We start from the raw sequence: 55,319 nt of genomic DNA on the forward strand, positions 1-55,319 counted from the left end.
ACGGCGGCTTTCACGTCATCGGCGGCGCGCCCCATGTCCCAATCCGGTTCGAATTCCAGTTGGATGCGCGCAGTGCCCTGCGTGGCCGAACTTGTGGTGCTTTCGATGCCTTCAATGGTCAAAAGGGCCGGTTCCAGAACCGATACGATGCCGTTGTCCACATCCTCGGGGCCAGCGCCATCCCAACTGACGCCGACTGTGATACTGTCGATGATCACATCGGGAAAAAACTGCGAGCGGATTTGTGTGGTAGAGCCAAGGCCGATCACCAGCATCAGCACCAGAAGCAGGTTCGCGGCGGTCTTGTGGCGGGTGAAATAGCTTAGAATACCGCCCGCTGTCGGGGGAAGCTGCCGCATTGCCATGACCTAGCCGCCCATCCGCTGGGTAATGCGGTCTACCATGGTTTTGGGCACACGAGTCTGGCGCAGGCTTTGAACCATGGCCAGTTTGCGCTCAGCAGGAATGCGGTCGTTTTTTTGTATAAAATCGATCAGGCGCTGGCGCTGGTCTTCGGTGATTTCAATCGTGTCGTTTTGCGGCGGGGGCGGGGCAGACTGTTCTGCTATGACATCGCCCGAGCTGCGTGGTTCGACCCGAATGCCCGTCCCCAGTTGGGGCGCGCGGGCCAGTACAATTTGACGCCCGGCCAGATGGTCGGCACGTACAATCAGGTTATCCCCCTGTTTGCGCAGGATTTCTACGGTGGCTTCTTCCAGACGGTTGTCTGCACCGATCAGCAGTACCGCGCCGTTGGTGGTGGCGGCTGTAGCTGGGATATTTGCCACATTGTCCAGCGGCGGTTCGCGCAGAGTCACTGTGACGAAATCCCCCGGCTGGATGCCAAGCCCTGCCGCGTCTTGGACTTTTGCGAATAATTCGCGCCCGGTCATTCCTTCGCCAACGGCGGCGGATACGCGGTCAATCTGGCCCGAAAACCGGGTGCCGCTGGCCACGTCAATCTGAACTTCGGCCTGTTGCAACCCGTTATCCGCAGCGGCCAGCGCGCGAAATTCGCCCGATGACACCCGAAACGAGACTTCCAGTGCGGTGGGGTCGATCAGGCTGCCAAGCTGTTCGTTTGCGTTCACCAAACGCCCCAGAACGGCGCTGACACCCGTTAGAACACCGTCGAAATCTGCAACAACTGTGGTTTCGGCCAGCACCCGCGCGGCCTCGTCACGGTTGATCTGGCGACGGCCCAACAGGGTTTCTGCCCGCGCAATTGCAGCTTGTGCATTGGCCAGCGACAGGCGTTTGGCCAAAAGGGCCTGCTCTGCGGCAGATACAGCCAGTTCGGATGTTTCCATCGCCGTATCCGTGCCCAGCCCGCGATCACTTAGGGAGTTTTGCCGTTCCATCGCTTTGCGCCGCAGGTCCCGTTGGTCAGTGGCGGCTTTGACCTCGTCTTCGGCCAAGGACAGATTGCGTTTTGCGTCCAGCAGATCGGCTTCGGTTTCGGCCAGTTCGTTTTGGGAAATCAATAATTTGGAGCGGGCGTTGGCGGGATCAGACTGAAACAGGATCTCGCCTTTTTTAACCACGCCGCCTTCGCGAAAGCTGTCAGAAATTTGCACCAAAGCGCCACTGGCCGCCGCGCGCAGTTCCAGCGTGCGGCCTGAAATCACCTCTCCGAAGGTTTTGATTTCGGGGGCGTGACGGCCGAGGGTTAGATCGGCCACCTCGACAGTAAACACCCGCTCGCGGGCCTGCCGATTGCCAAAGCCGCCACTGCTGCGATCTTTTAGAGCGGTGACAAGGCTGTTGCCCGCCAGCGCCAGCAGCGCGACGGTAAGCGTCAAGAGCATCAGGCCCATCAGGCTTCGTGTGACAAAACGCATTGTGATCCTTTGGATGATCCGTTGTGAAAATTACCAGTTGGGTCTCTTTACCGTCGATTATACGCCTTGGAATTTAAATTCCGTCGCGCAAAACCAAAGAAAATCAATTCTGCGTGTCTAAAGTAGCGAAATAGTGGCGCAGAATGGCGCCAGCGGCGGGCATTAGGGGCAAAGATTCGATCTGGACACGGGTGAGAAAGGCAAAGCCTGCGCCCTCGCCAAGGCGGATTTGGCTGGGGTCCACGGATATGGTGGCGGTAAAGGCGTAAAGCCGCGTACCAAACAGGGATAATGCGCGGGCCAGCGGGGTCAGGGCTGTGGGGGGCAGGATCAGGCCAGTTTCTTCGGCGAATTCGCGCAAGGCTGCGGCTTGCAGGGTTTCGCCTGCTTCGACCTCGCCGCCAAAAATGCTCCATAAACCGGGGCCTGCGGTGCGCTCGTTGATGTCTCGCAATTGCATTAACAGGCGGCTATGCTGGTCCAGCAAAATGACGCCTGCGGCCTGTTTGCCTGTCTCGGCCCAATCCCCTAGGGTGACAAAATCCCCGCTCATTTGCGGCGCTGGTGTTCGGTCAGGCGGGGCATGATCTCGACAAAGTTGCAGGGCATGTGGCGGTAATCCAGTTGCGCCCGTAAAATGCCGTCCCAGCCGTCTTTGCAGGCACCGGGCGATCCGGGCAGCGCAAACAGATAGGTGCCTTGGGCCACGCCGCCGCAGGCGCGGGACTGGATTGCGCTGGTGCCGATTTTTTCGGCTGAAATCATCGTGAAATAGGTGGAAAATGCGTCGATTTCTTTCTCATAAACATCGCGGTGGGCTTCAACCGTAATATCGCGCCCAGTAAGCCCTGTGCCGCCGGTGGAAATTACCGCGTCTATGTCGGGATCGGCACACCATGCGCGCAGTTGCTCTGCGATCTGGTTGCGCTCATCGGGCAGGATTTTACGATCTGCAAGGATGTGATTGTCCGCGGTCAGGCGATCCACAAGGGTCTGACCGGATTTGTCATCATCAAGGGTGCGGGTGTCTGACACGGTCAGAACGGCAATACGGATCGGGATGAATTGGCGGTCGCTCATGCTCGGCTCGTTTCGTGTTGGGGGTTACAGATCAAACCAGTTCACCGAGGGGCCAAGGTTGTGGACCTGTGTATCGCCGATCTGCCCCGATGTGCCCCAGCTTTCGTGAATATGGCCGCAAAAGAAGAACTTTGGTTTCAGCCGTTCAATCGCCGCACGCAGGGACGTTGACCCCACATGCGTGCCGTTTGCGGTTTTATCCCCCAGATGGATCGGGGGGGAATGGCTGACGATAATATCCGCCTGATGGCAGTTTTCCAGCATTTCGGTGGCTTCGGTTTCGGTCAGATCGACGGACCAGTCGGTGAAAGGCGAAATCGGGATGCCATAGCCGATGCCGAATACTTCTATCGTGCCGATGGCGTGGGACTGGCCGTGCAGCACGGTCATTTGGGACGGGGCCACGGCGCACAGCGCATCTGCGGTTTCGTGGTTTCCGGGCACGGCAATGATCGGGCAGGGGATCGCGGACAGCATATCTACCGCTTGTTGCAGGCCTTTGTGAAAGTTGCAAAAATCCCCTGCCGCAATCACCAGATCGGCCGATGCACTGGCGGCAACCAGCAGATCCGCATGGGCCTGATTTGCGTGGAGGTCGGAAAAGGCGAGGATTCTCATGGCTGCAACCTTGCTTTGATGGCCAGCAGATCGTTCCAACTGTCCCTTTTCTTGGCGGGGTCGCGCAACAGGGCGCTGGGGTGGAACATGGGTAGGACGGGTTTGCCAAACGCTTCAACCCAAGTGCCGCGCATACGAGTGATGCCGGTGCGCCCCAGCAGGGCTTTGCAGGGGATATTCCCCAGCGCGACAATCACATCAGGGTTCACCAGCGCGATGTGGCGTTCCAGAAAGGGCAGCATCATGGCGATTTCTTCGGGTTCGGGATCGCGGTTTTGTGGGGTGCGCCACGGCAGGACGTTGGTGATGTACAGCGCTCCTTGGCCATCTTCATTTTCCCGTGAAAGCCCAATGGCGGCGAACATCTTATCCAGCATCGCGCCTGAACGCCCCATAAACGGCGCGCCGGTTCGGTCTTCGTCCCGACTGGGTCCTTCGCCGATAACCATAACCCGCGCCGAAGCGTGCCCCGCTGCAAACACCAGATTGCGCGCGCCTTTTTTGATGGCGCAATGTTCAAACACTGCCAAAGCATCGCGCAGGGCCGTCAGATCATTGCAGCGCCCCGCCATAATACGGGCAATGTCAGGCGCGCTTTCCTGCACCTGCGGGATCACGGGGATGAAATCGACGGGTTTGATGTTACTGTTGGGTCCGGTCTTGGGGATCGCGCCTTTGGCTGGCTTCACAGCCTGTTCATAGCGATTGACGGGCGTGTCCTGAATCGCCTCATCGGCGCCAAGGTCGATCTGCCATTCAAGGGCAGTCAGGTCGGCATAATAGCTGGCGATATCGGTCATGTGAGGCCCTAGATTTGACCGCTAGGGTATCAAAGCCGGATAGGAGTCGTAAATCCCTTGTTTCGCATTTGCCAGCCGCCTATAACGCGCCCAAGTCAACAAAGAGGTCGGCCATGACGTTCACCGCCCAGCACCTTTTAGGGATAGAGCATCTGTCCCGCGACGACATTGTTTCCATACTTGATCTTGCGGAACAATACGTCGCGCTGAACCGGCAACCCCATAAACACGTAGACACATTGGCGGGTATGACCCAGATCAATATGTTCTTTGAAAATTCCACCCGTACGCAATCCAGTTTTGAAATTGCGGGCAAACGATTGGGTGCGGATGTGATGAATATGGCGATGGGGGCCAGTTCGATCAAAAAGGGTGAAACGCTGATTGATACGGCGCTGACCCTGAATGCGATGAACCCCGATTTGCTGGTGGTGCGCCACCCCCATTCGGGCGCGGTTGATCTGCTGAGCGAAAAGGTTAACTGCGCGGTTTTGAACGGCGGGGACGGGCGGCATGAACACCCGACCCAAGCCCTGCTGGATGCGCTGACCATTCGCCGCGCCAAAGGCCGCCTGCACCGCCTGAGCGTGGCGATTTGCGGTGATATTGCCCACAGCCGCGTGGCCCGCAGCAATATTTTCCTGCTGAATAAAATGGAAAGCCGCATCCGCCTGATTGCCCCCGTCACCCTGCTGCCCGCTGGTATTGATCAATTCGGGGTCGAGGTGTTCGACGACATGGCCAAGGGCCTAGAAGGTGTTGATGTGGTGATGATGCTGCGGCTACAGCGCGAACGGATGGACGGCGCGTTTATCCCCAGCCCCCGCGAGTATTACCACCGCTGGGGACTAACGGCAGAAAAGCTAAGCCACGCCAAAGAAGACGCCATCGTCATGCACCCGGGCCCCATGAACCGCGGCGTTGAAATCGACGGCGACATCGCCGACGACCTAAGCCGCAGCGTTATTCAGGAACAGGTGGAAATGGGCGTCGCCGTACGCATGGCCGCGATGGAACTGCTGGTGAAAGCAAGGCGAGAAGCACAGCGGGATGTGGGGGTGATGGTATGACGATCATCCTAACAAACGCCCGCCTGATCGACCCTGAAACCGCTACGGAATTCTACGGTTCGGTTGTGATCCAAGACGACATCATCAGTCAGATCATTGCGGATGGCGACACCCTGCCCAAGGGCGGTGAAATCATTGACTGTAACGGCAAATACCTTGCCCCCGGTATCATCGACATTGGCGTAAAGGTGTGTGAACCGGGCGAGCGCCACAAGGAAAGTTTCCGCACCGCAGGCGAAGCCGCGGCCGCAGGGGGGGTGACCACGATGGTTGTACGCCCTGATACCGAACCCGCTGTAGACAGCCCCGAAACCCTGCAATTTGCCCTGCGCCGTGCGCTTGATGTATCGCTGGTTAACGTGTTGCCCATGGCTGCACTGACCAAAGACCGCGCCGGTCGTGAAATGGCGGAAATCGGTTTTCTGCTGGATGCAGGCGCCGTGGCCTTTACCGATTGCGATGCGGTGAACCGTGACAATAAAATTTTCGGGCGCTGTTTAAGCTATGCCAATGCCATGGGGGCTTTGGTGATCGGCCATGCGCAGGAACCTGTGATGTCGGACGGGGCCTGCGCCACTTCCGGCCCGTTTGCCAGCAAACTGGGCCTGCCTGCGGTGTCCACCATGGCGGAACGCATCCAGTTGGAACGGGATATGGCTTTGGTCGAAATGACCGGCGCACGCTATCATGTGGATCAACTGTCCAGCGCGGTGTCCCTGCCTGTGCTGGAACGGGCCAAAGCGGCGGGGTTGCGGGTGACGGCGGGGGTTTCGATCCATCACCTGACCCTGAACGAGCTGGATATCGACGGCTATCGCACCTTCTTTAAGGTCAAGCCGCCGCTGCGTTCCGAAAGCGACCGTGTTGCCATGGCACAAGCGGTGGCCAGCGGGCTGATCGACGTGATCTGTTCCATGCACACCCCCCAAGACGAAGAAAGCAAGCGCCTGCCCTTCGAAGAGGCCGCAAGCGGGGCTGTCGGGTTGGAAACCTTGCTGCCTGCGGTGTTGTCGCTGGTGCATGCAGGGCATATGGAACTGCCCGTTTTGTGGCGGGCGCTGTCGCTGAACCCTGCAAAACTGCTAGGGCTGGGTGCGGGGCGTCTGGCCGTTGGCGCACCTGCGGATCTGGTGCTGTTTGATATGCACAAACCTTTTGTGATGGACCGGTTCAAACTGCGCTCCCGTTGCAAAAACACGCCGTTTGATGAACGCCGCATGCAGGGCGCTGTTTTGCGTACCTTTGTGGGAGGCGCCGAGGTATACTCGGCCCCCTAAACACAGGAGGCTTTGATGCCGGTATTTGATCTTACTCTGTTCAGTCTGGTGCTGATTGTAGCGGCCTATCTGCTGGGCTCTGTGCCTTTTGGCATGGTGATGGCGCGGATCATGGGCTTGGGCAATCTGCGCGATATCGGGTCAGGCAATATCGGGGCCACCAATGTCTTGCGCACGGGCAACAAAAAAGCGGCGTTTCTGACGCTGGTCTGTGATGCGGGCAAAGGCGCTGTTGCGGTTCTGATTGCCCGCGCGCTGGCAGGGGAAGGCACCGCGCAACTGGCAGGTCTGGCCGCGTTTCTGGGCCATTTGTTCCCGATCTGGCTGGGATTTAAGGGCGGCAAAGGGGTTGCAACCTTTCTGGGGCTGCTGCTGGCGCTGTCATTTCCTGTCGGGCTGGCAGCTTGTGCCAGTTGGCTGGTGGCTGCGGTGCTGCTGCGGATTTCATCGGCCAGCGCGCTTGCCGCGGCTCTTGTAACGCCCCTGTGGTGCTGGACGCTGGGTTATTCACAGGGCATTGCCCTGACCGGTGTTCTTGGACTGCTGATATGGTGGGGCCACCGCGCCAATATCAAGCGGTTGGCAGCCGGAACAGAGCCTAAGATCGGGCAGAAGTAGCCGTCACGGAAAATTGTTGCGATAAAATCCAATAGCCCTAATGTTGTGTATAATGAAATAGAAGGGGATTTCAAAAATGGATTTTTCGACTGCGGTTAAGACCGTCTTTAGCAAATATGTGGATTTTTCAGGTCGTGCAACACGGCCGGAATTCTGGTGGTGGGTGCTGTTTGTGTTTGTCGCATCGTTGATTCTGACAATTATTGACACGATTTTGGGTCTCAGCTTGCTCAGCCCGTTGTTTTCACTTGCGACATTCCTGCCGGGGATTGCTGTGGCTGCACGACGTTTACATGACATCGACAAAAGCGGCTGGTGGCAGTTGATTTTGCTGATCCCACTGATCGGGTTGATCTTGATGATCTATTGGTGCACCCGCCCAAGCGACCAAGGGACGAACCGCTTCGGGTGATCCCCTGTTTAAGAAGGGCATCCGCGCAATTCAATTGCGCGGGGGCCGCCAAGCACTGTCATGGTAATGCGACTGCGGTCCATGATCAGGGGCGTTTTGCCGTAAGCGTAAAGGTTTGCGCTGGTGTTTAGGGTCTTACCTGACACTTGATCGGAATTCTGCTCAATCCAGACCTCGGGGTGAGGGAATTCCATAACCGTAAAGCTGCCAGCGGGCAGGGCTTGTTTGCCCTGCAAGGCAGCCGTGATGCGAAACCCGCCTTCAATCGGTGCGATATCGCATGAGGCCGTTGTAATCCCAGCCGATTTTGCGGGTTGGGGTTGGTGGTTCAAAGCGTCTTTGATGGCGGCCATACTGCCCGCATCGGTGCCTGCCACATTCAGCGTAAATCGCGCTTTGACGGGGAGGCAGACATCTTCGCAGACGCCAAATTGCACTTCACCTTGCAGCGAGACCGGCTTGCCTGCCTGTTTCGGGGTGATGCTGATGGGCAGAACCAATTCGTGTTTATACCCGATGGTACGCACCCCTTGTTTGTCAAACACGGATGGTTCAGGCCAGTGAAAGCTGACCGCGCCAAGATTTTGCGATCCGGACCAGTCAAAGCTGGGGGGGATGCCATTGCCCCCGGGGGCGCGCCAATAGGTCTTCCAGCCCGGGGCCAGTTGAATACGGGCGGCGATCATATGACCTTTGGGGGTTTCATAGCCGGGCAAGATATCAAGGCGGGCCACATTCTGGATGTTATACTCCTGTGCAAACGCCGCCACAGACGGGCAGAGAGCAATACAAAAAGCGGTAAGATAGGAGCGGATCATATTCAGGGCAGTGTCCATTGGGTCGAGTGGCAGACTATGGCTAAGGCGCTGAAAGGAAAAGTCACAAATCGGCGAGAGCGGCGTGAACCCCACTTGTGCAGGACTTGAAACCCTGCACAATCAAGCGCATCTTAGGGTTAAGAACAGGTCTGGCCTGCACAAAAGGAACAGCACGCATCATGTCTGAATTTGACGCTCAAGCGAGACATCTGGACGGTAAGCTGCTGATTGCCATGCCCTCTATGGGGGACCCGCGATTTGACCGCTCGGTGATTTATATCTGCGCCCACTCGGATGACGGGGCTATGGGGTTGATCGTGAACAAACCCGCTGCGGATCTAAAGTTCGCGGACCTGTTAGAACAGCTCGACATCACAGCCGATCGCCCGATTGAAGGAATCGATGTGCATTATGGTGGGCCTGTGGAGCACGGGCGGGGATTCGTGCTGCATTCGCGCGATTACGGCAACGAGGATTCGACCCTGACAGTGAATGACGAATTCGGCATGACCGCGACGCTGGATATTCTTGAAGATATTTCCCATGGCCACGGTCCCCTGAACTGTTTGCTGGCCCTTGGTTATGCGGGGTGGGGGCCGGGCCAGCTAGAGGATGAAATCCGCGAAAACGGCTGGCTGACTTGTGATGCGGATGCGGAACTGGTGTTTTCTACCAACCACACAGGTAAATGGGCCGCCGCCATGAAGCAGATCGGGATTGATCCACGAATGCTGTCAAACGAGGGCGGGCGCGCCTGATCTATTGCCTTGGATGCGATAATGGGCGGGGCAGTTTTTTGGATATTTTTAGAAAATGGAAATGGGCGTCTAAAACGCAAAACCCCCGAGCAATGCCGGGGGTTTAGTGACTTTTCGGTCTGAAGCGTATGCTTTACAGCATGCCTTCGCGCTGAAGTTTCTTACGTGCCAATTTACGTGCACGGCGTACTGCTTCGGCCTTTTCACGGGCGCGTTTGACGGAAGGTTTTTCGTAATGCTGCCGAAGCTTCATTTCACGGAAAACGCCTTCGCGTTGCAGTTTTTTCTTCAGAGCGCGGAGCGCCTGATCGACATTGTTGTCGCGTACCGATACCTGCATGGTGTGTCACCACCTTTCTAGGTTTGAGTTTGCAAAAGTGCAGGAACGCGCCTTATAGGCTCGGATTCGGAGTTTGTCTAGCGGTTGCGTGGCAGGTAGGGCTGGATCGGCGCAGGTAATTTTCCAAAGATTTTGCAAGGGCATCCCAAGGGTGTTTTTGTCGCCTTTGCTTTTAACGCGGTGCAGGCTATTTTAACCCTATGACACAGACAGATAAAACCGAAGAAACCCACATAGAAGAAGCCCGTGCCCGCCTGTTGGATGCGGCTTTAATGAACGTCGTTTTTGACGGCTGGTCCGATGCGACCTTTGCCGCAGCGGTGGCAGACAGTGGCGTGGATGCAGGGTTGGCCGCACAGGCCTGTCCGCGCAAGGGGCTGGATTTGGCTGTGGCGTTTCATCGGCAGGGCGACCGCGCGATGGTTGCCGCGATGCAAGCGGCTGATCTGGCGGCGATGCGCTATTCCGAACGGGTCGCTTTTGGGGTGCGGGTCCGTCTGGAACATGCAGACCGTGAAGCTGTGCGCCGTGGTGCGGCGTTGTTTGCGCTGCCGCAACACGGGGCCGAAGGCGCTGGGCTGATTTGGGGTACTGTGGGCGCGATTTGGGACACGCTTGGGGATACGTCGACGGATGTAAACTGGTACACGAAACGGGCGACCCTTTCGGCGGTATATTCCAGTACCCTATTGTTCTGGCTTGGGGATGACAGCGAAGGCTTTACTGACACCTGGGCTTTTCTGGATCGCCGCATTGCCAATGTCATGCAAATCGAAAAGACCAAAGCATCCCTGAGGGAAAATCCTTTAGCAAAGGCTTTCATGGCCGGACCGGGGCGGTTGTTTGACCATATCAAAGCGCCTGTCCGTGCCGCGCAAACCGATTTACCAGGTTATATCGCGCCTAAGGATTGACCCTGTCCGCTTGACCGTTGCGGCAAATCTGGGATGACCTGCGTTATGCGATTGCACTTGGCTGCGGGAGTGTGAAACACTTTCCCAAAATGAGGACATGATATGGCAATTGGCAAACGACAGCTTACCTATTTTGAAGGCGAATGGCACGAGGGAAACACCCCGATTATCGGCGCGGCGGATCATGCTGCGTGGCAGGGCACGGTGGTGTTTGATGGCGCGCGATTCTTTGAAGGCGTCACCCCCGATCTGGATCATCATGCCGCGCGTGTGGTGAATTCTGCCGCGACGATGGGGATGGATGCCCCTGTGGACGGCGACACCATCGCGGGTTTGATTCGCGACGGGATTAAGAAGATGGCAACGCAGGAAGCCCTGTATCTGCGTCCGATGATGTGGAGCCGCGAAGCCTCTCCCGCGTTACTGGATGCAGACCCGAGCAGCACTGCCTTTGCCATTTGCCTTGAAACCCTGCCAATGCCGGAACCAAGCGAAATGCCCCTGACCGTCAGCCCTTTTCGCCGCCCCCGCCAAGACACCGCCCTGACCGAGGCCAAGGCCGCATGCCTTTATCCCAACAACGCGCGGATCATGACCGAGGCGCGCAAACGGGGCTTTAAAAACGCCCTGTCGATGGATCTGGATGATAACGTGGCGGAAACGGCTTCAACCAATGTGTTTATGGTGCGTGACGGGGTTGTGATGACACCCGCACACAACGGCACCTTCCTGAACGGAATCACCCGGCGGCGCACGATTGCCCTGCTGCGCGCAGATGGGTTCAAAGTGGAAGAGGCCACCCTAGCCGTCGCTGATTTCCGTGATGCGGATGAGATTTTCCTGACCGGCAACGCTTCAAAAATTACGCCCGTCACCCAGCTTGATGCACGTAGCTTTGACGCAAATCCCGTGGCGCAGCGTGCGCGCGAACTGTACTGGGATTTCGCCCACTCGAAATATGAAAGCATGCCCCTATGACCCAAATGAATGTTGTCGAAATCTCTACCCCGGGTGGGCCAGAGGTTCTGAAATCCGCAATCCGTGACGTGCCAAAACCGGGCCACGGTCAAATCCTGATCCAAGTGGCCGCCGCTGGCGTGAACCGCCCCGATGCATTGCAGCGGGCGGGCAAATACGCACCACCTCCGGGGGCGTCCGATCTGCCAGGGTTGGAATGTTCCGGCACTGTGGCCGCAGTTGGCGAAGGTGTTACGCGCTGGGCGGTAGGTGATTCTGTCTGTGCATTGCTTCCAGGCGGGGGCTATGCAGAATATGTGGTGACACCCGCAGATCATGCTCTGCCCGTGCCTGCTGGACTGAACATGGTGCAGGCGGCCGCTTTATGTGAAACCTATTTCACGGTTTATTCCAACGTTTTTATGCGCGGCGGGCTGAAAGCGGGAGAAGTGTTTTTGATCCACGGTGGATCAAGCGGCATTGGCACAACAGCCATCCAACTGGCAGTAAAAGCAGGCGCGCGGGTGTTTGTAACCGCGGGTTCAGCCGAAAAATGCGCCAAATGTGTTGAATTGGGTGCCGAGCGCGCCATCAACTACAAAGAAGAAGACTTCGTTGCCGTGATGGCAGAGGTCACGGGTGGAAAAGGCGTTGATTTGATCCTTGATATGGTCGGGGGCAGCTATATTCCGCGCAATGTCAAAGCCTTGGGGCTGGACGGCCGGCTGGTGCAGATCGCTTTTCTGGAAGCGCCCGTTGCCGAGTTGAACTTTGCCCAAATCATGGTGAAACGCCTGACCGTCACCGGATCGACCCTGCGCCCGCAAAGCGATGTGGCAAAAGCACAGATCGCCCAACTGCTTGAGGAAAACATCTGGCCAATGCTGACGGACGGGGCGATTGCACCCGTGATGGATAGCACCTATCCACTGGCACAAGCTGCCGACGCCCATGCGCGGATGGAAAGCTCTGCCCATATCGGTAAAATTGTACTTACGGTTTAACCAATGACGAAAACAGCAACGGGGGCAGTCTGCCCCCGAACCCCCTAAGGATATTTGCCCCAAAAAGAGCGGCTTTTTGTTTGGCAAATATCCCCGCCGGAGGCATGTGAGGCTGGGGCTAGGTCTTGACCTGCATAAACCGGATTCTGTTGTTGAACGGATCTGTAACGGTGACTTCAAAACGCCCGTCCACATCCTGTAGCCCCGGCTTCATATAGCGATAGTTTTTGGCGATTAAATCTGCGTGAAACTTTGCGATACCCTGCATATACACACACATATTCCCCCCGGGAGAAGCGTCACCCGAATGTTCTGACAGGTGTAATTTCAAGCCTCCACGGGAAATCTGGGTATAAAGCGGGAAGTCATCACCGTAGCGGTGTTCCCAATCCACTGAAAAGCCCAGAAACTCCAGATAGAATTCATGGGCTTTGGCCACATCGAATATACGCACGATGGGCACGGCTTGTTCAAAGCTGATCGCCTTTGGGTTTTGGGGCGGGGGGTCGGTGATTTTTGCAGCGAGAATATTCCAGTTGTCGACCCCGAACTGGCGGGCGACAAGTTCGAGGGTTTCACTGTGGGTCAGGGATATATCCTGTTGGGCAAGTGCCGCGCGGAGGGTTTTTGCCATTGCTTTTGCATCGCGGTAATCGCGCATGTCCGGTCCTTTCGTCTCGGCGGTCCATGTGTCAGTGCATGCATTGCCAACGGGGTCGCCTGACGTAAGTGACGGGTCCGTAGGGGGCAAGACATTCGCCAAACCGGTTTGCGGTGCATGCTGCGGGCTGCCTTGGGCCTGCGTAACTATAAGGCGGGATTTCAGGGGTTGTCCACTCTGCATGGGCTATCAATCAGCGCCAAGGCCCGTGTCACGGTTTGATTATACCGCAATCAAAGTGATTAATGCAGGATCAAGATCGAAGGCGCCTGACACTTTGGCAACTGTCACGCCGTTCAGAACGATGCTGGCCCCCGTGCCATCGTCAAAGTTGATGACAGACAGGGCGGGTTCAACAGGGTCGCCTGTTTCGGGGTCTGTGGTGGTGGTAAACTCGATTTGCAGCAGATCCTCGGTGGCATCGAAATCGGTGATTTCAGTGGTGCCTTGGTCAGCAACAGCCTGATCCACGGTGAAGGTATCCGCGCCTGCGCCGCCTGTGCCTTGATCCCCCGCGCCAAGAATCAACGTGTCTGACCCTGCGCCGCCAAACAGGTTGTCTGCGCCGTCGATGTTGCCGTCTTCCAGTGTTGAAGCGTCGCCAAAAGCGCCGTTCAATGTGTCTGCGCCCGCGCCGCCGAATAATTCGTCGTTCCCGGCCGAGCCCCAAAGTACGTCATCGCCTGCATCCCCGAACAGCGCATCATCGTCTGCGCCACCGTCCAGAAAATCAGCGTCATCGCCGCCATACAGCGCGTCGTCCTCATCGCCGCCAGTTAAGGAGTCGTCGCCCGCGTCCCCAAACAATGAATCCGCGCCGGTTCCGCCGAACAGAACGTCATTGCCATCCCCGCCCGCGATAACATCGTCGCCAGCTTTGGCCAGCACGCGGTCGTTGCCTGCGCCCATATCAGCAGTATCGTCGCCTTTACCGGCCTGCAATGTGTCATCCCCATCGGTGCCGACAATACTGTCATTGCCATCACCGGCGGTGAAATTTGCGCCATCAGGATCGGTGCTGGTCAGGAAATTGTCGCCTTCGTCCCCTGTAACATAGTCCGGAATGCCATCGGTTACCTCGGGTGTTTCTGAGGTGGTTTCAGTGCCAGTTTCATCATCGTCATTCAGGAAGAAAGACGCACCAATCAAGCCTGTAAACAACAAGGCGTTTGCCAATTGTGCCAATGTATATGCCAGCATGATGTCACCCTTCATTAATTTACGTTGATCGGCGTCTTCATCGTAAATTAATGTTAAATCTGGGCCGTATTGCGGCTGGTTTGTGTAGGCAATTTGATGATTTGGTGTTCGGACTGCCTTATCTGATCGGGTTTAAAACCGCTTTTGTGGCGGTGCAATCGCGCAGACTGTCCTGTCCGCAGCGGCGGAATTCCAGATCGCGGGTCAGGCAAATACGGACCTCTTGGATGTGGTTGCTTTTGCAGGTGACGGTGATTTGATCCGCTTGCAAAGCGGGGTTTACATCAATAAAGGCCTCCTCGATCACTTTGGCAGGCAGTTGTACGCTGCGGGTCAGTTTACGCAAAACTGCGGGGCGGGTGACTCGCTCATAGGCCACGCGCGACAGGCGATAATAGTTCCGGGCCGACAGGTTCGAACAGGTGCCGTGTTTTTTCCACTGGTGCCACGCCAATCCGCCTGTGCCCATGATGTCAGCCATAGCACTGGTCATTGCGCGACTGGGTGCGCGCTCATTTGCGCGGCAATAGGATGGCCAGCCCCGTTCGTTTTGCGGCCATAATCCGTGTAGCACCCAGCCGTGATCAAGGTCGGGGTTACATTGTTCCGAGTTCCGCCCGTCGCCTTCCAATGCGCACCAGTTCGGCGACCAGGACAGGGCCATCACATAGTAATCAAATTGCCCGGGGCGTTCCCCATCTGCGCGTGCCATGCCAGCGACCATCAGAAGGGTCAAAAGAATACGGATCATTTGGTCTTTTCCTTTGCGTCGTCCTTGTCTATATAGGCTGGGAATTCCCCACCTGAAACGGCAATTCGCGAAGGCCACCGCCCAAGCAACCGATTTCTCGGCGCGGGAGAGGTTTATTTGGAGGAAAGAGACATGGCGCTTCCGATTATGGCAAAAGCCACGGCTGTTTGGCTGGTGGACAACACGACGCTCAGCTTCAAACAAATCGCAGATTTTTGCGGTTTGCACGAACTGGAAGTGAACGGCATTGCCGACGGCGAAGTCGCACAAGGCATCAAAGGGTTCGACCCGATTGCCAACAACCAGCTGACGCAAGAAGAAATCAGCGCTGCGGAACAAAGCCCGCGTCACAAACTGAAGCTGAAGCATAATCCGGCAGCCGACGGTGAACAAAAACGCCGTGGCCCGCGCTATACACCTTTGTCCAAACGTCAGGATCGCCCCGCGGCTATTTTGTGGCTGGTGAAATTCCACCCCGAATTGTCGGACGGTCAGATCTCCAAACTGGTGGGTACAACCAAGCCAACCATCCAAGCCCTGCGCGAGCGGACCCACTGGAATATCGGCAATATTGCCCCGATTGATCCGGTTGCTCTGGGTCTGTGTAAGCAGTTGGAACTGGATGCGGCTGTCAGCAAAGCGGCGGCCAAAGCCCTTAAAGACGGCACAGCACTTAGCGACGAAGAGCGTTTGAAGCTGGTTTCCACAGAGCAATCCTTGCAAATGGATACAGAGCCGCGCTTGCCATCGAACATGTCCGGTTTGGAAACGTTCACTTTGTCCAACGACGAAGAGAAAAAAGAAGAGCGTGTGCTTGACGCCGACAGTCTGTTCAACCTGCCAAAAGGTGGCGGCGAGGATGAAGACGAAGACGACGACGCATAACAAAGTCGTCATCGCAGAATTTAAAAACCCGGCCATTGCGCCGGGTTTTTTTATGTCCAATTCCGGCGCTAACTCAGGACCAGTCAAAGGTTTGTGACGTTTTAGTCTGGCCTCTGGGACAGGCGCCGCGTAGCTTGGGCGGACCCTGCAGATTTCGCAGTTGGTTCAAAAACCCAAGGACGAATGGTCATGGAAACGGCACAACGCGGCGTCGCGTTCGGGATATCTTGCGCCTTGGGGGCAACGGTATTTTTCTCACTCAACGATCTGTCGATCAAATTCCTCAGCGGCGGCTATCCGTTGCATCAGATCGTATTTCTGCGGGCCCTTGTTGCCCTGATCATTACAATGGTTTTCATTGTGCCACTGGATGGTGGCTGGTCGGCCCTGCGCGCGAAACGCCCCTGGATTCACGTGGTGCGCGGCATTTGTGTGGTGATTGCCAACTCGGCATTTTTTGCCGGGATCGCGGCGATGCCGTTGGCTGATGCCTCGGCTATTTTCTTTGTGGCACCGTTGTTTATCACCGGCCTGTCTGCGCTTGTGTTGGGCGAGGTGGTGGGGATTCGCCGCTGGGCCGCTGTCGGGGTTGGCCTGCTGGGCGTGATCCTTGTGGTGAAACCCACTGGCGCAGGCTTTACGGTAGTGGCGCTATTGCCGGTGCTGGCGGCGGCTGCTTATGCGGGTTTGCAGGTTCTGACCCGATATACTGGCATGTCCGAACGGGCTTCGACCATGTCGGTTTACATCCAATTGACCTTTTTGATGGTCTCGGGCGGGCTGGCGTTATCTTTGGGGGACGGGCGATTTGCGGGCAGTGAAAATGAAGCTGTAGAGTTCTTTTTGCGCCCGTGGCAATGGCCAAGCCTAAGTGACGGGCTGATCATGCTGGCACTGGGCGGGGTCAGCGCCTGTGCGGGCTATTTGATTGCCCAAGCCTATCGCGGCACCAATGCGGCCGTGGTGGCCCCGTTCGAATACACTGCCCTGCTGCTGGCGGTGTTCTGGGGTATCGTCATATGGGGGGAATGGCCCGCAGGCAGCACTTGGATAGGCATTGCCTTGATAGCAGGCTCTGGCATCTATGTGGCCCTACGTGAGGGGCGCGTGGGCAGCAAGCCGTCTGCCAAACGGGTGGCTGGACGCAGATAAAAGGCAGCCACGCGGCGCCAGTGACGCCGCGTGGTCTGTAGATCATTTATTTCGCTGTGACGACGACCATCACCAGTTTGTCGTCAACTTTGACAGGGCCGTCTTCTTTGGCACCCAAAGTGTATTCGAACATGCCGGTTTTCATGCCGCCATCTTCACCGTGCAACATCAGCATCAGCTTTTCGCCGCTTTCGACGGGTTCCTGAAGGATGGCGCTAACGTCCATGTTTTCGCCCATTTTCAGGGGAGCATAGCCTACAACCGGGCCGGGTTTGCCAGCATCATCTGTGCGGTGCACAACCATCCAGCCGTTGGCGCCTGCTACGATTTTTTCTGCTGTGACTGTACCGCCGGATACATCTTGGTCAGATGCTGCAACGGACAGACCGCCGTGGGCGGCCGCGAAGGCTGCGCCGGAAAGGACAGTTGCACCAAATGCCAGTGTAATAAGATTGCGTTTCATACGTAAAACCTCCTGTTTGTAACCGCAAATCTGTTGCGGCTCTGTAAGGGGTACGTAGAGGTGTGGGGAATTGGATCAAACTTATAGTGTATAAAGTTTGAGACCTGTTCAACCAATTGAATTAAAACGAATTTCCATGCATCACGAGCCTGTGATGCGCTGTAACCTGCCCATATCTACCCAATTACCAGCACTGCTACCATCAATGGGCGGCTGCTTCTAACGGGTCGATCAGCGAGCGCCCGCCATCCACGGTGATAATCTGACCTGTGATAAAACTAGACGCATCGGTGGCAAGGAACTGCGCGGTTTCCGGGACTTCGCGGGCTTCGGCGATGCGGCCAAGCGGGGTGGTGGACAGGGTGGCCTGACGGATCTCGGGCTCGATCTTCAGACGGGCTTGCAGGCTCGCGCTCATGACTGATCCGATGGCGATGGCGTTGACGCGAATCCGCTGATCGGCAAAGGCCACAGCCAGTGAACGGGTCATTTGGTTCAGCGCGGCACAGGCAACGGAATAGCCGAGCAGCCCAGCGGTTGTGCGCTCAGACGCGATTGAACTGAGGTTCACAACCGCGCCGATAGTCAACTGCTCGGGGCGGTCTTTGGCCTGTGCAATCATCCGTTTCGCCACCGCTTGTGTGACCCTTAGATTGGCCAGAACGTTTTGCTGGAACAGCTCTTCAAAGTGGTCTTCCCGCTCGTCCAGGGAATTTGACGGCAGAACCTGCCGGCTGGCATTGATCAGGATGTCGATGCTGTCAAAAGCGTCAATTGTGGCGGACAAAAGGTTGGCAACCGTCAGCTTTTCGCGCAAGTCCCCCGAGAAATATCGAACGTTTTGCCCATCCCCGTCGATGGAATCCGCTTCGGCAGATAGTTTCTCTTCGTCCATATCCACCAACATGACATTGGCCCCGCGATCCGAAAAATGGCGGGCGATTTCCAAGCCGATGCCATTGGCGGCCCCGGTGATAATCGCGGTTTTCCCGTCGAGCGAAAAACTCATGCTTCAGACACTTTCTGCTGATTCTACCACCGCAACCTTATCAGGATCGGCGGAGATTACTTTGGTTTTCGGGCGTGGATGATCTTGTAGCGGCTGGTCTGGCTTAACACTTCAACCCGCGCAAAACAGTCATCAAGGGTGGCTTCATAGGCCAGTTGCCGGTTGGCCACCAAATACAACTGCCCCGTCGGTTTTAACATGCTGCGCGCTGCCGCGATGAAGGCACGGCCCAAGGCGGGTTCAGCCTTGCGTCCGGTGTGGAATGGCGGGTTGGTGATGATCGTGTCATAGATCCGTTTGGCCGCAGGGTCTGTTGCATCGCCCCAACTAAACGCCGCCCGAGGATCGGTCACATTAAGCCGTGCACAGGCCAACGCGCTGTGCTCTGCCTCTATCAGGTCAAGGGATTCAACGGCAGGGTTGCTGGCAAGCGCTTGGGCCGAAAGCCAGCCCCAGCCTGCACCGAGATCAGCGGTTTTACCCTTTAATTTTCCCGCAATAAACGGCGCCAGTTCCGCCGATCCGGGGTCGATGCCATCTGCGGAAAACAAACCCGCCGCGGTCATAAAGCCATCGGCATTTTGGGCTGGCACCAATGCGTCTGCCCAACTGGCAAACGGGTTTTGTGGGCTGGATTTCGTCAGCCAGAACACTTTGCCATGGGCTTTGGACAGTTGCCCGTCGATGCCATGGGCCTTTTTGGCCGCCTTCATCAGGCTTTCGATGCCATCGGTCTTGGCGCCGTCCACCAGCATAATCCCCCCAACCTCCAGGCGATCAAAGGCCTGCGCCAGCAGGGCGCGGCTTTCATCCTTAGAGCGGGTCACATGCAGGATGGTCAAGGCAGAGCGGTCCGGCAGGTCGGTGCTCACCGTGAAACCTGCCGTCTGCAAGGCCTTGTGGGTCGGATAGAACCCCTGAACGCAGGTCAGGCGATCCCGTGGGAATGCGCTGTAACTGTCTGCTTGGGCACGAATAATCGTAATCTGCCCAGCATCAGGCAGCGCGATTGCACCTTCATCGAAGGGCAGCATAAGGCGGGTTAGGGTGCTCATAAAATACGGCGCTAGGCGCCTATTCCTTTTCCGTCGCGCGGGGGGCGCTTATTCTTTTTCCGTCGCGCGAGCCGCGCTTACTCTTTTTCCATAGCGCGAGCCGCGCTTACTCTTTTTCCATAGTGCATTGCAGCGGATGTTCTTGCTGGCGGGCACATTCCATCACCTGCATCACTTTGGTTTCGGCGATTTCATGGCTGAATACACCCACTACGGCGAGCCCCTTTTTATGCACCGTTAGCATCAGCTCGATTGCACCCGCATGGCCAATGCCAAAGAATCGCTCTAGCACATGGACGACAAATTCCATCGGCGTGTAGTCGTCGTTCAACAGCATCACTTTGTACAGCGGCGGGCGCTCGGTCTTGGATTTCGGCTTTGTGGCCAGCGCGGTATCGCCGTCCTGATTACCGTGGTCCGTATCAGAATCATCGTTCTGTGCCCGAATTTTCAGTCGTGAGGTCATATAAGAAGTCTGGCTTGTTGTGGTTTCCCGCCATTATATAGCGTTTCGCTGGAAAGAAAAAAGGGGCGAATGGCTTCTGTGATTTCTCACCGATAATTTCACAAATTTTTGGATAATTTTAAAGGATTTTGGGACGGAACCACTACACCTAGTGGTTGTATTTTTGTCTTTCGCGGCATCTTGTATTGTGTTGCAACCGTGACACCCGCGTACTGTTTGAAAAGAAAAGATTTTTCTGGCGTTCAACTCTGTGCTAGCTTAATTTTAATAAAAACACCGTAAATGGTGACGAGGCAGTAGCAATACAGGACGTCGGAGAACCGATGCGAATCATAGCAGCAGTACGGGCGCTTTATGCCCTCCTTTTTCTTTGTGTGGTGGCTTTTGTCGGGCCTGTCGCGCAAGCAGCGCCATATGCGGCGATGGTTGTGGACGCCCGAACTGGCGAGGTTTTGCATTCCCGCAACGCCGATACGCGGCTTCACCCCGCGTCTTTGACCAAAATGATGACCCTTTATATCGTGTTTGACGCGGTGGAACGGGGAGAGATCAGTCTGGACAAACAGATCACCATCTCGCGCAATGCAGCCAACGAACCGCCCAGTAAACTGGGTCTGAAGCCGGGGCAAAAGATTGCTCTGCGCTATCTGATTCGGGCCGCAGCGGTGAAATCCGCTAACGACGCGGCTACCGCGTTGGGAGAGGCGATATCGGGTTCAGAAGCAGAGTTCGCCAAACGGATGAACCGCACAGCGCTGGCAATTGGGATGAAAAATTCCACGTTCAAAAATGCCCACGGCCTGACGAAATCCGGCCACTTGTCTACAGCCCGCGATATGACCCTGTTGGGGCGGCGGCTGTTTTACGATTTCCCCCAGTATTACAACCTGTTCTCGCGCAAATCGACTTTTGCTGGTGTGCGGGATGTGCCCAACACCAACCGTAAATTCCTTGCCGCCTATAAAGGCGCTGACGGGATCAAAACCGGCTTCACCAATGCTGCCGGCTTTAACCTTGTAGCTTCGGCAGAGCGCGGCAACAAACGGGTTATTGCCACAGTGTTTGGCGGTCAGACCACCGCATGGCGCAATGCGCGGGTGGCTGAATTGCTGGATATGGGGTTTGAGCGGTCGAAAAATCAGGTCGTGGTTCAAAAGCCCGCCGATGTGGAACTAGGCACACAAGCCAAGACCATTCGGGTTGCTCAGACAGGGGCGGTCAAAGAAAGCCCTTGGCCTAAAATTCGAACAGTGCAGACCACAACTGTACAAACGACGACGACACAAACCAACTCCTCCCTCGTGGCGGATGCCCAGTTGAAAGCCATTGAAGAGGCCGTTCTGGTTGCCAATAAAGAGGCGAAATCAAACGGTGTTGTGACGGTCAGTAGCGGAAATCTAACCTCAATCGCAGCGGCGGCCAAAGCGGAGCAACCTTTGAGGGTTGTGACGCGGGTGTCCACTGCTGGCAATCATTACTGGGCGGTTCAGGTCGGTGCGTTTTCATCCCGTCATCAGGCGGAAAAAGCCCTGCTGCAAACGGCTTTGCGTGAGTTGCAGTCTTTGGACGGCTCTGAGCGGCAGATCGACTATGCCACTGTAAACGGATACAAAAAATACCGTGCGCGCTTTGTCGGGCTTAATCAGGCAGAAGCGAACCTTGCCTGTGCGCGGCTTCGGGCCCGCAATCAGACATGCTTTCCGATTGCCCCCGGGTCGTAACCGATATTTGCAAATTTCGTGTGAATTTAAACCCTTCTGACGCTCTGTCAGGAGGGTTTTTCTTTGGGAATAGATCTGTAGTTCTGGGGGGCGGAGGCGCGGTTTGGGATTGGATATTGAGACCAAAAAGAGCTGTTGGGCGAAGCGCCCGTGTTGCAACGTGTCTTTGATCCGTGGGGGAGCCGCGTTTTAGCTGTTGGCTTTAGCTTCTGCCTTCGTCGTCTTCGTAAACTTTGGTGGTTGTAACACCGGGAAGTTCCGCGAAGTTGCGCATCAGTTTGGCCGGGAAGTAGGTGCGCTGGATGGCTTGGAAGCCTTCCAACTGCATCAAAAGCCCCGAAATATTCAGTGTGCATTGCGCATCAAGGGAGGGGCCTGCGGATTTTGCCAAGGCAAAGGCCTTGTCGGCCACGGCGCGGCTGACATAGATTTTCTGGTTCACCACATGATGGGTCACGCGGGCGTGCCAATTGTCGTAATTGTCTTCAAGTTCTGGGAACATCCCGAAGACGACGTCGTTGCGCTCTGGCCCTAAAGGGTGCGACCAGCGGCCTGCGGGGTCGTACATAACCACCTCGCTGGCATTGATCACCAGTGCTGCATGACCCCCCGAACCAGTGCGGTTGTTGATCATGGTTTTCAGTTCAAGGTAGGGTTTATCCGCGCTGACATATCGGCGTTGTTCCACCTCGGCATCCGGGGCCCAAACTGATTTTCCGCCACAGGCGGACAGAGTTGCAGCAACGATAACAAGGAAAACAACGCGTAAAAATGTCATAAAATCACCGGACGCGCTGTTAAAAGAATCGGCGCTTTAAATTGTATTAAGAATTGAAAAGGGCGAGGAAAATCAACACGCCAATCGAGAACACCGAGATGCGGATTGACCACCGGATGAAACCGTCAAAGGTTTCTTCTTGTGAAGTGACGTTCATTTTACCATGTTCGTATTCGGCCATTTTAGTGCCCTTTCTTGTCCCGTAGTTGGCAGAGGTTTTGACCCAAATTGCAGCACAATGCAATTGTCAGTTTGCCGCGCTCTGATCAAAGTATCGGTTCGTCCCATTTTTCAGTCAGTTTAGCGGCCAGTCTAAAGCCGATCCGTTGGGGTGCGGTCGCTTTTTCGTCTTTGGCGGCGGCTACCAGCATCACGTTCAACTGGTTAACATGCTGAACAAGCTGGGTTTTTGCGCCCGATGGATCGACCCCGTAAAAGGTGATGATATCAGGGGCGAAAAAGCCCATGCCGTGAATGCGCAGGGTGCCAACGTCGCCGCCAGCAAAGCCCATGCCCACTTCTTCATCGGAATCCAGCGTTTCTTCGAATTTCTGGATATACATGACGATCCGCTCATAGGCCCATTCGGCCTCGGATTTTTGGGCCATCTGGCGGCCGTTTGCAGTCGCGGGAACCACTTGATTCTCGGTTTTGGTTTGTCCGTCCGGGTCCACATGTGCCGAGTAGAATTCAGCCAAAGCCGCCCCTTCGAGCGCTTCCGCGGTGGTTTTTATCTTGTTATCCATAGTTCCCTCAGGCGGCCTGATAGACCCATGCGCCCGCGTCATTGCGGGTGCGGGTGATTTTGCCTTGCTGATGAAGATGGTTCAAATGTGCGATAGATTCAACCAGTGCCAGACCGTATTCCCCATCGCCGATTTTACGTTTGAACAGCGGCAGGAAACATTGGGACGCGGTCGCGGGGGTTTCCAGATGGGTCAAAAGGCGATCCAGCGCGTGGTGGTGGTTGTCAATCAACTGGCGCATGCGGGCGGGCAGGCCGGTGAAGGGCAATTTGTGGCCGGGCAGAACAAAATGATCCTCGGTCGCGATATCAGCAAAGGTTTCACAGGCTTCCAGCCAGCCTGATACCGGATCTGCATCCGGTTCTGTGGCGTAAACCCCTAGGTTGGGGGAAATCCCCGGCAGGATCTGATCCCCCGCGATTACGATATTATCGTCACGGGACCACAGCGTTGCATGTTCGGGGGCGTGGCCGTTGCCGATGCGCACATCGAAAGTACGCGTGCCAATGGTTAGGCTGTCGCCCTCTTGAATGCGGCGAAACCCCAGCGGCATGGGATAGACGATATCCGCATAGTTAAACGGTTTCTCGTTGCGCCGTTGTTCGATCATCTGGGGATCCATATCGGCACTTTGATAAAAGGCGATGGTTTCGGGTGGCGGCGTCTGCTGGTCGTCCAGCGTCAGCATCCGCGCGAACAACCAACTGGTGCGTGTGGCGATCAGTTCAGCCCCGTGTTCGCTTTGCAGCCAACCCGCCATTCCCACGTGGTCGCCGTGGTGATGGGTGATCACCACTTTGGTGATCGGCTTGTTGCCCAGCACCGTTTCTACGATTTTTTCCCAGATCGCTTGCGACCGTTTGGAATAAAACCCCGTGTCGATAATGCACCAGCCGTCGCCGTCCTCTAGGGCGTAGACGTTGACGTGATCCAGCTTCATCGGCAGCGGCATACGCAGCCAGTGAATACCGGGGGCGACTTCGATAGACTCCGCTTCTGCGGGCGGGGTGTCGAAGGGGAAACTAATATTTTTCAATGGATTATCCAGCCAATGCGTCTGTATCGAGAGCGTAGAGAAGTGCATCCCCGGCCGTAGCAGAAACGCAAAGCGCAGCCACCTGTGGCAGGAAATGCGCGGTGTAAAACGCGTTCAACGCAATGCGGTTCGCGTCTGTGGCGCCGCGGGTCAGGTAATGCCCGCCAAGGGTGATCGCAAAGGCGCGTAGATAGTTTGTGGCCCCTGCAAAACGTGCATTCATGTCAGCGGCAAGCAAGGTAGTTGTGGTCTCGCGCAGGGTGTCTGCGGCGGCTTTCAAGGCAGGCGCATTTTTTGCTGTGGCGTCGATTTCGTCGATCAAGGCAAAGGCCGCCGCGCCGCCGTCCATCAGTTTGCGCCCCACAAGGTCCATGGCTTGAATGCCGTTGGTGCCTTCATAAATCCGTGTGACGCGTACATCACGGGCGTATTGGGTGGCGCCTGTTTCCTCGATAAATCCCATGCCGCCGTGGACCTGAATGCCAAGGTCGGCAACATCTGATCCGGTGTCGGTGCCAAAGGCTTTGGCGATGGGGGTCAACAGGGCCGCGCGGGTTTTGAAGCTGGCGTCCCCTGTGGCATTGGCCAGATCGGTGCTGATGGCCGTGTCCATGATGATCGCGCGGGCCACGGCCACTTGTGCTTTCATGGTTAACAACATGCGGCGTACATCGGCGTGATCGGCGATTGTGCCTGTGCCGCCATCCACAGGTGTTTTACCCTGTTTACGGTCCAGTGCGAATTCCAGTGCTTTTTGGTAGGCCGCTTCGGCCACGCCCAAACCCTGCGTGCCCACACCCAGACGAGCGTTGTTCATCATGGTGAACATTGCCGCCATGCCGCCGTTGGGCGGGCCAACCATCCAGCCCGTCGCGCCGTCAAATTCCATAATCGCGGTGGGAGAGCCGTGCAGCCCCAGTTTATGTTCCAGCGAAACCACACGCAGGGAATTTGGATCGCCCAAGTTACCCTCGGCATCGGGGATGAATTTTGGCACGATAAACAGGGAAATACCTTTGGTACCCGGCACCCCGTCAGGCAGGCGCGCCAGAACAAGGTGGCATACATTGCCGCCAAAATCATGATCGCCCCAGCTGATGAAAATCTTTTGCCCGCTGATTGCATAGGTGCCATCGCCGTTGTCTACCGCTTTGGACCGCAACGCGCCCACGTCCGAACCCGCCTGTGGTTCGGTCAGATTCATGGTGCCGGACCATTCACCTGAAATCAGTTTAGGCAGGTACAGCGCTTTGATGTCGTCTGATCCGTGAGCTTCGATCGCCTCGATCTGGCCTTGGGTCATCAGCGGGTTCAGTGACAGCGACAAACAGGCAGAGGACATCATTTCCCCGACCAGCGTTGTAATGGTTAACGGCAAACCCATGCCGCCATGTTCAGGGCCTGCCGCAGCACCGACCCATCCGCCTTCGGCGATGGCTTTATAGCCCGCTGCATATCCGGGGGCCGTGCGCACAACGCCGTTTTCAAGGTGGGCCGGTTCAAGATCACCGGGGCGTTGTAGCGGGGCCAGAACGTCTTGGGCCAGTTTTGCGGCCTCGGACAGGATGGCGGCGACCATATCATCGCCCGCATCGGCAAATTTTTCTGTGCTGCTGACGCGGTCGAAATCCAGCACAGAGCGTAGCAGGTGAAGGTGTTCGTCGGTGGGGGCGGTATAAGGCATCTGATCTTGTCCTTTGCGGCGCAGGCTTGCATTTCAAGGTCGTTTGGGTAAACGAGCCGTGAGAGAGTGGTTTGGGGCAATCTAGACTGCCCCCCCCGTCACCACAACTGGGACACAGCGTCAAAATGGGCAAGCGAACACAGGTTTTCACAGCGGATCAGGTCGGTCAGGCCGCAGAGGTGCTGCGTTCTGGCGGGCTGTTGGCCTTTGCGACGGAAACGGTTTACGGGTTGGGGGCCGATGCCCGAGATGGCACGGCGGTTGCGGCGGTTTATGCGGCCAAAGGGCGGCCTGCGTTCAATCCGTTGATTGTGCATCTGGCCGATCTGGCCACGGCAGAGCGCTATGCAGTGTTTTCACCCCTTGCTCGCAAGCTGGCGGCGGCGTTCTGGCCCGGTCCGTTAAGCATGGTTTTGCCTGTGCGTCGGGATGCGGGACTGTCCTCTTTGGTGACCGCAGGGCTCGAAACAGTCGCGCTTCGTGTGCCAGCCCATGCAGGTGCGCGGGGATTACTGGCGGAATTTGACGGGCCGGTTGCGGCCCCGTCGGCCAATCCATCGGGGGGAATTAGCCCGACACAAGTGGATCATGTGTTGGCGGGGCTGGACGGGCGGATAGACGGGATTTTGTCTGGCGGGGCTTGCGGCGTTGGCGTGGAATCAACCATCCTGCTGGTGGAAGGCCACGTATCTCTACTGCGGGCAGGCGGTGTATCTGTCGAAAATATTGAAACGGTTCTGGGCACAACACTGGCCCGCCCCGAGGATCCTTCGACCCCGAAATCACCGGGTCAACTGGCGTCCCACTATGCGCCGAACGCGGCGTTGCGGATGAATGCCACAGGGATCGGGGCAGGCGAGGTTTTGATCGGCTTTGGTCCCACAAAAGGCGCTGAATTGAACTTGTCACCAACGGGTGATGCGAATGAAGCAGCAGCCAATTTATTCCACATGCTGCGCCGCGCCGATGAAATCGCAGGCGCTGCGGGCAAGACCATCGCCGTTGCCCCTGTACCTTTGCAGGGCTTGGGACTGGCGATCAATGACCGCCTGTCCCGCGCCGCTGCGGATCGCGGCTAAGCCGCTCTTATCGCTGGTAGATCACCGGAAACCAATCCTCGCGCAGTTTTTGCCCTTGGGTCATGTTATGGCCCGGAAATGGCGGCGATGTCGGGCCGGGGCGTTCTACATAGCGTGCGTCATCGCCAACCAGTCGCAGGGAAAACGCGCGGCGGCGGCGGTCTGATACATTGGCGCGCGCGCCGTGCAGGATACCATAATTAAAGGCCACCGCGTCGCCCGGTTCCATCGCCCATTCGGTGATCGACATAGCTTCGGCATCGGGGTCGGGAACGGGCATGTAGTTTTCCGTATCAGGATAGAAATTATCCTCGTTTAGCCATTTGGTCGGCAAGACCTGTTTTTCCCATTTGTGACTGCCCGCTACACAGCGCAGCGATGCATCGGTGACGGTATCAAGCGGCGACCAAAAGCTAATGGTTTGCTGGCCTTCGACAAAATAATAAGGCGCGTCCTGATGCCAAGGGGTGGGTTTGGATGTGCCCGGTTCCTTGACCAAAACATGATCGTGGAACATCTGTACGGTATTGGATTGCATCAAATCGGCGGCCACCGCAGCGGCGGGCGATGTACGGATCACATCTTCGAATTCAGCGATGCGGGTCCAGTTGCAATAATCGTCAAAAAACCGCCCTGTGTCGCCTGCTTTCAGGTTTTCGGCCGCATAGGGGCCGGGCTCTGTCATGTTCACTTCAACCCCTTTGCGCAGAGTGTCTACGTGATCTGCAAACAGACCTTTGATCAGCACTACGCCGTCGCGCTGGTAGGTGTCGATGTGGGTTTGGGTAATCAGGGGGTGGGGCATTTGCGGTCTCCGTTTGCTTTGGAAAACCATGCGTTGGGGAATGGATAGTTTCAAATCATAATTAACTAATTTATACATAGTCTGATGTTATATCTTACCCTGCGCCAATACGAATATGTCGTCGCCGTCGCCAAAGCCGGCAGCATGAGTGCGGCTGCCGATATCCTGAACATTTCACAACCCGCCTTGTCCGTCGCTGTGGCTGCGGTTGAAACCCGTCTGGGCAAAGCGTTGTTCATCCGTCGCAAAGGCGCGCCGATCCGCCCCACGGGATTCGCATTCGGTTTTCTGGCCGAGGCGGAAACCCTGCTGGCCCATGCGGCCCAACTGGAAAACCCGACTTCGGAATTTAAGACCGCCCCGCAACGGTTGCGATTAGGATGTTTTTCCGATCTGGCCCCGCTCTGGTTGGCCCCATCACTCAAAAAGTTGCGGGGGGCGTTTGTGGCGATGGATCTTGTGCCTTTGGTGGCTGATTTTGAAACATTGGCTGCGCAATTGGCAGAGGGCGCGCTGGATCTGGCGATTACATATGATCTGGGGTTGGACGCGCAATTCACCCGTCACACTCTGGCCAGCGTCGCCCCCAGCGCCTTTGTCGCTGCTGATGATCCACTGGCGCAAAAGTCGCAGGTTACGTTGAAAGAATTGGCCGCCCGAGAGTTGATCCTGTTCGAAGAGGGGCTATCCATGCGTCATATGTTTGGCCTGTTTGCCCAGCAAGGCCTGCGCCCTGCCGTGACGCACCGCGTTGCCTCATTAGAGGTCATGCGGTCCTTCGCAGCCCACGGCGAAGGCGTCGGGATCAGCTATTCCGCACCTTTGTCGGATCGCAGCTATGACGGTAAGCCATTGAAACGGATCGCGGTTTCTGATCCTGCCGCCCGAGAAAATATCGTTGCAGTCTACCGCGCCGACATGGCAGAGGTCCTGCCTTTGCCGCAAATTATTGCAGCGCTGCACCCAGATGCCAGCAAGCGTTGCGATACACCCCCACAATGATAAAAGAGTGTCTGACACCCAAAGGAGAACCCCATGAGCGACGTTGTTACCTTCCACGATCTGAAAGACAAAAGCGTGTTCATCACGGGCGGTGGCGCGGGAATTGGCGCCAGCCTGACCGAAGGTTTCTTGCAGCAGGGGGCAAAAGTGGCCTTTGTCCAACGCTCTGACGCCAGTGAATTTGCCGCAGGAATGGGCGCGAAATACGACAATACGCCGTTGTTTATCCAATGTGACATCACCGATATTGCGGCTCTGCAAGCTGCGATGGCGCAGGCTGCCGCTGCACATGGTGCGATCACGGTTGTGGTAAATAACGCCGCCAATGATTCCCGCCAGCAACTGGCCGAGGTCACCGTGGACAGTTGGGATCAGGGACAAGCGGTAAATCTGCGCCCCCATGTGTTTACCGCCCAAGCGGCGGCGGCGGGGATGAAGGCGGCGGGGGGCGGTGCGATCATCAACTTCTCGTCAATTTCTTACATGATGGGGGGCGGGGATTATCACGGCTATGTTGCGGCCAAAGCGGGCATCACCGGCCTGACCCGTGGTTTGGCGCGGGAATTGGGGGCAGATAAAATCCGCGTCAATGCGCTGATGCCGGGCTGGGTTTTAACCGAACGCCAATTGGACCTGTGGGCCACCCCCGAGGGTCTGGCTGCCCATCTGGAAAGACAATGTATCAAGGAACATCTGGTCGCCGACGATATTGTGGATGCCACGTTGTTTTTAGCCTCTAACGCCAGCCGGATGATGACCGGACAGGCGCTGGTGGTGGACGGCGGCGTGGTGGTGACAGGCTGATGGGCGTGCGCGATAAAACCGCTTGGATTGCGGTGGATTGGGGCACCAGCAACCTGCGGATTTGGGCGATGGGGGCCGATAATACCCTGCTTGCGGAACGGTCTTCGGATCAGGGTATGGGCGGTTTGGACCCATCGGGGTTTGAGCCAGTTTTACTGGCGATAATCGACGAATTTCTGGCTGATTCCCGCGTCACCCCCGTGATCTGCTGCGGCATGGTCGGCGCGCGGCAGGGTTGGGTAGAGGCCGACTATCTGGCGACCCCCTGCACACCGCCAAACGGCGCAGGGGCGACCCGCGTTACCGCCCAAGACCCGCGGATTGACGTGATGATCCTGCCGGGGGTGAAGCAGCTCTCTCCACCTGATGTGATGCGCGGCGAAGAAACCCAGATTGCGGGATTTTTGCGTGATCAGCCAAAGTTTGATGGCGTGCTGGTCATGCCCGGCACCCATACTAAATGGGTTCATATCAGCGCCGAAGAAGTCGTGTCTTTCCAGACCTTTATGACGGGTGAAATCTATGCGCTGCTGGCCCGCCAATCGGTATTGCGCCATTCGGTTGCAGTCACTGGCTGGGATGATGCTGCCTTTGAAGACGGGCTCAGCGCGGCCATTTCCAGACCTGAATCTGTGGCGGCAAAGTTGTTCGGCCTGCGCGCGGCTTCGCTGTTGTCCGAAGCCTCCTCTGAATCTGCCCGTGCGCAACTGTCTGGCCTGTTGATCGGGCTAGAGCTGGCGGCCACGCGGCCCTATTGGCTGGGCCAGAACCTTGCGATTATCGCCACGCCTGAAATTGGTGCGGTCTATGCCAAAGCATTGGCGTTGCAAGGGTTGCAGGCCAAGGTCTATGACGCGCAACCGATGACCCGCTCTGGCTTAATCGCGGCCTACGACTCGCTTTTGGGTGCGGGGGAATGAGCGGGCGAGAGATCATTGCGATCCTGCGGGGCGTGCGCCCGAATGAGGTGGTGGCCATTGGGCAGGTTCTGCTGGATGTAGGTATCGACAAGATCGAAGTTCCGCTGAATTCCCCCGAAGCCTTTGAAAGCATTGCGCTTTTGGCGGATGCGTTTCACGATAGTGCGGTGATTGGTGCTGGCACCGTTCTGACGCCACAAGACGTGGTGAAGGTGCATCAACAGGGCGGCGCGATGGTGGTATCACCTGATTGCAATCCGGATGTGATCAAGGCGACCAAGGCGCTGGGCATGTTGTCTTACCCCGGTGTTTTTACCCCGACCGAGGCTTTTACCGCCCTGCGTTCTGGTGCGGATGGGATCAAACTGTTTCCTGCTTCAGGCATTGGCCCTGCAGGGCTGGCCGCGATGTTGGCCGTTTTGCCCACAGGCATGCGCAGCTATGCGGTGGGGGGCGTCGGGCCAGATAGCTTCGCGCCGTGGATCGGAGTTGGCGTGACCGGATTTGGCATTGGAACCGGCCTGTTCAAACCGGGGTTTGGCACGGCTGATGTGGCTAAACGGGCAGCGGACATTGTGGCGGCCTATGATCGGGGTATTTTGAAATGACTGTAGCGGTATTTGATCCACGTCCCTGTATTCTGGGCGAAGGCCCGCTGTGGCATCCCACGCGTAATCAGTTGTTCTGGTTTGATATTCTGGGCAAAAAACTGCTGTCTGAAAACGGGCAGGAATGGGCGTTTGACGAACATGTTTCCGCTGCGGGCTGGGTCAGCGATACGGTTCTTTTGATCGCCAGCGAAAGCGAATTGTTCCGCTTTGATTTGACAAGCGGCGCGCGCCAGCCGGTTGTTCCGCTTGAGGCGGATAACCCGCTGACGCGGTCCAATGACGGGCGGGCCGATCCGCAAGGCGGGTTCTGGATTGGAACTATGGGCAAACAGGCCGAACCAGAAGCGGGGGCGATTTATCGCTATTACCGCGGCGCGTTGCGGCAGCTTTTTGACAAGATCAGCATCACCAATTCCATCTGTTTTGCGCCGGATGGGACCTGCGCCTATTTCGCTGATACGCGGCGGCGGCAAATCACGCAGGTCGCATTAGACAGGGATGGTTGGCCTGTTGGCGACCCATCGGTTTTTGTGGATTTGCAGGCAGAAGGGGTGAACCCCGACGGGTCTGTTGTGGATGCACAGGGGTGTTTGTGGAACGCGCAATGGGGGGCGCACCGCGTGGCGCGATATGATACCAGAGGGCAGTTTTTACAGGCAATTTCATTTCCCGCAGAACAAATATCTTGTCCGGCTTTTGGCGGCGCTGACCTGAAAACCCTGTTTGCGACCTCGGCGGCAGACGGGCTGGATGGGGTAATCGAAGGGCAGACTTTCGCCCTGACGCTGGACGTGGCCGGGCAGCCTGAGCATCGGGTTCTACTGTAAGCGGGCCTATTGGGGGGGCGTCGGGATTTGGATATTTTAACCAAAAAGAGCTTGTAAGCGGTTGCATTTCCTCTGCTCGTTATTATTGAGGGTATTGGCCGTTTAAAACTATTTTCCCAATGGGTTTCGTCGCCGTAGTCTGATCAGGAAAAACACTCTTGGGATCGGTATCATGTCACAAACAACCATCTATTCTGCCCGTAATATCATCACGATGAACCCCAACCAGCCCAGCGTCAGCCATGTGGCTGTGCGTGAAGGCAAGGTTTTGGGGGCAGGCAGCCTGGAAGAATTGGCGGTTTGGGGCGACTATGTACTGGATGACCGCTTTGCCGATAAAGTGCTGATGCCCGGTTTTGTGGAAGGCCACGCGCACACAATGGAAGGCACCATGTGGCGTAATGTCTATTGCGGGTTCTTTGACCGGATGGACCCGAACGGCAAGGTTTGGGACGGGGTGAAAACCATATCTGATATGTTGGATCGCCTGAAAGAGGCAGAGGCTAAATTGACTGATCCCGATGCTGCTTTGCCGGGCTGGCAGCTTGATCCGATCTATATGGATAATGTTTTGGTCAGCCGCGCTGATCTGGACAGTGTCTCGGCGACACGACCGATTGGGGTGTTGCATGCCTCGGGTCATATTATGAATGTGAACACCAAAGGGCTGGAACTGGCGGGCTTGTACAAGACCGGCATTAACCATCCGGGTATTCCCTTGGGGGCCGATGGCTATCCCACAGGGGAATTGCGCGGACCGGATGCTTATATGCCTGTGGGTGAATATGTAGGGTTTGATCGGGATGTTCTGGGCTGTGACGCCGACGGGTTGCGCGATTTTGGCAAGTTGTGTGTGCGCACTGGCACGACAACCATCACTGATCTGGCCGCCCGTTTAAACGATGAAGCGGTAGAAATGATGCTAAACGTCACTGGCGAGGCGGATTATCCCAGCCGCATCGTGCCGTTGCGCCATTTTATGGGATCGACCCCGCAAGACCTGATTGCCCATGCCAAAGAATTGCGGGGGAAATCCACTGAACGTTTGCGGTTGGGGATGATCAAAGTGGTAGCTGACGGGTCAATCCAAGGGTTTTCAGCCCGTCTGCGCTGGCCTGGTTATCATAACGGGGCGCAAAACGGCCTGTGGTATATCACGCCGGATCACCTGTCTGAAATCCTTAATCTGGCACTGGAAAACGACCTGCATATCCACACTCATACCAACGGGGATCAGGCTACAGAACTGGTTCTGGACATAATGGAAGAGGCCCTGCGCGCCCACCCTTCAGCGGATCACAGATACACGTTGCAGCACTGCCAACTGGCGGATGCGGCGCAGTTTCGTCGGATGAAAAAGCTGGGGATGTGTGTGAATCTGTTTGCCAACCACCATTTCTATTGGGGGGATGAGCATTACAATCTGACTGTCGGGCCGGAACGGGCGTTGCGGATGAATGCGTGCCGCACTGCGCTGGATACAGGCGTGCCTATGGCGATCCATTCGGATGCGCCTGTCACCCCGCTGGGCCCGCTGTTTACTGCGTGGTGCGCAGTGAATCGGATCACCGCATCAGGCCGTGTGCAGGGCGAAGGCGAGAAGATTTCCGTAGCAGATGCGCTTTATGCCATTACTTTGGGCGCGGCCTATACGTTGAAACTGGACGGTGAGGTCGGGTCGATCGAGGTTGGCAAGAAAGCCGATTTTGCCGTGCTGGAGGACGATCCAACTGCGGTTGATCCTGCGGCCTTGAAAGACGTCACCGTCTGGGGCACCGTGCAGGGCGGGCGTGTGTTCGCGGCGGCTGATCTGTGAGCCCGCCGCTTCCTGTTACGGTGGTTGGCGGGTATTTAGGGGCGGGGAAAACCTCGCTTGTCAATCATCTATTGCGCAATGCCAATGGGGTGCGGCTGGCTGTTTTAGTCAACGAATTCGGCGCATTACCTATAGATGAGGATCTGATCCTTGCGCAGGAAGGCGATGTCATTTCGATTGCAGGGGGCTGCGTATGCTGCTCTTACGGTTCGGATATGGCGGCGGCTTTGGCTGATCTGCGCAAGTTGGATCCTAGCCCTGATCATGTGGTGCTAGAGGCCTCTGGCGTGGCCTTGCCGGGGGCAATTGCCGGGTCCATCGGATTGATGCAGGGGTTTTCCATGGATGGCGTGGTCATTCTGGCCGATGCCGAAACCCTGCGCGCCAATGCGGATCACAAATACATGGGTGATACGGTGACGCGGCAGTTGGCGGATGCGGATATTGTGGTGTTGAACAAGGCGGATCTGGTGGATGCATCGACGCTGGCATCCAGCCGCGCCTTTGCGCAAAACCATGCCATCGGGGCACAGATTATTCAGGCAGAGCATGGGGCTTTACCGCCTGAAATCCTGTTGCAAACCTTTGTCGGGCGGTCCCGCGATGGGGCTTTGCGCCATGACACCAGCGGTTTCGGCTCTGTGAGTTTGCCGTTTGAAATGCCGTGTGACCCAACGGCACTGGCGCAGCTTTTAGCCTCGGATCAATTGGATTTGGTGCGGGCCAAGGGCTTTGTGTGTGACGATGCGGGCGGGGTTTTTGCCGTGCAATCGGTGTCCCGTCGCTGGAGCGTAGAAGCCGCCGCTGCGGACTCTCCTTTGGGGCTGGTCTGCATCGGGTTGAAGCCGTCTTTTGACGCTGCGGCGGTGCGAAACGCGGTGTCGGCTTTGGCACCAGCACACGAAGTTGCCACGCAGCGGGGCTAGTTATTTTTCCAGCATGATCGTGACGGGGCCGTCATTCACCAAGGCGACTTTCATGTCAGCGCCGAATTTCCCTTTGCCCACGGTGATCCCCATCTGGGCGAGGGTGGTACACAACAGATCATAGAGTTTTTCGCCCTCTTCCGGTGGGGCGGCAGCAGAAAATCCGGGGCGATTGCCCCGTGTGGTGTCTGCGGCAAGGGTGAACTGGCTGATCACCAGAACACTGCCCCCTGTATCCAGCAAGGATCGGTTCATCCGTCCCTCGTCATCTTTGAAAATCCGCAGATTAGTCAGCTTTTTGGCCATAGCCGCCACATTTTCAGGCGTGTCCCCCAGCATGGCACAGGCCAGAACCACCAGACCGGGGCCTATTTCTCCGATAATCGCCCCGTCCACAGTAACCGAGCCACTGCTGACCCGTTGCAACAGACACCGCATATTAGGACAGCTTGCCGCTTAGAACGTAGGACAGGCATTTGGCCACCTGTGAAGGGGTGGTGCAGACAGCTTGGGCGGCGGCATCCACCTCTTTCAAGGCGTGCTGGTGTTCGTCCATTTGCAGCACAATCAGGGATTTCCCGAGTGCATGGGCAAAGCCCGCATCAAAGGCCGCGTTCCACTGGCGGTATTTTTCGCCAAACCGCACAACAACCACATCCGCATCCTTGATCGCCTTGCGTGTGCGGATGGAATTCAGGTTGGCGCCCTTGCTATCATGCCAGAACTTGTCAGGTTCCGCGCCCAGAATGGTCACGCCGCAATCATCTGATGCGCCGTGGTCCGTCACGGGGGCGGTAAAGCTGATATCGAGTTTCTGCGACTGACATTCCGCAATGATTTCTTCGCGCCAAGAGGTGTGGATTTCACCGGCGAGATATACATTCAATTTCATAAGTTTTCCTTAAAGCCCGTCAACTTTCTTCATCAGCTCGGCCAATTGCTGTTTTACAGCGGCCAATTCTTCTGCCGACTCAGTTTCTGCGGCTGAACCTTGTTGCGATGCAGCGGGCTTTTTTTGCATCTGCGGCATCCAGGCAGCCATCATGGATTTCATCAAATCCGCCTGTTGTTTTTGCCAGTTGTTCGGCGCGCCAATTCCCGGAATCCGGTCCATCATAGCGGTTTGCTGCTCGCTGAACATTTCATAAGATTTCGACAGAAAGTCAGGCAACACACCTTGGGCAGCGGTGCTGTAGGACCGCACCAAACCTGTCAACACATTGACGGGCAACACATTTTCGCCCTTACTTTCCTGCTCGGTGATGATTTGCAGCAAGAACTGGCGTGTTAAATCTTCGCCGGTTTTTCGGTCCCTGATCTCTACGTCATTGCCCAGTTTGATCAGCTCGGAAATTTCTTCAAGCGTGACATATTCACTGGTTTGCGTGTTGTACAGCCTGCGGCTGGCGTATCGATTGATCAGGATTGTATTCGTCATGGGATCCCCGAAATGTGCGATAATGCTGCACCGTAGCGCAGTTTATCCCGTATTCAAAGAGGGAAACCCAAATGCAATCAGGGGCGCCGACATGCGGCACCCCTGTATGGCAAATTCCGTGGGAGGGCGGAACCTGCGAATAAAGCTTAGGCAGCTTTTGTTTTTGCAGCGACGTCTTTGGTTGCAGCAGCAACTTCGGCTTGAATGTCTTTGCCAGCGGCAACAAACAGTTCAACAGCTTCCAGTTGGGCAGCTTTTGCAACTTCGGCGTAAGCGGCCAGTTTTTCTGGCAGGGATTGCGCTTGAGCAGATGCAAATTCAGAAGCAACTGTAGAATAAGCGGACGGATCTTTTTGAACTTTGTTCGCAGCTTCTACTGTTTTCAGTGTTTCAGCGGTCCAAGCGTTTGTCAGCTCTGCGTTTTTCTTCGCAGCGGCTACAGCAATTTTGCCCAGTTTTACGTTGAACTCTGCAACATTCTTGGAAGCATCGTCGAACATTTTTGTGTCCATTTTGAAAGCAGCGAAGAATTCTTCAGTTGCTTTTGCGAAATCGAAGTCTTGGTTTGCCATCGGGTTGATCCTTTGATCGAAAATTACGGGAGCAGCAGTATCGCTGCCTGTGACAAACATATAGATGCTGCGTTGCGGCATTTCAAGGAAAAATGCTGCAATGCGGCATAAATCTTCTAAATCCCTGGTTTTAAGACATAACTTCCGGGGGCAGGTTCGATTTCAGGATTGGCCTTATTACCCAACTTGCGTGCTGGAGTGGTTTTTTCTTCATCTGTGGCCAACCATTTGGCCCAACGATGCCACCATGATTCCTTTACGAAGGTGGCATTTTCCAACCAGAACTCTGGGTCGCGGGGTGGTTCGCTATTGTGCCAATGGCCGTATTTGTCCCGCGAGGCCGGATTGACGATCCCCGCAATGTGCCCGCTTTCCGACAGAATAAACGTCCGCTCGCCCCGTGTTTTTGCCAATCCGCGAAAGGTGCTGGCCCATGGGGCGATGTGATCCTGAATGGTCGAGACCACGTAAATTGGCCGGTTTATCTGGGCCAGACGGATTTTCTGCCCCAGTAATTCAAACTCGCCTTTGGCCAGTTCATTATCCACATACAGTTTTTGCAGGTATTCCACAGCCATCCGTCCGGGCAGGTTGGTGCTGTCGGCATTCCATTGCAACAGATCAAAGGCGGGCGGGGCCTCGCCCATCATATAAGATCGCACGGCAGGGGCGTAGACCAGATCACGCGCGCGCAGATAACTAAAGGTGCGCGACATGAAATAACTTTCCAGATAGCCCGCGTCCTTCACCTGTTCAACGATGCCTTTCAAAAAGCCCGGTTCAAGGAAATTGCCCAACTCCCCCGGACTTTCAAAATCGGTCATGGTGGTAAAGAAGGTCGCCTTGTTGATTTTCTGCTCTTCGCCAATGGCGGTAAGATAGGCGGCGGTACAGGCCAGAAGCGTGCCGCCAATGCAGTAGCCCACCACATTTGCCGATTTCTGTTTGGTGATTTCCAAAACTTTATCCAGCGCGACCAGCAGGCCTTCTTCTAGATAGGTGTCAAACCCGCAATCCGCGTAACTGGCATCGGGATTGACCCAAGACACCACAAAAACCGTATGCCCCTGATCAACTGCATATTTGATCAGGCTGTTTTCGGGCCGCAGATCAAGGATATAGAATTTGTTGATCCAAGGCGGCGTAATGAGAAGCGGCTTTTTATAGACCTTTGGTGTGCTCGGGGAATATTGGATCAGTTGGAACATGCGGTTCTGAAACACCACTGACCCCGGCGAGGTGGCGATGTCTTTGCCCACGGCAAAAGCATTGGGGTCCGCCAAAGTCACTGCGATCCCTTGTTGATTGCTTTCCAGATCGGCGACAAAGTTTTCCAGCCCGTCCACCAGCGACTGACCATTGGTTTCAATTGCGCGGTCCAAAGCATCAGGGTTAGAGGCCAGAAAGTTGGTCGGCGCGAACATATCCACCACTTGTTTGGCGAAAAAACTGACCTTCTCCCGCTCGGGGTGGGGCAGGTGGGTCATGTCCTTGGTGATGGTTTCAATGGTTTGGGATGACAGCAGATATTGTTGCTTGATCATCTTGAAATAGGGGTTTTCATCCCAGCTTTTATTCTTGAACCGCTTGTCGGTTGAAGGCTCGGATGGGGATGGCGGCGCACCAGCGGCAATTTGTTGCTGTATCTCTGACCAATTCTTAAGACTTTGGGTCCAATATCCGACCTGAGCCTCGATAATGCGGCTTGGATCGCTCATCATTTCGGCGAAATAGGCGGCGGCGGCTTTGGCGTAAAACTGGTGGTCTGGGCTTTCCAAACTGGCACTGTGGCTTTTCCGATCCGCAAGCGCCGCCATCATTCTTTGTGTTAATGCATTGATTTTAGACAGATTTTCTTCCAAAATCTCGGCATCAGGTGACGTAGGGTCAATCATATAAAAACCTCCATTAATGAGGATTGCGCTGGTATTCACCTATCACTTTACGCAACATACTAGGGCAGAGACAACAAAAGGTTCAGACTGTGACCATATATGACATGAGCGAAAGTATGCGCCAAAGCAGTGCTTGGGTCGGCGCAACAACCAAGGCTTTCTGGCAAAATCCCGCCTTTTCCGTAACGATGAGTCCCCTCCCATCGCTGTTCGCAGCTTGGGGGGAAGTGACTGAACGAACGTTTGAGAAAGTTGCAACAAAACCATCCTGGGGCATCGACAGTGTCGTGTCCAACGATTCAGATTATCCGGTGTCCAAGAAAATCGAACTTGAACTGCCGTTCTGTAATCTTATCCATTTTACAGCCGAACGAGACCGCCCGGTAAAACGCCGCGTTTTGCTGGTGGCACCTATGTCCGGCCATTACGCAACCCTGTGTCGCAAAACCGTGGCCAGCTTGCTGCCAAACTGCGACGTCTACGTGACCGAATGGAAGAACGCACGTGAAGTGCCGATGTCCGCGGGTAAGTTCGATGTCGAAGACTACACCAAATACGTGGTGAAGATGCTGAAGCATCTGGGCGAAAACATCCATGTGATCGCTGTGTGCCAGCCCGTGCCGTTGACCCTTGTGGCGACTGCGATGATGGCCGAAGACAAAGAAGCGGCGCAGCCCCGTACCCTGACGCTGATTGGCGGGCCGGTTGATCCGGATGCCAACCCGACAGAAGTGACGGATTTCGGTAATCGTGTCACCATGGGGCAGTTGGAACGCAGTGTGATCACCTCTGTTGGTTTTGCCTTCGCAGGTGTGGGCCGCAAGGTCTATCCTGGCGCAGTGCAACTGTCGTCTTTCATTGCGATGAACCCTGAAACCCACGCCAAAGCCTTCTCTGATCAGATCAGTGCAGTGGCCCGCGGCGAGGCGTCGGATCTGGATAAACACAACAAATTCTACGACGAATATTTGGCCGTCATGGATATGCCAGCAGAGTTCTACCTGTCCACAGTGGACCGTGTTTTCAAACAACGCGAAGTCGCTCGGAATGTGTTTAAAGTAGACGGAAAGCTGGTTGATATCAGTAAGATAACCAAAACGGCAGTGAAAATCGTCGAAGGTGGACGGGATGATATTTCAGCCCCCGGCCAGTGTCTTGCTGCGTTGGACTTGATGCCTGATCTGACCGATGACATGAAAGAATCCTACCTGGCCCCGAATGCGGGTCACTACGGTATCTTTAGTGGCAGCGCTTGGCGCAATGATATCCGTCCCGCTGTGTTGAACTTTATCGACAAACACAACGACACCCCCGCAGAGGTTAAAGCGAAAGCAGCGGCCAATTCGGCAGAAAAACCTAAAGCAAAAATTGCTGCGCCGGCTTCTAAAGCTGACGCTGCGAAAACCACGAAGAAGGCTTAACAGCCCTCGGTTCACAGTGCAGGGTAAGGTAACTGAAAAGGAGCCTTACCCATGCCTGCCGTGATCCGGATTCTGACAGATCAGAAGAACATCACCCTCCAAACCGCAAGCGATTGCGACGCCATGCCTTTGGCTGATGGACAGGCGCGGCTTGCGATCGAAAGCTTTGCGCTGACCGCCAATAATGTGACCTATGCGGCCACAGGATTTGACATCGGATATTGGAAATTCTTTCCCGTTGCAGAAGCGGGAAAAGGGCTGGTTCCTGTCTGGGGATTTGCCCGTGTGGTTGAAACGACATCAAAGCTGGTGGCCGTGGGTGACAGGTTTTACGGCTTTTATCCGATGGCATCTGAACTGGTTATTACACCGGTCCCACATGGCAGCCGCGCTATACGGGATGGGGCAGAGCACCGCTTGGAATTGCCGGAAGTTTACAACATTTACAGCCGCGTTGGCCTACCAGATGCAGCCGAGCCCTATCTTGCCTTGATGCAACCGTTGATCGCCACATCTTATCTTTTGTACGATTGGTTGATGGATAACAATTGGTTCAACGCGAAGCAAATCATCGTTGGATCGGCTTCCTCCAAGACCGGACTTGGCTTGTGCGCATTTTTGTTCAAGCAGGCGAATCGACCCTATAAAGTGGTCGGGTTAACCGGCGCGAAGAATGCGGAATTTGTGACGGATCTGGAGTTTTGTGATTCGGTCTTAACCTATGATCAGGTGGGAAATTTGGATCAAATCGACTCGGTTTATGTGGATATGGCTGGAAATACGGCAGTGAAACAGGCGCTTCATGCCCGTTTGGACGGATTTTTGAACCACTCCAGCGCGGTGGGGCTCAGCCATTGGGATCAATTTGCAAAACCGGACGGTCTGGCAGGGCCAAAACCGCAGTTCTTCTTTGCGCCAGCCCAGATTGCCAAGCGCAAGCAGGATTGGGGCAAAGGCGTGATTGAGGGGAAAATCACCGAGGCCACGGCCCAGATCGTAGCGGATTCAGCGCGGTGGCTGACGTTGGAAACCCACAAAGGCTTGGCAGCTATGAGGCAGCCTTATTCCGATCTGGCAGAGGGGCGTGCCGATCCCAAAGTCGGGCATGTGGTTGTGGTTGACTAGAGGGAGTCCCCCACAATTTTGTGGGGGATGCCTGCGGCGCGGATATTTTTAGAAAATGGATATGGGGTTAAACTAACCCCGCATCCGTTTCATTTCTGGGTCGAACAGGTGTTCTGTTACCCGTTTTGCGGTGCGCATTTGGCCGAGGATTTCGATTTCCACTTCCAGATCATCGGTGATTAGGTCGGTTGGCACAAACCCTTGGGCGATGGATTTTTGCGCATGGTGGGAATATCCCCCCGAGGTACAAAAACCGACCACCGCGCCGTTGATCCAGATCGGTTCATAGGCGTTTACATCGGCGTCATCCGCATCGACCACAAAAGCGCAGAGTTTGCGGGCGGGCCCAGCGGTTTTTTCAGCCAGTGCAGCCGCCTTGCCGATGAAATCAACCGGTTTTGTATAGGATACAAAACGATCCATCCCCGTTTCCGCAGGCATGTAATCAGGCGAGAATTCTGCGTTCCATGACCCAAAGAACCGATCGAGCCGCAGGGACATCATCGCCCGCATGCCAAAGGGTTTCAGGCCAAGATCTTTGCCTGCCTCTGACAGGGTGGTGTAAAGGGCGCGTTGGTTTTCGGCGTCAGTGTAGATTTCATACCCCAAATCACCTGTGTAGCTGACCCTTTGTACCAGCGCGTCTGACATGCCCACCGAAAGGGTTTTTGCATCCATAAATTTAAACGCCGCGCCAGACACATCGGCGCGGGTGCAGCGGGACAATAATTCGCGGGCATTTGGCCCTGCGATCTGAAAGCCGATACGTTTGGTTGAGACATTTTCGATCTGCACATCGCCGTCCAGATGCTGCAAGAACCAGCGCATGTGGATGGCCTGCATCCCGAAACTGGCGGTCAGTTGGAATGTGGTTTCTGACAGGCAGGTAACGGTGAAATCACCCAGAAGTTTGCCTTTTTCCGACAGCATTGGCGTCAGGGACATGCGGCCTTGTTTGGGAATGCGGCCCGCCATGATGCGGTCCAGCCATTGGCGTGCGCCGGTTCCTATGACCGTGTATTTGCCGAAGTTGTGGATTTCGTTGATACCAACGGCAGTCCGCACGGCCTTAACTTCGGCGGCAGTGGCGTCCCATGCGTTGGAGCGTCGGAAGCTTGGGGTTTCAAAGCGGGGTTCGCCGGGGAGGGCGAAATAATTGGCAACCTCGATCCCGTATTGTGCGCCAAAGACGGCGTTCTGCTCGTCCCAGATGTTATAGGCTGGGGTTGTTTGGAACGGACGGCAGGCGGGGAGTTCCTCGTTCGGGTAGGAAACCGAAAAGCGCTTTTGGTAGTTTTCGATGACTTTTGGGCGGGTGTAGCCGGGGGTGATCCAATTGCCGAAACGGGCCACATCCATGGCGTATACGTCCCGTTCCGCCTCGCCCTCGATCATCCATTGCGCTAGGCTTAGGCCGACGCCGCCACCTTGGGAAAACCCTGCCATCACGCCGCAAGCAGACCAATAGTTGCGCATGCCGGGGATCGGGCCGACCAGCGGGTTGCCGTCAGGGGCAAAGGTAAACGGGCCGTGGATCACGGATTTCACGCCAGCGGTTTCAAGTACGGGGAATCGTTTATAGGCAAAGGCGATGGAATCTTCGATTTTGTCAAAATCATCGGGCAGCAGTTCATGACCGAAATCCCAACTGGTGCCGTCAACCGCCCAAGGTCGGCAGGGTTGTTCGTAAAAACCGATGCACAGGCCACGGGCCTCTTGGCGTAAGTAGCTTTCGCCAGAAGGGTCCATCACATGGGGGTGTTCAATGCCGCTGTCGATCATTTCGGCGATCATCGGGATGGTTTCAGTCACAAGATATTGGTGTTCCATCGGATGCAGAGGCATGTACACGCCAGCCATAGCGCCGACCTCGCGGGCCCATAATCCGCCTGCGTTTACAATGTGTTCCGCGTGGATCGTGCCTTTGTTCGTCACCACATCCCAAGTGCCATCAGGGCGTTGGTTGGTTTCTTTGACCATACAGTGGGTTTCAATGGACGCCCCGCCCATCCGCGCGGCCTTGGCATAGGCGTGGGTGGTTCCCGAGGGATCAAGATGCCCGTCTAACGGATCATATAGCCCGCCAATGATACCCTCAATATTGGTGACAGGGGCAATTTTGGCGATTTCTTCGGGGGTGACGATTTCGGTTTCCAGCCCCATGTAGCGATGCTTGGCCCGTTCTGCCAGAAACATATCCATACGTTCTTGGGTGTCGGCCAGCGTCACGCCGCCGACATGGTGCAGGCCGCAGGACATGCCTGTCAGCTCTTCCAATTCCTTATACAGGCGGATGGTATAACCTTGTAGGGCGGCCATATTTGTATCGCCGTTTAGCGTGTGAAACCCGCCCGCTGCGTGCCATGTTGACCCCGAAGTCAATTCCGAGCGTTCGACCAGCATCACGTCGGACCAGCCGAGTTTGGTCAGGTGATACAAAACAGAGCAGCCGACAACGCCGCCGCCGATGACACATACACGCGTGGTGGTTTTCATAGTGTGATTCCCGAGCTTATGATTTGGCCTAGGCTGAACGGGATTGTCGTTTTTGGCAAACTTGTTTGCGACAGGTTTTGTCGCGAAACCCAGAGGATCAAAATGACCCTCTGGATTTGGCAGTGGCGTGGCTATTTTTCGGGGATCAGGCCCCGTGGACTGAACCGCAAAACAACCAGCAGGATCAGGCCCATAGTCATCAAACGCATGTGTGCCGCGCTGTTCAAAAGGTGGATGCGCAAAGGGTTGTCCGATGCCATGCCAGAGGTGACGGTATCCATCAGCCACAACCCGATGGGTTCCGCCTGAATCCAGAAAAACCAAACCACAAAGCCGCCTAGAACCGCGCCCCAGTTATTGCCGGACCCGCCCAGAATAACCATCACCCAGATCAAAAAGGTAAAGCGCAGGGGTTGATAGGCGCCCGGGGTTAACTGACCGTCAAGGGTGGTTAACATCGCCCCTGCAATACCCACAACAATAGAGCCGAGCACAAAAACCTGAAGGTGGCGGGCGACGATGTCTTTGCCCATGGCGTTGGCAGAAACCTCATTGTCGCGGATTGCCCGCATCATGCGGCCCCAAGGGGAGTTCAGCGCCCGTTCGGACAGCCACAGAACGATCAGCAGGACCACCGTGAACAGCGCCGCATAGCAGAGTTTCACCGCAATGGATGAAAACAGCGCCGGATCCTGACCCCAGCGTGCAGCAAGATCCAGAAACCATTGGGTCTGTTGCAGGTCGATTTCATAAGGCACCGGACGGGGCAGGCCAGAGACGTTTTTCACACCGCGTGTCATCCAGTCTTCGTGTTTGATCATGGCGACAATGATTTCGGCAATGCCAAGGGTCGCGATGGCCAGATAGTCGGATCGCAGACCAAGGGCGATTTTACCAATCACCCAAGCGGCCAATCCCGCCAGAACCCCGCCAACGGGCCATGCCAGAATGATCGGCAGGCCCAGCCCGCCAAGATAGCCTTCCGAAGCAGGGTTTACGTTCTCAATCGCCTCGGTTGCGGGGCCATAGAACCAGCGAATAGCGGCCCAGCCCACAACGACAATCGTCAGCAATGCGGCTGCGCGGGCTTTGGATTTAGGCATGGTGCGATAGGTGTAAATCGCGGCCATGGCGGTGACCACCGCCAGAATGAACGACACAAAAATTCCAAGCGCGCCAGCGGCCCAAGCGTCCGACACAGGATCAGCCGAAATCAGCACCGCGGCCACACCGCCAAGGGCAGCAAACCCCATGATGCCCACATTCAACAAGCCAGCATAGCCCCATTGGATATTCACCCCAAGTGCCATAATCGACGAAATCAGGCATAGGTTCAGAAGGGCCAGTGCCACATTCCAGCTTTGGATTGTGCCGACAATGATGATCAAAAACGCCATGATCGCAAAGAACGAGATGTTTCTCAGGTGATCCGGCAAAGGCTGCAAGCCCACCAGTTTCGGTGCCAGCGACAGGATCAAAAGGGCAAAGCAGGCCAAGCCCAGAACAGACACGATCATACCGATTTCCCCGCGAAAATACCTGTGGGGCGGAACAGCAGCACCAGCAACAGGATCAAGAAACTGACCGCGAATTTATAATCCGTGGACAAAAGTTGCACCAAAGTATCGGGCTCCCAGCTTTCAGGGACCAGATAGGCGATGAATTTTTTATAGGCGTAAGTGACCATGATTTCGGAAAACGCGATCACAAAGCCCCCCGCAATTGCCCCCAAAGGCGACCCGAGCCCGCCCACAATCGCCGCTGCAAAGATGGGCAGCAGCAACTGCAAATAGGTGAAGGGTTTGAAGGATTTATCCAACCCGTAAAGCGTGCCCGCAATGGTCGCCAAAGCGGCGGCAATGATCCAGGCAACCATGACAACCTTGTCGGGGTTGATGCCGGAAAGCAGGGCCAGATCCTCGTTGTCAGAATAGGCGCGCATGGATTTGCCAGTGCGGGTGCGGTTCAGGAACCAGAACAGTGCGATCACCACCAGAATGGCTGTGACCACGGTGATGCCTTGGCTGACTTTAAAGGACAGGCCTTCTTCTAGGCCAGTCAACTCTTTGAAAGTACGCGCTTTAATGATGAACCGCTCGCCATCGGCGAACTGCTGGTCGTTGGGGCCGATGATGAACCGCACAACCCCGTTGGTGATGAACATCACCCCCATGGATGCGATCAGATAGATCACCGGTGCTGCTTTTTGTTTGCGGTAGAACCGATAGACCATCCGGTCGGTGGCCAGCACAAATCCGATGCAGAAAATAATGCCGAACGGCAAGGCCAACAGGGCGGTGGGCAGGGGATCAATGCTGATGCCCATGGATTGGAACCACCATGTAAACAGGATCGTCACCATCGCGCCAAAGGCCATTGTGTCGCCGTGGGCAAAATTGGAAAACCGCAGAATGCCGTAAATTACCGTGACCCCAAGCGCGCCAAGCGCAAGTTGCGAGCCATAGGCAATGGCCGGAATCAGCACAAAGTTTGAGAGAAGGACAAAGGCGTTCAAGATTTCCATAGGTCAGCTTTCAGATGGCTGGCAGGGGCCGAAGAGGGGGCTACGTCCGGGTGTTGGAGTGACGGGGCGAAGGATCGCGGCGGTGAACAGGGTTGCATCATCCCCCCAAAAAGCTTTTACGCACTTCAGGGTCGTTCATCAGCGCCTCGCCCGTGTCGGTAAACCGATTGGCCCCTTGCACCAGAACATAGCCTTTATCGGCGATGTTCAGGGCTTGGCGGGCGTTTTGTTCCACCATCAGGATGGAAATACCCGTGCGGGCGACCTCGATTATCCGGTCGAATAATTCATCCATCACGATGGGCGATACCCCTGCGGTGGGTTCATCCAGCATCAGCAGTTTGGGCTGGGTCATCAACGCGCGGCCCACGGCCACTTGCTGGCGTTGCCCGCCAGACAATTCGCCTGCATTCTGGCGGCGTTTGTCTTTGAGGATCGGGAACAGGTCGAACACTTGTTCCATGGTTTGGGAAATGTCGTCGCGCCGTAAAAATGCGCCCATTTCAAGGTTTTCTTCCACGCTCATGGAGGGAAACACATTTGACGTTTGCGGTACAAAGGCCATGCCTTTGGCAACGCGGTCTTGTGGGGTCAGATGAGTGATATCCTCGCCGTCCAGAATGATGCTGCCTTGGCGCAGGTTCAACATACCAAAGACCGCCTTCATAGCGGTGGATTTACCTGCGCCATTGGGGCCAACAATCACGGCGATTTCGCCCTCTAGGGCCTCGATTGTGCAATCGTGCAGAATATCTGCGCCCGTGCCATAGCCACCGGTCATGTTCTTGGCTGAAAGATAGCTCATACTGTCACCGGCGTTTTGTTCTTTAGTCCAGTGCCGAGATAAGCCTCGATCACCTGTTCGTTGGCTTTGATCTGCTCGATGGTGCCTTCGGCCAGAACCGTGCCCTCGGCCATGACGATTACCGGATCACATAGACGACCGATGAAATCCATGTCGTGTTCGATCATGCAGAATGTGTAGCCACGTTCTTTGTTCAAACGCAAAATTGCATCGCCGATGGTGTTCAACAGGGTGCGGTTCACCCCTGCGCCCACTTCGTCCAGAAACACGATCTTGGCGTCCACCATCATGGTACGCCCCAGTTCCAGCAGCTTTTTCTGACCGCCAGACAGATTGCCTGCCAGTTCATCGGCCACATGAGAAATTTCAAGAAATTCAATGACCTCATCCGCTTTGTTGCGAATTTCGGCTTCTTGGCTGCGCACAAGACGGGGTTTGAACCACGCGTCCCACAGCCGTTCGCCTGCCTGATCGGGGGGAACCATCATCAGGTTCTCGCGCACCGTCATGGTGGAAAATTCATGGGCGATCTGGAATGTGCGCAGCAACCCGCGGTCAAACAAGGCGTGGGGCGGCAGGCCTGTGATATCCTCGCCGTCCAGCAACACGCGACCGGCGCTGGGTTGGTGGACCCCTGCGATCACATTAAAAAGGGTGGTTTTGCCCGCGCCATTCGGACCAATCAGCCCGGTGATAGAGCCTTTGGCGATTTCTAGCGAGGCGTCGTTGACTGCATAAAAGCCGCCAAAACGCTTTGCGAGATTTTCAACTTTGATCATAGGGTATGTGCCAGTTCAAAAAAAGCAGCCCGCAAATGATATGCGGGCTGCCTTGTCGTGTCAAAAAGCGATTAGCGATAGCCGACTGTGGCCAGCTTTCCGTCTTTGATTTCGATTTCACGATAGTTACCAGCGCTTTCGCCTGGGCCAATCAGTTCTACGTTGGACGCGCCAACATAGTCCACGTCACCACCAGCTGCGATGATTTCAAGCGCTTTGCCCAGTTCGCCTGGCAAGATTTTTTCACCTGGTGCGTTGGCAACATCCAAGATCTTCTCTTTGTAAACAGATGGATCGGTTGAATCAGCCGCTTGCATGGCCAAAGCGATCAAAGCTGCCGCGTCATAAGATTCAGCAACATAAGGAGCTGTCGCGTCAACATCAGCCATCTGGTCGTTCAACATGCCTGCGCCCGCGCTGTCCGTGCCCGGTGCTTGGCCGAAGGAACCGTTCAAATCGTCACCGATTGCTTCTGGCAGGCTGTCGCCAACCATGCCGTCGGACAGAACAAATGTGTCAAACGCGCCGGAATCCAAGGATGCCTCGATCACGCCTTTACCACCTTGGTCAAGGTAGCCCACAACAACCAATGCATCACCGCCTGCCGCAGCAAGGGCACCGACCTCGGCAGAGTAATCTGCTTTGCCGTCTTCATGGGATGTGGAAATTGTGACCGTGCCGCCTGCTTCTTCAAAAGACGATTGGAATGCATCAGCCAAACCTTTGCCGTAGTCGTTGTTTGTGTAGGTCACAGCAACAGATTTGATCCCGCGGTCCATGATCACTTCGGTCATCACAGCACCCTGACGGGCATCGGATGGGGATGTGCGGAAAAACAGGCCGTTGTCTTCGACATCGGACAAAGCAGGCGAGGTTGCGGATGGGGAGATCATCACCATGCCGTTGGCCACAGCCACGTTGGTCAGGATCGCGGTTGTCACGCCGGAACAGTCAGCGCCGACGATGCCGGATACCTGATCCGATGTGATCAAACGTTCCGCAGCCGCACTTGCAGCAGCCGAATCAACACAAGTGCTGTCAGCACGCACAGAGGTCAGCGCTTTGCCGCCCATGAATTTGCCAGAGGCAGTCACTTCGGACATGGCTTGTTCCGCACCGGCAGCCATCGCAGGTGTCAGTGATTCAATTGGGCCCGTAAAGCCAAGAATAACGCCGAGTTTCACGTCGCCGTGGGCCTCGGAAAAGGCAGCGCCGGCCATCGCAACGGTCGCGGCGGATGCGAGCAGTAGTTTTTTCATGTGTTCGTCTCCCTGCATGAATAATAGGCACGAACAGTAGAGAGAATGGGGCCAAATGCAAGAGCCACTGTGATTGACCTAGGATCAAATCGAAACACTTGCCTAGGCAGGTTTCTGCTGCATGTAGTATGGTAAACCCTATAACGGAGCACAGCTATGCAAAAGTTATTAATCGCTGTAATGATTTGCTTTTTTGGCATGTCGGCAACCGCGCAAACCATAAACAGTTCTTTGGGGGCGTTGAAGGTTACGAATTTGGCCAAAGGGCTTGATGAACCCTGGGCCGTGGCGATTCTGCCGGACGGGCGCTATCTGGTTACCGAACGCAAAGGCCGGTTGTGGCTATTTGATGGGCAAGGCGGGAGGCAGCGGATTTCTGGCGTGCCAAAGGTCTTTGACAGCGGACAGGGCGGTTTGCTGGACGTGGTTGCGGCGCGGGATTTCGTACAAACTTCTGAGGTGTTTTTAACCTTTGCAAAACCGCAAAGCGCGGGGGCTGGAACCGCCCTTGTGGTTGCCAAGCTGGATCAGGAACAGGCGCGGTTGGATAATGTTAGGCTGCTGTTCGAAATGAAAGCGGGCAACGCGGGCGGGGTTCATTTTGGCTCACGCGTGGTTGAAGCCCCCGACGGTTCTTTGTTTGTTACTGTGGGTGAACGGGGCAACCGACCGCTGGCGCAGGATTTATCTATGCACAACGGGTCGGTGGTGCATGTAAGCCGCAGCGGTCAGGTGCCTGACGGTAATCCATTCGTCGGAAGCAATGGGGCTTTGCCGGAAATCTGGTCCTACGGTCATCGCAACCCACAAGGGGCCGCGCTGGATGCCAGCGGTCAGCTTTGGGTGGTGGAACATGGTGCAAAAGGCGGGGATGAAGTGAACCGGATCAAACGGGGGGCCAATTACGGCTGGCCTGTTATTTCCTACGGCGCACATTATTCGGGGCAGAAAATCGGCGAGGGGAACGCAAAGCAAGGGATGGAGCAGCCCGCATTTTATTGGGACCCGTCCATCGCTCCCTCTGGCCTGATGATTTATTCTGGCAAGATGTTTCCCGAATGGAAGGGAGATTTCTTTGTGGGATCGCTGAAATTCGACCATATCGCAAGGCTGGATCGCAAGGGCGAAACACTGTCTGGCGCAGAACAATTGTCATCACGTGAAACGGGACGGGTGCGTGATGTGCGAGAGGCCCCTGACGGGGCGATCTGGTTTTTAAGCGTAGACCGGCGTGGCCTGTTCCGGATCAGTCGTTAAGGCTGGCCCCGGGATTGCGGGAGGCTTGGGATCCCCGCTCGCGGTAGGGCGTGGTGTCATATTGCGCGCGGTAGCATTTGGAGAAATGTGAAGGCGAAGCAAATCCACAGGCCAGCGCCACGTTGATCACCGACATTTCAGTCTGCATCAAAAGGTTACGCGCCTTTTGAAGCCGCAATTCCATATAGTACCGCTTGGGAGAGCGGTTCAGATAGCGGCTGAACAGCCGTTCTAGTTGGCGGGTGGACATGCCCACATCCTGTGCCAGCACAGAGGGGCTGACAGGTTCTTCGATGTTGCTTTCCATCATCTGGATCACTGTAGACAACTTTGGGTGCCGTACGCCGATACGGGTCGGGATTGACAGCCGCTGTTCATCCCGCTCGGTACGGATGTTGGTGTGCAAACATTGATCCGCAACCCAATTGGCGATTTCCTCACCGTCCCGCGTGGCCATCAGTTTCAGCATCAAATCCAGCGAAGACGTGCCCCCCGCTGACGTAAACCGGTTGCCATCAATCACATAGACGGACTTGGACAGTTGAACATCCTCAAACTCCTCAGTGAAACTATCGTAGTTTTCCCAGTGTATCGTGCATTTCTTACCATCCAGTAAACCAGCCTTGGCCATTGTATGTGCGCCTGTACACAACCCGCCAATTGAAACGCCTTTTCGGGCCTCGCGGCGCAACCAGTTCATCACCCGCTTGGTTGAGTTCTGGTCGATTTCCAACCCGCCACAGATCATCACCGTGTCTTCGCGGGTGATATCTTCCAGCCCCATATCCACTACAATTTTTGTGCCGTTGGAACAGGCCACTGGCGCGCCGTCTGTAGACACGATCGTCCAGTCATAGCGCAATTTTTTGTCAAATCGGTTGGCGATACGCAACGTATCCAGGGCCGTAGAAAACGGCACTAACGAGAATTGGTCCAACAACAAAAAAATGTATTTTCGCGTTTTGATTGCGCTGGCCGAGGGTCTGGGTGCTGGCATGTCTACTACGTTCAATAGGCCCGAATCACTCGGGTTCGTTGCGGTCCAGTCAACTTGTATAAATTGTATTTATGCTTCAAGCGATTAACGTGACCGATTTTGACGATTTTTCGTCACGTGAAAACGACAGTATACCGCAGATTACCACCGATGCGCTTCTAGCCAAAGCGCGCTTGCTGTTGTAAGACCGTTTTTCCTAACCCTCACCAAGGAGAGACCCGATGACTTCGGCTTGGAAAAAATCTGACTGGCGTTCCAAAGAGCGGATTCAGATGCCGGACTATACCGACGCGGCTGCGCTGAATGCAGTTGAGCAGCGGTTGTCCAGCTATCCGCCGCTGGTTTTTGCGGGCGAGGCCCGTTCGCTTAAAGCAAAACTGGCCGCTGTTTCCCGTGGTGAAGCGTTTTTGCTGCAAGGCGGCGATTGCGCCGAGAGCTTTGCGGAATTTAACGCAGATATGTTGCGCGACACTTACAAAGTGATGCTGCAAATGGCGGTGGTGCTGACTTATGGTGCCAAAGTTCCTGTCGTCAAAGTTGGCCGTGTGGCTGGTCAATTCGCCAAGCCCCGCTCGGCTGGTATGGAAACGGTGAACGGCGTAGAACTGCCGTCTTATCGGGGCGACATTATCAACGACATTGATTTCTCTCCGGAATCCCGGATCCCGAACCCAGATCGTATGTTGCAGGCTTATACGCAGGCTGCGGCCTCGTTAAACTTGCTGCGCGCGTTTTCTATGGGCGGTTTCGCCGATATCCACCGCGTTCACGAATGGAACCTGGGCTTCGCCAATGCGGCAGGGGCGGCCGAGAAATATACACAGCTTGCAAACCGGATTTCTGACAGCCTCGACTTTATGACGGCTGCGGGGATTACGTCGGATAATACTTCGGCGTTGCACACAGTTAACTTTTATACCAGCCACGAAGCCTTGTTGCTGGAATATGAAGAGGCATTGTGCCGGATTGATTCCACATCCGGGCTGCCAGTTGCTGGATCCGGTCACATGATCTGGATCGGGGATCGCACCCGTCAGCCTGATGGCGCCCATGTAGAATTTGCACGCGGCGTGCAAAACCCGATTGGCCTGAAATGTGGTCCGACGACTACAGCGGATGACCTTAAGGTTCTGATGGCCAAGTTGAACCCTGAAAACGAGGCAGGTCGTTTAACACTAATTGCCCGTTTCGGTGCGGGTGCGGTGGGCGATCACCTGCCACGTCTGATCAAAGCGGTTCAGGATGAAGGCGCCAATGTGGTTTGGTCCTGCGATCCAATGCACGGCAACACAATCAAATCATCGACAGGGTATAAAACACGTCCCTTTGACAGCATTCTGCGTGAAGTTCGTGAGTTCTTTGGCATTCACAAAGCCGAAGGCACGGTTCCGGGTGGCGTTCATTTCGAGATGACCGGCAAGGATGTAACTGAATGCACAGGCGGCGTCCGTGCGGTTACAGACGAGGACCTGTCGGATAGGTATCACACAGCATGTGACCCCCGTTTGAACGCGTCCCAAGCGTTGGAATTGGCCTTTCTGGTTGCTGAAGAATTGGAAGAGCGGGTCGTGGCGCAACGTCAGGCCATCTGACACAACAGGACTTAAGAAATAATAAACGCGGCTCAATGTGGCCGCGTTTTTTTTATTTTATCGACGTGGTTTTGTTTACTCGTCTTTAACGAGTCGCAGATATGTTTTCCCTGCCACCAATCGCGGTGTGGTGGTTTTATGGGCTGCCTTTGGTTTCGTCATTTTTGCTGGCCCTTTATACTTTGCACGGTCTTCTGCAAAGCCTGTAACCAGTTTTGGGGCCTTGTCTGGCGTAGGGGCGCCCATCGTACTTATGATGCGGGTTGCTTTAACATCAGCTATTTCAAATCTTTGCGGGGTTTGAAGCGCTGGCTCTTTAGAAACCAGACACCCTAAAATGCGGGTGAACTGTCCGGCATCGTTTTGCATAGGCAACAACAACATACGCGCATTTAAATGTGGGGATTGTTTTGATGATGTTCTTAACACCAGTTCAACAATTTTGGGGGATGCAACGATGTCATCAAGAACGCGGCTTAGCTCATCGCGGTGGCCGATGTCGATCAATGCGCGTGCGGGCATACCGCGCAACTCCATGCCCATCATTTCGCATAGGGCCATACCCGCCAACCGGAACCGTACATCCAGCGGACCATTGTATTCCAGCACGAAAGTATGATCCAGTGCACCGGTAATCTGGCGTGGATCCAACTCTGATCGCATCGGGGCAATGCGGCCAGCCCGCAGGTTTTCCCAATAACTGAGCAGATCAAGGATGATCGGATCTTGCATAATGCCGTCTCTCCGAAACAGGGGAGTTACTCGATCGCTAACGGTATTACGATCTATTACTTGGTACCGCATAAATCACCCTATCAAAGTTTGCACGCATTTGTTGAGAACCGCAGTGTATTTTGCTAATCATTTTCAAACAGACCCCATGCCGACTATCTGGCATATATTCGATTTAAAAGTGAGGCTAATTTTCTTAAATGGTTAACTCAATGACGGCCTTTGCGTCGGTAAATGGCAGCAACGGTACAGTGTCTTGGGCCTGGGAAATCCGCAGCGTGAACGGTCGTGGGCTCGATTTACGCATGCGACTGGCCGAAGGGTTTGACCCGCTCGAAGCAGTGGCACGTAAAAACATTGGGGAATTGTGTAAACGGGGCACGATCACAGTCGGGTTGCGCATAAAGCGAAATGCAACCGCGCGAAATGTTCAATTAAATGCCGAGGTTCTAGAGCGAGCACTTGCTGCTGCAAAAACCGCTACGCAGACCACTGAGCTGGAAACCGCCCCCCTAGATATCGCGGCAGTTTTGGCATTGCCTGGGGTTTTCACCGTGTCGGACAGCGATCAGGATCCGCTGACCGCATTGATGGATCCAGTTAAAAAAGACCTAAGCGCAGCGATCACCGCCTTTACCCAAGCGCGGGCGGAAGAGGGGGCGGCTCTGGCGCAAATATTGGGGCAACAAATTAAAGAAATCGACCAGCTTTGCACTGCAGCATCAGACGTTCTGGATGCGCGTCGAGATCACGTGGCACAGGCTATGAAGGTGAATGTCGCGCGGATTCTGGATGCGACTGACGCTGTTGATGAAGATCGCCTGGCACAGGAATTGGCCATAATTTCAGTCAAGGCAGATGTGGCTGAAGAGCTGGATCGCCTGACGGCCCATGTGGCGGCCGCACGCGCCTTGCTGGCAACCGATGGTCCCATCGGGCGGAAATTTGATTTTTTGACACAAGAATTTAACCGCGAAGCCAATACATTGTGTTCAAAGGCAAATTATACGGCGCTGACCGGGATCGGGCTTGACCTGAAAGCGGTTATCGACCAGATGCGCGAACAAGTACAAAATGTGGAGTAACCATGTCTGAACAGATACGATCCGGTCTTTTGATCATCATTTCATCCCCGTCCGGCGCAGGTAAATCCACTTTGGCAAAACGGCTTTTGGCCAAAGACAACGCGATTGATTTTTCGGTTTCTGCCACTACCCGCCCGATGCGGCCCAAAGAGGTTGAGGGCAAAGATTATTATTTCAAAACCAAAGAGTCGTTTTTGGAATTGGTCGCCAACGGCGAAATGCTGGAACACGCCGAGGTTTTTGGCAATCACTACGGTTCGCCTTTGGCCCCTGTGGCGGCTGCGGTTGAGCAGGGCCAAGACGTGTTGTTCGATGTGGATTGGCAAGGCGGTCAACAAATCCGCGCGTCAAGCCTGCGGGATAATGTGGTGTCGATCTTTTTGTTACCACCTTCAATCAAAGAGTTAGAGGCACGTTTGAACGCCCGCGGTCAGGACA

The 55,319-nt window shown here is 55.6% G+C and carries 59 protein-coding genes (2 of these 59 only partly in view); 25 read left to right on the forward strand and 34 right to left on the reverse strand.

Translation table 11 applies throughout. The features are described 5' to 3' along the window. From GGE09_RS04165 to GGE09_RS04190, 6 genes are all read right to left on the reverse strand, one after another. Positions 1-365, reverse strand: the start of a protein-coding gene (locus GGE09_RS04165) for an efflux RND transporter permease subunit (protein ID WP_309744145.1). It extends 3,052 nt beyond the left edge of the window; only the first 365 of its 3,417 coding nucleotides appear in the window; the start codon lies at positions 363-365; the stop codon falls past the left edge of the window. Positions 366-368: 3 nt separating this feature from the next. Further along, positions 369-1,841, reverse strand: a complete 1,473-nt coding sequence (locus GGE09_RS04170) for an HlyD family efflux transporter periplasmic adaptor subunit (protein ID WP_309744148.1) — start codon at positions 1,839-1,841, stop codon at positions 369-371. A gap of 103 nt (positions 1,842-1,944) precedes the next feature. Next, on the reverse strand, positions 1,945-2,394 hold the full coding sequence (locus GGE09_RS04175; RefSeq protein WP_309744150.1) for an NUDIX domain-containing protein: 450 nt from the start codon (positions 2,392-2,394) through the stop codon (positions 1,945-1,947). Next, on the reverse strand, positions 2,391-2,921 hold the full coding sequence (moaB, locus tag GGE09_RS04180) for a molybdenum cofactor biosynthesis protein B (protein WP_309744152.1): 531 nt from the start codon (positions 2,919-2,921) through the stop codon (positions 2,391-2,393). Before moaB ends, GGE09_RS04175 begins: the two co-directional genes overlap by 4 nt. A gap of 24 nt (positions 2,922-2,945) precedes the next feature. Next, a complete protein-coding gene (locus tag GGE09_RS04185) occupies positions 2,946-3,539 on the reverse strand; it encodes a metallophosphoesterase (RefSeq protein ID WP_309744153.1) in 594 nt (197 codons plus the stop codon). After that, positions 3,536-4,339 (reverse strand): uracil-DNA glycosylase, encoded by an 804-nt coding sequence (locus GGE09_RS04190; RefSeq protein ID WP_309744155.1) that lies wholly within the window; start codon positions 4,337-4,339, stop codon positions 3,536-3,538. Before GGE09_RS04190 ends, GGE09_RS04185 begins: the two co-directional genes overlap by 4 nt. A 113-nt stretch (positions 4,340-4,452) precedes the next feature. Between GGE09_RS04190 and GGE09_RS04195 the strand changes: the two genes are divergently transcribed. The 4 genes from GGE09_RS04195 to GGE09_RS04210 all read left to right on the forward strand — a co-directional run bounded on the left by GGE09_RS04195 (position 4,453) and on the right by GGE09_RS04210 (position 7,716). Beyond that, complete coding sequence (locus GGE09_RS04195; RefSeq protein ID WP_309744158.1) at positions 4,453-5,409, forward strand: aspartate carbamoyltransferase catalytic subunit; 957 nt, start codon at positions 4,453-4,455, stop codon at positions 5,407-5,409. Then, positions 5,406-6,686 carry a dihydroorotase gene (pyrC, locus tag GGE09_RS04200; protein WP_309744160.1) on the forward strand — a complete coding sequence of 427 codons (1,281 nt, stop codon included), beginning with the start codon at positions 5,406-5,408 and terminating at the stop codon, positions 6,684-6,686. Before GGE09_RS04195 ends, pyrC begins: the two co-directional genes overlap by 4 nt. 15 nt (positions 6,687-6,701) lie before the next feature. Then, on the forward strand, positions 6,702-7,304 hold the full coding sequence (plsY, locus tag GGE09_RS04205; RefSeq protein ID WP_309744162.1) for a glycerol-3-phosphate 1-O-acyltransferase PlsY: 603 nt from the start codon (positions 6,702-6,704) through the stop codon (positions 7,302-7,304). A 76-nt stretch (positions 7,305-7,380) separates the two neighbouring features. After that, positions 7,381-7,716 (forward strand): DUF805 domain-containing protein, encoded by a 336-nt coding sequence (locus GGE09_RS04210; protein WP_309744164.1) that lies wholly within the window; start codon positions 7,381-7,383, stop codon positions 7,714-7,716. An 8-nt stretch (positions 7,717-7,724) separates the two neighbouring features. On the opposite strand, the gene GGE09_RS04215 is transcribed toward GGE09_RS04210, so the two are convergent. Then, positions 7,725-8,534 (reverse strand): protein-disulfide reductase DsbD domain-containing protein, encoded by an 810-nt coding sequence (locus GGE09_RS04215; RefSeq protein ID WP_309744166.1) that lies wholly within the window; start codon positions 8,532-8,534, stop codon positions 7,725-7,727. 179 nt (positions 8,535-8,713) lie between these two features. On the opposite strand from GGE09_RS04215, the gene GGE09_RS04220 reads away from it, so the two are divergent. Then, positions 8,714-9,292, forward strand: coding sequence for a YqgE/AlgH family protein (locus tag GGE09_RS04220; protein WP_309744168.1), 579 nt, complete (start codon positions 8,714-8,716; stop codon positions 9,290-9,292). A gap of 133 nt (positions 9,293-9,425) precedes the next feature. Here the strand turns inward: GGE09_RS04220 and rpsU are convergent, their stop codons facing one another. Further along, positions 9,426-9,632 carry a 30S ribosomal protein S21 gene (rpsU, locus tag GGE09_RS04225; RefSeq protein WP_309744170.1) on the reverse strand — a complete coding sequence of 69 codons (207 nt, stop codon included), beginning with the start codon at positions 9,630-9,632 and terminating at the stop codon, positions 9,426-9,428. 200 nt (positions 9,633-9,832) lie between these two features. On the opposite strand from rpsU, the gene GGE09_RS04230 reads away from it, so the two are divergent. The 3 genes from GGE09_RS04230 to GGE09_RS04240 all read left to right on the forward strand — a co-directional run bounded on the left by GGE09_RS04230 (position 9,833) and on the right by GGE09_RS04240 (position 12,507). Beyond that, positions 9,833-10,546, forward strand: a complete 714-nt coding sequence (locus tag GGE09_RS04230) for a COQ9 family protein (RefSeq protein ID WP_309744172.1) — start codon at positions 9,833-9,835, stop codon at positions 10,544-10,546. 102 nt (positions 10,547-10,648) lie between these two features. Beyond that, a complete protein-coding gene (locus GGE09_RS04235; RefSeq protein WP_309744174.1) occupies positions 10,649-11,524 on the forward strand; it encodes a branched-chain amino acid aminotransferase in 876 nt (291 codons plus the stop codon). Next, a complete protein-coding gene (locus GGE09_RS04240) occupies positions 11,521-12,507 on the forward strand; it encodes an NAD(P)H-quinone oxidoreductase (protein WP_309744176.1) in 987 nt (328 codons plus the stop codon). The genes GGE09_RS04235 and GGE09_RS04240 overlap by 4 nt, the downstream gene beginning before the upstream one ends. A gap of 118 nt (positions 12,508-12,625) precedes the next feature. Here GGE09_RS04240 and GGE09_RS04245 read toward each other — a convergent pair whose 3' ends face one another. The 3 genes from GGE09_RS04245 to GGE09_RS04255 form a co-directional block, all read right to left on the reverse strand. Next, positions 12,626-13,351: a glyoxalase superfamily protein gene (locus tag GGE09_RS04245; protein WP_309744178.1), complete on the reverse strand. Its 726-nt coding sequence runs from the start codon at positions 13,349-13,351 to the stop codon at positions 12,626-12,628. Between the two features lie 39 nt (positions 13,352-13,390). Further along, a complete protein-coding gene (locus GGE09_RS04250) occupies positions 13,391-14,368 on the reverse strand; it encodes a calcium-binding protein (RefSeq protein WP_309744180.1) in 978 nt (325 codons plus the stop codon). Positions 14,369-14,486: 118 nt separating this feature from the next. Then, on the reverse strand, positions 14,487-15,119 hold the full coding sequence (locus GGE09_RS04255; RefSeq protein WP_309744182.1) for a ribonuclease T2: 633 nt from the start codon (positions 15,117-15,119) through the stop codon (positions 14,487-14,489). 132 nt (positions 15,120-15,251) lie between these two features. On the opposite strand from GGE09_RS04255, the gene GGE09_RS04260 reads away from it, so the two are divergent. Both GGE09_RS04260 and GGE09_RS04265 read left to right on the forward strand, forming a co-directional pair. Then, positions 15,252-16,004, forward strand: a complete 753-nt coding sequence (locus tag GGE09_RS04260; RefSeq protein ID WP_309744183.1) for a cell cycle transcriptional regulator TrcR — start codon at positions 15,252-15,254, stop codon at positions 16,002-16,004. A 189-nt stretch (positions 16,005-16,193) separates the two neighbouring features. After that, positions 16,194-17,156, forward strand: a complete 963-nt coding sequence (locus tag GGE09_RS04265; RefSeq protein ID WP_309744185.1) for a DMT family transporter — start codon at positions 16,194-16,196, stop codon at positions 17,154-17,156. A gap of 46 nt (positions 17,157-17,202) precedes the next feature. Here the strand turns inward: GGE09_RS04265 and GGE09_RS04270 are convergent, their stop codons facing one another. The 4 genes from GGE09_RS04270 to clpS all read right to left on the reverse strand — a co-directional run bounded on the left by GGE09_RS04270 (position 17,203) and on the right by clpS (position 20,149). Beyond that, positions 17,203-17,619 (reverse strand): hypothetical protein, encoded by a 417-nt coding sequence (locus tag GGE09_RS04270; protein ID WP_309744187.1) that lies wholly within the window; start codon positions 17,617-17,619, stop codon positions 17,203-17,205. A 202-nt stretch (positions 17,620-17,821) separates the two neighbouring features. After that, entirely contained in the window at positions 17,822-18,628 is an 807-nt protein-coding gene (locus GGE09_RS04275; RefSeq protein WP_309744189.1) for an SDR family oxidoreductase, read from the reverse strand. Between the two features lie 56 nt (positions 18,629-18,684). Continuing rightward, positions 18,685-19,683 carry a class I SAM-dependent methyltransferase gene (locus GGE09_RS04280; RefSeq protein WP_309744191.1) on the reverse strand — a complete coding sequence of 333 codons (999 nt, stop codon included), beginning with the start codon at positions 19,681-19,683 and terminating at the stop codon, positions 18,685-18,687. 106 nt (positions 19,684-19,789) lie between these two features. Further along, a complete protein-coding gene (gene clpS / locus GGE09_RS04285; protein ID WP_309744193.1) occupies positions 19,790-20,149 on the reverse strand; it encodes an ATP-dependent Clp protease adapter ClpS in 360 nt (119 codons plus the stop codon). A gap of 323 nt (positions 20,150-20,472) precedes the next feature. Between clpS and GGE09_RS04290 the strand changes: the two genes are divergently transcribed. Continuing rightward, positions 20,473-21,870 carry a D-alanyl-D-alanine carboxypeptidase gene (locus GGE09_RS04290; protein ID WP_309744195.1) on the forward strand — a complete coding sequence of 466 codons (1,398 nt, stop codon included), beginning with the start codon at positions 20,473-20,475 and terminating at the stop codon, positions 21,868-21,870. A gap of 202 nt (positions 21,871-22,072) precedes the next feature. On the opposite strand, the gene GGE09_RS04295 is transcribed toward GGE09_RS04290, so the two are convergent. The 5 genes from GGE09_RS04295 to GGE09_RS04315 form a co-directional block, all read right to left on the reverse strand. After that, the gene (locus GGE09_RS04295) at positions 22,073-22,648 is read right to left on the reverse strand and encodes a hypothetical protein (RefSeq protein WP_309744197.1); all 576 of its coding nucleotides are present in this window, start codon (positions 22,646-22,648) and stop codon (positions 22,073-22,075) included. Positions 22,649-22,694: 46 nt separating this feature from the next. Next, positions 22,695-22,829, reverse strand: a complete 135-nt coding sequence (locus tag GGE09_RS04300) for an aa3-type cytochrome c oxidase subunit IV (RefSeq protein WP_309744198.1) — start codon at positions 22,827-22,829, stop codon at positions 22,695-22,697. Positions 22,830-22,914: 85 nt separating this feature from the next. Further along, a complete protein-coding gene (locus GGE09_RS04305) occupies positions 22,915-23,394 on the reverse strand; it encodes a DUF6173 family protein (protein ID WP_309744200.1) in 480 nt (159 codons plus the stop codon). Positions 23,395-23,401: 7 nt separating this feature from the next. Further along, a complete protein-coding gene (locus tag GGE09_RS04310; RefSeq protein WP_405048533.1) occupies positions 23,402-24,421 on the reverse strand; it encodes an MBL fold metallo-hydrolase in 1,020 nt (339 codons plus the stop codon). A gap of 13 nt (positions 24,422-24,434) precedes the next feature. Further along, positions 24,435-26,114 (reverse strand): acyl-CoA dehydrogenase, encoded by a 1,680-nt coding sequence (locus GGE09_RS04315; RefSeq protein ID WP_309744204.1) that lies wholly within the window; start codon positions 26,112-26,114, stop codon positions 24,435-24,437. 125 nt (positions 26,115-26,239) lie between these two features. Between GGE09_RS04315 and GGE09_RS04320 the strand changes: the two genes are divergently transcribed. Then, positions 26,240-27,193, forward strand: coding sequence for an L-threonylcarbamoyladenylate synthase (locus tag GGE09_RS04320; RefSeq protein ID WP_309744206.1), 954 nt, complete (start codon positions 26,240-26,242; stop codon positions 27,191-27,193). Between the two features lie 7 nt (positions 27,194-27,200). On the opposite strand, the gene GGE09_RS04325 is transcribed toward GGE09_RS04320, so the two are convergent. Beyond that, a complete protein-coding gene (locus GGE09_RS04325; protein WP_309744208.1) occupies positions 27,201-27,998 on the reverse strand; it encodes a phytanoyl-CoA dioxygenase family protein in 798 nt (265 codons plus the stop codon). A gap of 84 nt (positions 27,999-28,082) precedes the next feature. On the opposite strand from GGE09_RS04325, the gene GGE09_RS04330 reads away from it, so the two are divergent. From GGE09_RS04330 to GGE09_RS04360, 7 genes are all read left to right on the forward strand, one after another. Beyond that, positions 28,083-29,000: a LysR family transcriptional regulator gene (locus GGE09_RS04330; RefSeq protein ID WP_309744210.1), complete on the forward strand. Its 918-nt coding sequence runs from the start codon at positions 28,083-28,085 to the stop codon at positions 28,998-29,000. Positions 29,001-29,033: 33 nt separating this feature from the next. Beyond that, positions 29,034-29,804, forward strand: coding sequence for an SDR family oxidoreductase (locus GGE09_RS04335; protein ID WP_309744212.1), 771 nt, complete (start codon positions 29,034-29,036; stop codon positions 29,802-29,804). A gap of 5 nt (positions 29,805-29,809) precedes the next feature. Then, on the forward strand, positions 29,810-30,724 hold the full coding sequence (locus GGE09_RS04340; RefSeq protein ID WP_309744214.1) for a 2-dehydro-3-deoxygalactonokinase: 915 nt from the start codon (positions 29,810-29,812) through the stop codon (positions 30,722-30,724). Then, on the forward strand, positions 30,721-31,332 hold the full coding sequence (locus GGE09_RS04345) for a 2-dehydro-3-deoxy-6-phosphogalactonate aldolase (RefSeq protein ID WP_309744216.1): 612 nt from the start codon (positions 30,721-30,723) through the stop codon (positions 31,330-31,332). Before GGE09_RS04340 ends, GGE09_RS04345 begins: the two co-directional genes overlap by 4 nt. Continuing rightward, on the forward strand, positions 31,329-32,162 hold the full coding sequence (locus GGE09_RS04350; protein WP_309744218.1) for an SMP-30/gluconolactonase/LRE family protein: 834 nt from the start codon (positions 31,329-31,331) through the stop codon (positions 32,160-32,162). Before GGE09_RS04345 ends, GGE09_RS04350 begins: the two co-directional genes overlap by 4 nt. 172 nt (positions 32,163-32,334) lie before the next feature. Continuing rightward, the gene (locus GGE09_RS04355; RefSeq protein WP_309744220.1) at positions 32,335-33,978 is read left to right on the forward strand and encodes an amidohydrolase; all 1,644 of its coding nucleotides are present in this window, start codon (positions 32,335-32,337) and stop codon (positions 33,976-33,978) included. After that, on the forward strand, positions 33,975-34,904 hold the full coding sequence (locus tag GGE09_RS04360) for a GTP-binding protein (protein ID WP_309744222.1): 930 nt from the start codon (positions 33,975-33,977) through the stop codon (positions 34,902-34,904). Before GGE09_RS04355 ends, GGE09_RS04360 begins: the two co-directional genes overlap by 4 nt. On the opposite strand, the gene dtd is transcribed toward GGE09_RS04360, so the two are convergent. The 5 genes from dtd to GGE09_RS04385 form a co-directional block, all read right to left on the reverse strand. Further along, positions 34,905-35,342, reverse strand: a complete 438-nt coding sequence (dtd, locus tag GGE09_RS04365) for a D-aminoacyl-tRNA deacylase (protein WP_309744224.1) — start codon at positions 35,340-35,342, stop codon at positions 34,905-34,907. Between the two features lies 1 nt (position 35,343). Then, positions 35,344-35,796 carry a YtoQ family protein gene (locus GGE09_RS04370; protein WP_309744225.1) on the reverse strand — a complete coding sequence of 151 codons (453 nt, stop codon included), beginning with the start codon at positions 35,794-35,796 and terminating at the stop codon, positions 35,344-35,346. 9 nt (positions 35,797-35,805) lie between these two features. After that, a complete protein-coding gene (gene phaR / locus GGE09_RS04375; RefSeq protein ID WP_309744227.1) occupies positions 35,806-36,342 on the reverse strand; it encodes a polyhydroxyalkanoate synthesis repressor PhaR in 537 nt (178 codons plus the stop codon). Positions 36,343-36,488: 146 nt separating this feature from the next. After that, positions 36,489-36,995 carry a phasin, PhaP gene (locus GGE09_RS04380; RefSeq protein WP_309744229.1) on the reverse strand — a complete coding sequence of 169 codons (507 nt, stop codon included), beginning with the start codon at positions 36,993-36,995 and terminating at the stop codon, positions 36,489-36,491. A gap of 35 nt (positions 36,996-37,030) precedes the next feature. Continuing rightward, positions 37,031-38,809 (reverse strand): class I poly(R)-hydroxyalkanoic acid synthase, encoded by a 1,779-nt coding sequence (locus GGE09_RS04385; protein ID WP_309744231.1) that lies wholly within the window; start codon positions 38,807-38,809, stop codon positions 37,031-37,033. A 104-nt stretch (positions 38,810-38,913) separates the two neighbouring features. Here GGE09_RS04385 and phaZ point away from each other — a divergent pair, with 104 nt between their 5' ends. After that, complete coding sequence (phaZ, locus tag GGE09_RS04390) at positions 38,914-40,230, forward strand: polyhydroxyalkanoate depolymerase (RefSeq protein WP_309744833.1); 1,317 nt, start codon at positions 38,914-38,916, stop codon at positions 40,228-40,230. Positions 40,231-40,281: 51 nt separating this feature from the next. Then, complete coding sequence (locus tag GGE09_RS04395; protein ID WP_309744233.1) at positions 40,282-41,355, forward strand: DUF2855 family protein; 1,074 nt, start codon at positions 40,282-40,284, stop codon at positions 41,353-41,355. Positions 41,356-41,427: 72 nt separating this feature from the next. On the opposite strand, the gene GGE09_RS04400 is transcribed toward GGE09_RS04395, so the two are convergent. The 6 genes from GGE09_RS04400 to GGE09_RS04425 all read right to left on the reverse strand — a co-directional run bounded on the left by GGE09_RS04400 (position 41,428) and on the right by GGE09_RS04425 (position 49,218). Further along, positions 41,428-43,851 carry an FAD-dependent oxidoreductase gene (locus GGE09_RS04400; RefSeq protein WP_309744235.1) on the reverse strand — a complete coding sequence of 808 codons (2,424 nt, stop codon included), beginning with the start codon at positions 43,849-43,851 and terminating at the stop codon, positions 41,428-41,430. 131 nt (positions 43,852-43,982) lie between these two features. After that, positions 43,983-45,248 carry a branched-chain amino acid ABC transporter permease gene (locus GGE09_RS04405; RefSeq protein ID WP_405048534.1) on the reverse strand — a complete coding sequence of 422 codons (1,266 nt, stop codon included), beginning with the start codon at positions 45,246-45,248 and terminating at the stop codon, positions 43,983-43,985. Positions 45,249-45,364: 116 nt separating this feature from the next. Then, a complete protein-coding gene (locus GGE09_RS04410) occupies positions 45,365-46,375 on the reverse strand; it encodes a branched-chain amino acid ABC transporter permease (RefSeq protein WP_309744237.1) in 1,011 nt (336 codons plus the stop codon). 97 nt (positions 46,376-46,472) lie between these two features. Continuing rightward, positions 46,473-47,180, reverse strand: coding sequence for an ABC transporter ATP-binding protein (locus GGE09_RS04415; RefSeq protein WP_309744239.1), 708 nt, complete (start codon positions 47,178-47,180; stop codon positions 46,473-46,475). Further along, positions 47,177-47,959 (reverse strand): ABC transporter ATP-binding protein, encoded by a 783-nt coding sequence (locus tag GGE09_RS04420; protein ID WP_309744241.1) that lies wholly within the window; start codon positions 47,957-47,959, stop codon positions 47,177-47,179. The genes GGE09_RS04415 and GGE09_RS04420 overlap by 4 nt, the downstream gene beginning before the upstream one ends. 71 nt (positions 47,960-48,030) lie before the next feature. Beyond that, positions 48,031-49,218 carry an ABC transporter substrate-binding protein gene (locus tag GGE09_RS04425; RefSeq protein ID WP_309744242.1) on the reverse strand — a complete coding sequence of 396 codons (1,188 nt, stop codon included), beginning with the start codon at positions 49,216-49,218 and terminating at the stop codon, positions 48,031-48,033. A gap of 156 nt (positions 49,219-49,374) precedes the next feature. Here GGE09_RS04425 and GGE09_RS04430 point away from each other — a divergent pair, with 156 nt between their 5' ends. Beyond that, the gene (locus GGE09_RS04430) at positions 49,375-50,475 is read left to right on the forward strand and encodes a PQQ-dependent sugar dehydrogenase (RefSeq protein WP_309744244.1); all 1,101 of its coding nucleotides are present in this window, start codon (positions 49,375-49,377) and stop codon (positions 50,473-50,475) included. Here the strand turns inward: GGE09_RS04430 and GGE09_RS04435 are convergent. Continuing rightward, positions 50,465-51,472: a GlxA family transcriptional regulator gene (locus GGE09_RS04435; RefSeq protein ID WP_309744246.1), complete on the reverse strand. Its 1,008-nt coding sequence runs from the start codon at positions 51,470-51,472 to the stop codon at positions 50,465-50,467. The genes GGE09_RS04430 and GGE09_RS04435 overlap by 11 nt on opposite strands. Positions 51,473-51,693: 221 nt before the next feature. On the opposite strand from GGE09_RS04435, the gene GGE09_RS04440 reads away from it, so the two are divergent. Further along, positions 51,694-53,064, forward strand: a complete 1,371-nt coding sequence (locus GGE09_RS04440) for a class II 3-deoxy-7-phosphoheptulonate synthase (RefSeq protein WP_309744248.1) — start codon at positions 51,694-51,696, stop codon at positions 53,062-53,064. A 75-nt stretch (positions 53,065-53,139) separates the two neighbouring features. Here GGE09_RS04440 and GGE09_RS04445 read toward each other — a convergent pair whose 3' ends face one another. Beyond that, complete coding sequence (locus tag GGE09_RS04445) at positions 53,140-53,796, reverse strand: PAS domain-containing protein (protein WP_309744249.1); 657 nt, start codon at positions 53,794-53,796, stop codon at positions 53,140-53,142. Positions 53,797-54,008: 212 nt separating this feature from the next. Between GGE09_RS04445 and GGE09_RS04450 the strand changes: the two genes are divergently transcribed. Further along, on the forward strand, positions 54,009-54,881 hold the full coding sequence (locus tag GGE09_RS04450; protein WP_309744251.1) for a YicC/YloC family endoribonuclease: 873 nt from the start codon (positions 54,009-54,011) through the stop codon (positions 54,879-54,881). A 2-nt stretch (positions 54,882-54,883) separates the two neighbouring features. Then, on the forward strand, positions 54,884-55,319 hold the 5' portion of the coding sequence (gene gmk / locus GGE09_RS04455) for a guanylate kinase (RefSeq protein ID WP_309744253.1). Its footprint extends 212 nt past the window's final position; only the first 436 of its 648 coding nucleotides appear in the window; it begins with the start codon at positions 54,884-54,886; the stop codon falls past the right edge of the window.

The organism is Roseobacter sp. N2S (assembly GCF_031454055.1).
GTDB lineage: Bacteria > Pseudomonadota > Alphaproteobacteria > Rhodobacterales > Rhodobacteraceae > Amylibacter.

Coding starts and splice junctions, on each gene's coding strand:
- GGE09_RS04370 (WP_309744225.1), bottom strand. CDS start 35,796: ATGAAATTGAATGTATATCTCGCCGGTGAAATCCACACCTCTTGGCGC.
- GGE09_RS04395 (WP_309744233.1), top strand. CDS start 40,282: ATGCCTGCCGTGATCCGGATTCTGACAGATCAGAAGAACATCACCCTC.
- GGE09_RS04325 (WP_309744208.1), bottom strand. CDS start 27,998: ATGCCCCACCCCCTGATTACCCAAACCCACATCGACACCTACCAGCGC.
- GGE09_RS04440 (WP_309744248.1), top strand. CDS start 51,694: ATGACTTCGGCTTGGAAAAAATCTGACTGGCGTTCCAAAGAGCGGATT.
- GGE09_RS04430 (WP_309744244.1), top strand. CDS start 49,375: ATGCAAAAGTTATTAATCGCTGTAATGATTTGCTTTTTTGGCATGTCG.
- clpS (WP_309744193.1), bottom strand. CDS start 20,149: ATGACCTCACGACTGAAAATTCGGGCACAGAACGATGATTCTGATACG.
- GGE09_RS04210 (WP_309744164.1), top strand. CDS start 7,381: ATGGATTTTTCGACTGCGGTTAAGACCGTCTTTAGCAAATATGTGGAT.
- GGE09_RS04175 (WP_309744150.1), bottom strand. CDS start 2,394: ATGAGCGGGGATTTTGTCACCCTAGGGGATTGGGCCGAGACAGGCAAA.
- GGE09_RS04320 (WP_309744206.1), top strand. CDS start 26,240: ATGGGCAAGCGAACACAGGTTTTCACAGCGGATCAGGTCGGTCAGGCC.
- GGE09_RS04335 (WP_309744212.1), top strand. CDS start 29,034: ATGAGCGACGTTGTTACCTTCCACGATCTGAAAGACAAAAGCGTGTTC.
- GGE09_RS04350 (WP_309744218.1), top strand. CDS start 31,329: ATGACTGTAGCGGTATTTGATCCACGTCCCTGTATTCTGGGCGAAGGC.
- GGE09_RS04290 (WP_309744195.1), top strand. CDS start 20,473: ATGCGAATCATAGCAGCAGTACGGGCGCTTTATGCCCTCCTTTTTCTT.
- GGE09_RS04380 (WP_309744229.1), bottom strand. CDS start 36,995: ATGCCGCAACGCAGCATCTATATGTTTGTCACAGGCAGCGATACTGCT.
- GGE09_RS04435 (WP_309744246.1), bottom strand. CDS start 51,472: ATGCCAGCACCCAGACCCTCGGCCAGCGCAATCAAAACGCGAAAATAC.
- GGE09_RS04295 (WP_309744197.1), bottom strand. CDS start 22,648: ATGACATTTTTACGCGTTGTTTTCCTTGTTATCGTTGCTGCAACTCTG.
- phaZ (WP_309744833.1), top strand. CDS start 38,914: ATGAGCGAAAGTATGCGCCAAAGCAGTGCTTGGGTCGGCGCAACAACC.
- GGE09_RS04315 (WP_309744204.1), bottom strand. CDS start 26,114: ATGCCTTATACCGCCCCCACCGACGAACACCTTCACCTGCTACGCTCT.
- GGE09_RS04220 (WP_309744168.1), top strand. CDS start 8,714: ATGTCTGAATTTGACGCTCAAGCGAGACATCTGGACGGTAAGCTGCTG.
- GGE09_RS04405 (WP_405048534.1), bottom strand. CDS start 45,248: ATGGCGTTTTTGATCATCATTGTCGGCACAATCCAAAGCTGGAATGTG.
- GGE09_RS04450 (WP_309744251.1), top strand. CDS start 54,009: ATGACGGCCTTTGCGTCGGTAAATGGCAGCAACGGTACAGTGTCTTGG.
- GGE09_RS04250 (WP_309744180.1), bottom strand. CDS start 14,368: ATGCTGGCATATACATTGGCACAATTGGCAAACGCCTTGTTGTTTACA.
- GGE09_RS04355 (WP_309744220.1), top strand. CDS start 32,335: ATGTCACAAACAACCATCTATTCTGCCCGTAATATCATCACGATGAAC.
- GGE09_RS04170 (WP_309744148.1), bottom strand. CDS start 1,841: ATGCGTTTTGTCACACGAAGCCTGATGGGCCTGATGCTCTTGACGCTT.
- GGE09_RS04400 (WP_309744235.1), bottom strand. CDS start 43,851: ATGAAAACCACCACGCGTGTATGTGTCATCGGCGGCGGCGTTGTCGGC.
- GGE09_RS04410 (WP_309744237.1), bottom strand. CDS start 46,375: ATGGAAATCTTGAACGCCTTTGTCCTTCTCTCAAACTTTGTGCTGATT.
- GGE09_RS04260 (WP_309744183.1), top strand. CDS start 15,252: ATGGCGCTTCCGATTATGGCAAAAGCCACGGCTGTTTGGCTGGTGGAC.
- pyrC (WP_309744160.1), top strand. CDS start 5,406: ATGACGATCATCCTAACAAACGCCCGCCTGATCGACCCTGAAACCGCT.
- dtd (WP_309744224.1), bottom strand. CDS start 35,342: ATGCGGTGTCTGTTGCAACGGGTCAGCAGTGGCTCGGTTACTGTGGAC.
- rpsU (WP_309744170.1), bottom strand. CDS start 9,632: ATGCAGGTATCGGTACGCGACAACAATGTCGATCAGGCGCTCCGCGCT.
- GGE09_RS04270 (WP_309744187.1), bottom strand. CDS start 17,619: ATGAAACGCAATCTTATTACACTGGCATTTGGTGCAACTGTCCTTTCC.
- GGE09_RS04245 (WP_309744178.1), bottom strand. CDS start 13,351: ATGCAGAGTGGACAACCCCTGAAATCCCGCCTTATAGTTACGCAGGCC.
- GGE09_RS04240 (WP_309744176.1), top strand. CDS start 11,521: ATGACCCAAATGAATGTTGTCGAAATCTCTACCCCGGGTGGGCCAGAG.
- phaR (WP_309744227.1), bottom strand. CDS start 36,342: ATGACGAATACAATCCTGATCAATCGATACGCCAGCCGCAGGCTGTAC.
- GGE09_RS04330 (WP_309744210.1), top strand. CDS start 28,083: ATGTTATATCTTACCCTGCGCCAATACGAATATGTCGTCGCCGTCGCC.
- GGE09_RS04425 (WP_309744242.1), bottom strand. CDS start 49,218: ATGAAAAAACTACTGCTCGCATCCGCCGCGACCGTTGCGATGGCCGGC.
- GGE09_RS04185 (WP_309744153.1), bottom strand. CDS start 3,539: ATGAGAATCCTCGCCTTTTCCGACCTCCACGCAAATCAGGCCCATGCG.
- GGE09_RS04215 (WP_309744166.1), bottom strand. CDS start 8,534: ATGATCCGCTCCTATCTTACCGCTTTTTGTATTGCTCTCTGCCCGTCT.
- GGE09_RS04235 (WP_309744174.1), top strand. CDS start 10,649: ATGGCAATTGGCAAACGACAGCTTACCTATTTTGAAGGCGAATGGCAC.
- GGE09_RS04445 (WP_309744249.1), bottom strand. CDS start 53,796: ATGCAAGATCCGATCATCCTTGATCTGCTCAGTTATTGGGAAAACCTG.
- GGE09_RS04385 (WP_309744231.1), bottom strand. CDS start 38,809: ATGATTGACCCTACGTCACCTGATGCCGAGATTTTGGAAGAAAATCTG.
- GGE09_RS04305 (WP_309744200.1), bottom strand. CDS start 23,394: ATGGATAACAAGATAAAAACCACCGCGGAAGCGCTCGAAGGGGCGGCT.
- GGE09_RS04230 (WP_309744172.1), top strand. CDS start 9,833: ATGACACAGACAGATAAAACCGAAGAAACCCACATAGAAGAAGCCCGT.
- GGE09_RS04420 (WP_309744241.1), bottom strand. CDS start 47,959: ATGATCAAAGTTGAAAATCTCGCAAAGCGTTTTGGCGGCTTTTATGCA.
- GGE09_RS04195 (WP_309744158.1), top strand. CDS start 4,453: ATGACGTTCACCGCCCAGCACCTTTTAGGGATAGAGCATCTGTCCCGC.
- moaB (WP_309744152.1), bottom strand. CDS start 2,921: ATGAGCGACCGCCAATTCATCCCGATCCGTATTGCCGTTCTGACCGTG.
- GGE09_RS04345 (WP_309744216.1), top strand. CDS start 30,721: ATGAGCGGGCGAGAGATCATTGCGATCCTGCGGGGCGTGCGCCCGAAT.
- GGE09_RS04275 (WP_309744189.1), bottom strand. CDS start 18,628: ATGAGTTTTTCGCTCGACGGGAAAACCGCGATTATCACCGGGGCCGCC.
- GGE09_RS04415 (WP_309744239.1), bottom strand. CDS start 47,180: ATGAGCTATCTTTCAGCCAAGAACATGACCGGTGGCTATGGCACGGGC.
- GGE09_RS04300 (WP_309744198.1), bottom strand. CDS start 22,829: ATGGCCGAATACGAACATGGTAAAATGAACGTCACTTCACAAGAAGAA.
- GGE09_RS04265 (WP_309744185.1), top strand. CDS start 16,194: ATGGAAACGGCACAACGCGGCGTCGCGTTCGGGATATCTTGCGCCTTG.
- GGE09_RS04190 (WP_309744155.1), bottom strand. CDS start 4,339: ATGACCGATATCGCCAGCTATTATGCCGACCTGACTGCCCTTGAATGG.
- GGE09_RS04280 (WP_309744191.1), bottom strand. CDS start 19,683: ATGAGCACCCTAACCCGCCTTATGCTGCCCTTCGATGAAGGTGCAATC.
- plsY (WP_309744162.1), top strand. CDS start 6,702: ATGCCGGTATTTGATCTTACTCTGTTCAGTCTGGTGCTGATTGTAGCG.
- GGE09_RS04255 (WP_309744182.1), bottom strand. CDS start 15,119: ATGATCCGTATTCTTTTGACCCTTCTGATGGTCGCTGGCATGGCACGC.